This is a genomic window from Ruminiclostridium josui JCM 17888 (assembly GCF_000526495.1).
GTDB classification, from domain to species: Bacteria; Bacillota; Clostridia; order Acetivibrionales; family DSM-1351; genus Ruminiclostridium; species Ruminiclostridium josui.
Genome location: NZ_JAGE01000001.1, coordinates 1,933,187 through 1,990,857, shown reverse-complemented (window position 1 = coordinate 1,990,857; position 57,671 = coordinate 1,933,187). Strand labels below are relative to the sequence as shown.

The 57,671-nt window shown below is 36.0% G+C and carries 50 protein-coding genes (2 of these 50 running past the window's edge); 3 read left to right on the top strand and 47 right to left on the bottom strand.

Translation table 11 applies throughout. The annotated features are described in order from the left end of the window. From hflX to K412_RS0109265, 11 genes are all read right to left on the bottom strand, one after another. On the bottom strand, positions 1 to 759 hold the 5' end (the start) of the coding sequence (gene hflX / locus K412_RS0109320; RefSeq protein WP_479691915.1) for a GTPase HflX. The gene continues 1,086 nt to the left of window position 1, outside the view; only the first 759 of its 1,845 coding nucleotides appear in the window; it begins with the start codon at positions 757 to 759; its stop codon lies beyond the left edge, outside the window. Continuing rightward, entirely contained in the window at positions 734 to 1,237 is a 504-nt protein-coding gene (dut, locus tag K412_RS0109315; RefSeq protein WP_024832857.1) for a dUTP diphosphatase, read from the bottom strand. Before dut ends, hflX begins: the two co-directional genes overlap by 26 nt. 58 nt (positions 1,238 to 1,295) lie before the next feature. Continuing rightward, positions 1,296 to 3,803, bottom strand: a complete 2,508-nt coding sequence (locus K412_RS0109310) for a U32 family peptidase (protein ID WP_024832856.1) — start codon at positions 3,801 to 3,803, stop codon at positions 1,296 to 1,298. A gap of 37 nt (positions 3,804 to 3,840) precedes the next feature. Continuing rightward, positions 3,841 to 4,719, bottom strand: coding sequence for an alkaline phosphatase family protein (locus tag K412_RS0109305; RefSeq protein WP_024832855.1), 879 nt, complete (start codon positions 4,717 to 4,719; stop codon positions 3,841 to 3,843). 140 nt (positions 4,720 to 4,859) lie between these two features. Continuing rightward, entirely contained in the window at positions 4,860 to 5,297 is a 438-nt protein-coding gene (locus K412_RS0109295; protein ID WP_024832854.1) for a cell division protein ZapA, read from the bottom strand. A gap of 130 nt (positions 5,298 to 5,427) precedes the next feature. Beyond that, a complete protein-coding gene (locus K412_RS0109290) occupies positions 5,428 to 5,826 on the bottom strand; it encodes a bacteriohemerythrin (protein ID WP_024832853.1) in 399 nt (132 codons plus the stop codon). A gap of 74 nt (positions 5,827 to 5,900) precedes the next feature. Next, entirely contained in the window at positions 5,901 to 7,241 is a 1,341-nt protein-coding gene (locus K412_RS0109285; protein ID WP_024832852.1) for a hypothetical protein, read from the bottom strand. A 108-nt stretch (positions 7,242 to 7,349) separates the two neighbouring features. Next, positions 7,350 to 8,207 (bottom strand): 16S rRNA (adenine(1518)-N(6)/adenine(1519)-N(6))-dimethyltransferase RsmA, encoded by an 858-nt coding sequence (rsmA, locus tag K412_RS0109280; RefSeq protein WP_024832851.1) that lies wholly within the window; start codon positions 8,205 to 8,207, stop codon positions 7,350 to 7,352. A gap of 195 nt (positions 8,208 to 8,402) precedes the next feature. Further along, positions 8,403 to 9,473 (bottom strand): 3D domain-containing protein, encoded by a 1,071-nt coding sequence (locus K412_RS0109275; protein ID WP_024832850.1) that lies wholly within the window; start codon positions 9,471 to 9,473, stop codon positions 8,403 to 8,405. 238 nt (positions 9,474 to 9,711) lie between these two features. Further along, positions 9,712 to 10,407, bottom strand: a complete 696-nt coding sequence (locus tag K412_RS0109270) for a hypothetical protein (RefSeq protein WP_024832849.1) — start codon at positions 10,405 to 10,407, stop codon at positions 9,712 to 9,714. Between the two features lie 52 nt (positions 10,408 to 10,459). Continuing rightward, positions 10,460 to 11,227, bottom strand: a complete 768-nt coding sequence (locus K412_RS0109265; protein ID WP_024832848.1) for a TatD family hydrolase — start codon at positions 11,225 to 11,227, stop codon at positions 10,460 to 10,462. A gap of 234 nt (positions 11,228 to 11,461) precedes the next feature. Between K412_RS0109265 and K412_RS0109260 the strand changes: the two genes are divergently transcribed. Next, positions 11,462 to 12,520 (top strand): DUF2600 family protein, encoded by a 1,059-nt coding sequence (locus tag K412_RS0109260; protein ID WP_024832847.1) that lies wholly within the window; start codon positions 11,462 to 11,464, stop codon positions 12,518 to 12,520. Here K412_RS0109260 and K412_RS0109255 read toward each other — a convergent pair. Together K412_RS0109255 and K412_RS0109250 are read right to left on the bottom strand one after the other, a co-directional pair. Beyond that, complete coding sequence (locus K412_RS0109255) at positions 12,517 to 13,047, bottom strand: spore maturation protein (RefSeq protein ID WP_024832846.1); 531 nt, start codon at positions 13,045 to 13,047, stop codon at positions 12,517 to 12,519. The genes K412_RS0109260 and K412_RS0109255 overlap by 4 nt on opposite strands. 16 nt (positions 13,048 to 13,063) lie before the next feature. Further along, complete coding sequence (locus K412_RS0109250) at positions 13,064 to 13,651, bottom strand: nucleoside recognition domain-containing protein (RefSeq protein WP_024832845.1); 588 nt, start codon at positions 13,649 to 13,651, stop codon at positions 13,064 to 13,066. 366 nt (positions 13,652 to 14,017) lie between these two features. Between K412_RS0109250 and K412_RS0109245 the strand changes: the two genes are divergently transcribed. Further along, the gene (locus tag K412_RS0109245; RefSeq protein ID WP_004619198.1) at positions 14,018 to 14,257 is read left to right on the top strand and encodes an AbrB/MazE/SpoVT family DNA-binding domain-containing protein; all 240 of its coding nucleotides are present in this window, start codon (positions 14,018 to 14,020) and stop codon (positions 14,255 to 14,257) included. Positions 14,258 to 14,320: 63 nt separating this feature from the next. On the opposite strand, the gene rsmI is transcribed toward K412_RS0109245, so the two are convergent. From rsmI to K412_RS0109135, 21 genes are all read right to left on the bottom strand, one after another. After that, the gene (rsmI, locus tag K412_RS0109240; RefSeq protein WP_024832844.1) at positions 14,321 to 15,169 is read right to left on the bottom strand and encodes a 16S rRNA (cytidine(1402)-2'-O)-methyltransferase; all 849 of its coding nucleotides are present in this window, start codon (positions 15,167 to 15,169) and stop codon (positions 14,321 to 14,323) included. After that, positions 15,162 to 15,917 (bottom strand): tRNA1(Val) (adenine(37)-N6)-methyltransferase, encoded by a 756-nt coding sequence (locus tag K412_RS0109235; protein ID WP_024832843.1) that lies wholly within the window; start codon positions 15,915 to 15,917, stop codon positions 15,162 to 15,164. The genes rsmI and K412_RS0109235 overlap by 8 nt, the downstream gene beginning before the upstream one ends. Positions 15,918 to 16,001: 84 nt before the next feature. Next, a complete protein-coding gene (locus K412_RS0109230; protein ID WP_024832842.1) occupies positions 16,002 to 16,172 on the bottom strand; it encodes a DUF362 domain-containing protein in 171 nt (56 codons plus the stop codon). Positions 16,173 to 16,278: 106 nt separating this feature from the next. After that, positions 16,279 to 17,154 (bottom strand): PSP1 domain-containing protein, encoded by an 876-nt coding sequence (locus K412_RS0109225; protein WP_024832841.1) that lies wholly within the window; start codon positions 17,152 to 17,154, stop codon positions 16,279 to 16,281. A gap of 31 nt (positions 17,155 to 17,185) precedes the next feature. Beyond that, a complete protein-coding gene (holB, locus tag K412_RS0109220) occupies positions 17,186 to 18,154 on the bottom strand; it encodes a DNA polymerase III subunit delta' (RefSeq protein ID WP_024832840.1) in 969 nt (322 codons plus the stop codon). Between the two features lie 15 nt (positions 18,155 to 18,169). Then, positions 18,170 to 18,637: a YaaR family protein gene (locus tag K412_RS0109215; protein WP_034847378.1), complete on the bottom strand. Its 468-nt coding sequence runs from the start codon at positions 18,635 to 18,637 to the stop codon at positions 18,170 to 18,172. A gap of 16 nt (positions 18,638 to 18,653) precedes the next feature. Next, positions 18,654 to 18,983 (bottom strand): cyclic-di-AMP receptor, encoded by a 330-nt coding sequence (locus tag K412_RS0109210; protein WP_024832838.1) that lies wholly within the window; start codon positions 18,981 to 18,983, stop codon positions 18,654 to 18,656. Between the two features lie 30 nt (positions 18,984 to 19,013). Then, positions 19,014 to 19,634, bottom strand: coding sequence for a dTMP kinase (gene tmk, locus K412_RS0109205; protein ID WP_024832837.1), 621 nt, complete (start codon positions 19,632 to 19,634; stop codon positions 19,014 to 19,016). Positions 19,635 to 19,686: 52 nt separating this feature from the next. After that, on the bottom strand, positions 19,687 to 21,126 hold the full coding sequence (locus K412_RS0109200) for an aminotransferase class I/II-fold pyridoxal phosphate-dependent enzyme (RefSeq protein ID WP_024832836.1): 1,440 nt from the start codon (positions 21,124 to 21,126) through the stop codon (positions 19,687 to 19,689). A gap of 102 nt (positions 21,127 to 21,228) precedes the next feature. Further along, positions 21,229 to 24,324: a glycoside hydrolase family 2 TIM barrel-domain containing protein gene (locus tag K412_RS0109195; RefSeq protein WP_024832835.1), complete on the bottom strand. Its 3,096-nt coding sequence runs from the start codon at positions 24,322 to 24,324 to the stop codon at positions 21,229 to 21,231. 229 nt (positions 24,325 to 24,553) lie between these two features. Continuing rightward, positions 24,554 to 25,789 carry an endo-1,4-beta-xylanase gene (locus K412_RS0109190; RefSeq protein ID WP_024832834.1) on the bottom strand — a complete coding sequence of 412 codons (1,236 nt, stop codon included), beginning with the start codon at positions 25,787 to 25,789 and terminating at the stop codon, positions 24,554 to 24,556. 27 nt (positions 25,790 to 25,816) lie between these two features. Beyond that, the gene (locus tag K412_RS0109185) at positions 25,817 to 26,731 is read right to left on the bottom strand and encodes a carbohydrate ABC transporter permease (RefSeq protein ID WP_024832833.1); all 915 of its coding nucleotides are present in this window, start codon (positions 26,729 to 26,731) and stop codon (positions 25,817 to 25,819) included. A 9-nt stretch (positions 26,732 to 26,740) separates the two neighbouring features. Further along, positions 26,741 to 27,712: an ABC transporter permease gene (locus K412_RS0109180; RefSeq protein ID WP_024832832.1), complete on the bottom strand. Its 972-nt coding sequence runs from the start codon at positions 27,710 to 27,712 to the stop codon at positions 26,741 to 26,743. 86 nt (positions 27,713 to 27,798) lie between these two features. Continuing rightward, positions 27,799 to 29,502: an ABC transporter substrate-binding protein gene (locus K412_RS0109175; protein WP_024832831.1), complete on the bottom strand. Its 1,704-nt coding sequence runs from the start codon at positions 29,500 to 29,502 to the stop codon at positions 27,799 to 27,801. A gap of 115 nt (positions 29,503 to 29,617) precedes the next feature. Beyond that, the gene (locus K412_RS0109170) at positions 29,618 to 31,195 is read right to left on the bottom strand and encodes a response regulator transcription factor (protein ID WP_024832830.1); all 1,578 of its coding nucleotides are present in this window, start codon (positions 31,193 to 31,195) and stop codon (positions 29,618 to 29,620) included. A 70-nt stretch (positions 31,196 to 31,265) separates the two neighbouring features. Beyond that, positions 31,266 to 33,050, bottom strand: a complete 1,785-nt coding sequence (locus tag K412_RS0109165; RefSeq protein ID WP_024832829.1) for a sensor histidine kinase — start codon at positions 33,048 to 33,050, stop codon at positions 31,266 to 31,268. An 18-nt stretch (positions 33,051 to 33,068) separates the two neighbouring features. Continuing rightward, on the bottom strand, positions 33,069 to 34,646 hold the full coding sequence (locus K412_RS0109160) for a response regulator transcription factor (protein ID WP_024832828.1): 1,578 nt from the start codon (positions 34,644 to 34,646) through the stop codon (positions 33,069 to 33,071). A gap of 69 nt (positions 34,647 to 34,715) precedes the next feature. Continuing rightward, on the bottom strand, positions 34,716 to 35,516 hold the full coding sequence (locus K412_RS0109155; RefSeq protein WP_024832827.1) for a polysaccharide deacetylase family protein: 801 nt from the start codon (positions 35,514 to 35,516) through the stop codon (positions 34,716 to 34,718). Positions 35,517 to 35,761: 245 nt separating this feature from the next. Beyond that, positions 35,762 to 37,357 carry an extracellular solute-binding protein gene (locus tag K412_RS0109145; protein ID WP_024832825.1) on the bottom strand — a complete coding sequence of 532 codons (1,596 nt, stop codon included), beginning with the start codon at positions 37,355 to 37,357 and terminating at the stop codon, positions 35,762 to 35,764. Positions 37,358 to 37,419: 62 nt separating this feature from the next. Continuing rightward, the gene (locus tag K412_RS0109140; RefSeq protein ID WP_024832824.1) at positions 37,420 to 38,292 is read right to left on the bottom strand and encodes a carbohydrate ABC transporter permease; all 873 of its coding nucleotides are present in this window, start codon (positions 38,290 to 38,292) and stop codon (positions 37,420 to 37,422) included. Positions 38,293 to 38,311: 19 nt separating this feature from the next. After that, positions 38,312 to 39,268, bottom strand: coding sequence for an ABC transporter permease (locus tag K412_RS0109135; protein WP_024832823.1), 957 nt, complete (start codon positions 39,266 to 39,268; stop codon positions 38,312 to 38,314). Positions 39,269 to 39,677: 409 nt separating this feature from the next. Between K412_RS0109135 and K412_RS0109130 the strand changes: the two genes are divergently transcribed. Then, positions 39,678 to 41,963 carry a helix-turn-helix domain-containing protein gene (locus K412_RS0109130; protein ID WP_024832822.1) on the top strand — a complete coding sequence of 762 codons (2,286 nt, stop codon included), beginning with the start codon at positions 39,678 to 39,680 and terminating at the stop codon, positions 41,961 to 41,963. 81 nt (positions 41,964 to 42,044) lie between these two features. On the opposite strand, the gene K412_RS0109125 is transcribed toward K412_RS0109130, so the two are convergent. From K412_RS0109125 to K412_RS0109065, 13 genes are all read right to left on the bottom strand, one after another. Beyond that, a complete protein-coding gene (locus tag K412_RS0109125; protein WP_024832821.1) occupies positions 42,045 to 44,126 on the bottom strand; it encodes an alpha-glucuronidase family glycosyl hydrolase in 2,082 nt (693 codons plus the stop codon). A gap of 1 nt (position 44,127) precedes the next feature. Further along, positions 44,128 to 45,210: a mannonate dehydratase gene (gene uxuA / locus K412_RS0109120; RefSeq protein ID WP_024832820.1), complete on the bottom strand. Its 1,083-nt coding sequence runs from the start codon at positions 45,208 to 45,210 to the stop codon at positions 44,128 to 44,130. 26 nt (positions 45,211 to 45,236) lie between these two features. Next, positions 45,237 to 46,850, bottom strand: a complete 1,614-nt coding sequence (locus K412_RS0109115) for a mannitol dehydrogenase family protein (RefSeq protein WP_024832819.1) — start codon at positions 46,848 to 46,850, stop codon at positions 45,237 to 45,239. A gap of 327 nt (positions 46,851 to 47,177) precedes the next feature. Next, complete coding sequence (locus tag K412_RS0109110) at positions 47,178 to 48,353, bottom strand: NAD(P)-dependent malic enzyme (protein ID WP_024832818.1); 1,176 nt, start codon at positions 48,351 to 48,353, stop codon at positions 47,178 to 47,180. Between the two features lie 189 nt (positions 48,354 to 48,542). Continuing rightward, entirely contained in the window at positions 48,543 to 49,475 is a 933-nt protein-coding gene (locus K412_RS0109105) for an L-lactate dehydrogenase (protein WP_024832817.1), read from the bottom strand. 228 nt (positions 49,476 to 49,703) lie between these two features. After that, positions 49,704 to 50,471, bottom strand: coding sequence for a type III pantothenate kinase (locus K412_RS0109100; protein ID WP_024832816.1), 768 nt, complete (start codon positions 50,469 to 50,471; stop codon positions 49,704 to 49,706). 21 nt (positions 50,472 to 50,492) lie between these two features. Then, positions 50,493 to 50,984, bottom strand: coding sequence for a hypothetical protein (locus K412_RS0109095; RefSeq protein ID WP_024832815.1), 492 nt, complete (start codon positions 50,982 to 50,984; stop codon positions 50,493 to 50,495). A 33-nt stretch (positions 50,985 to 51,017) separates the two neighbouring features. Next, positions 51,018 to 52,001: a biotin--[acetyl-CoA-carboxylase] ligase gene (locus K412_RS0109090; RefSeq protein WP_479691914.1), complete on the bottom strand. Its 984-nt coding sequence runs from the start codon at positions 51,999 to 52,001 to the stop codon at positions 51,018 to 51,020. Positions 52,002 to 52,008: 7 nt separating this feature from the next. After that, a complete protein-coding gene (locus tag K412_RS0109085) occupies positions 52,009 to 52,638 on the bottom strand; it encodes a hypothetical protein (RefSeq protein WP_024832813.1) in 630 nt (209 codons plus the stop codon). A gap of 172 nt (positions 52,639 to 52,810) precedes the next feature. Beyond that, positions 52,811 to 55,492 carry a cyanophycin synthetase gene (cphA, locus tag K412_RS0109080; protein WP_024832812.1) on the bottom strand — a complete coding sequence of 894 codons (2,682 nt, stop codon included), beginning with the start codon at positions 55,490 to 55,492 and terminating at the stop codon, positions 52,811 to 52,813. A gap of 38 nt (positions 55,493 to 55,530) precedes the next feature. After that, positions 55,531 to 56,355 (bottom strand): cyanophycinase, encoded by an 825-nt coding sequence (locus K412_RS0109075; RefSeq protein ID WP_024832811.1) that lies wholly within the window; start codon positions 56,353 to 56,355, stop codon positions 55,531 to 55,533. A gap of 38 nt (positions 56,356 to 56,393) precedes the next feature. Continuing rightward, the gene (locus K412_RS0109070; RefSeq protein ID WP_024832810.1) at positions 56,394 to 56,660 is read right to left on the bottom strand and encodes a hypothetical protein; all 267 of its coding nucleotides are present in this window, start codon (positions 56,658 to 56,660) and stop codon (positions 56,394 to 56,396) included. Positions 56,661 to 57,214: 554 nt separating this feature from the next. Continuing rightward, positions 57,215 to 57,671, bottom strand: the 3' portion of a protein-coding gene (locus K412_RS0109065) for an AraC family transcriptional regulator (protein WP_024832809.1). 431 nt of this gene lie beyond the right edge of the window; 457 of the gene's 888 nt are visible here — the last part of the coding sequence; its start codon lies off the right edge, out of view; the stop codon is at positions 57,215 to 57,217.

Sequence of the window (57,671 nt, the reverse complement as noted above, 5' to 3'; positions counted from 1 at the left end):
AGCTGAGTCTTCAGTCTGCCTTTTTTGCAATACCTTGTCTATAACTACTGCTCCTGCTGTTTTTGCCAATTCCTCAAGTTCTTCCAGAGATTCCTGGGCATCCTTTAAATCTATATTTTCTAGCCTGCTATGAGAAGTTTCCAGGCCTACAAGTATTGCAGTCTCTGACTTTTCTTCATTTTCATGAATCTCATTCTTTGCAGATGCATCCAACTCTTCAATAATTCTGTATATATAGTTAAGGCGTGTATCACCTATGTTAAATGGCCCATATATGTCGACACCTTCCTCATGGTTAAGACAGCCCGTATAAATCTCCGATGGCTGTCCGTCCACAATGCCTATGGCTATCATGGTATCCAGTCTCAACTTCTGTAGTGTGCTTACGTCTACCTGAGACAAAATTCCCCCTCCACTTGGGTGGGTATGAATACATCTTATAGCAGACAGTCTCGCTGTTCCTCGTCTGCCGTCTACCTGTGGCAAAGTAACGGTTCCGCTGTCACCAATACTTATGTCTGCTACAACTCCCCTTCTGTTAATAAGCACGGAAATTTCCCGGTTTATTTCCGCTGATATTCTGGCAATAGTCACGGCAAGTTCCTCCGGCACTAAGTCCCTTGAACCGTACTTTTTATCATATAAGTTATCTAATTCCTGAAGCACACTGTCCTTTATTGATTGTATATTACCATTAACTTTAATAAAACAGCCTCCTTTTAAATATAAAAACCTACTTTGAAATTCCTGTTGAGCCAAATCCTCCGCCTCTGTTACTGCCTATATCTTCTACAGAATCAACAATGGTGAACTCAATTTTAGGTACGACCTGTAAAACTATCTGTGCAATCCTATCACCTTTTCTTATAATATATGTTCCCTTACGGTTTTCTTTTTCATCCAAAGTAAAAGGTGCTTCACTGTTGTTGGGAACATCCATATCCGAATTGTTTGAAATTATAATACCCAACTCATCTCGATATCCGCTATCAATAGTACCCGGTGAATTGGGGATTCTTAATGGCGTTTTAAATGATATTCCACTGCGTGGTCTAACTTGAATTTCATAACCTTCTGGTATTGCCAGTTTTAACCCTGTAGGTACAACAACTGTTTCTCCGGGTGCAATTACAACACTCTCCGCCGCGTAGACATCCATTCCGGCATCTCCCGGATTGGCGTATTTAGGCAAAACTGCATCCTCCCTGCACAATTCTATAAATATCTCAACTGACATTCTATTTCCTCCCAATTATTTATTTCTCATTTGTTTTATGTAAACTATTTTAAGAGTCTTATACTCCTTTTTGCAGATGCCCTCTTGTAAATCCTAATGCTTTAATCCTTTCAATTACATCTCCCATATTTGGTGTTATTTTACCTTGTCTTTGCAAACTTCTATATAGGGAACATATATCGTGTATGTCCTTTTCGGTTTCATCAACAAAGCTTAACCTTATATAATCAATTCCAGTTTTGCTTATCTGCTCTGAAAGCTCAGGGGCAAAAAGCGCATTTGAATTAAATATTGTGCTTCGACAGTCAACACAATCACTTTTAACAAGAAATTCAGCACCCTTTCTGTCACTAAGCTTATACACGCCGCTTTTACAAAGCTTGTCGCACTTTTGGGGTTCACATTTTCCCACGCTTCCTCCTACAGGACAATATTCACTGGTCATAACAGGGATTTTTCCGTATACCACAAGCTCAGTATCGAAGTTCTGAGGATAATCCATTTCTATTATCTGAGAAAGATTCAATTCACAGGATAAAGTTCCTCCGCTAAATCCCAGTTCATTTAACTTATTCAATGAATAACTGTTTATTATATTCATGGTAAAATCACCGACAATTGGCACGATATTACCCAACTTTTCCTGTATTATTTCAAAAACAGCAGGGCTTCCCGCCAAAAATCCATCTACATGGGCAGAAACCTTTTGTAGGTTTTTTTTGAATAATTCTGTGTAATTTCCCCTAATAACAGCCGGGATATACGCAAAAACTTCCTTCCCAGCTCCACGAAGTTTTTCTGCCATTTGCAGCTTTTCATTTCCCATTATTTCCGTAAAGGGCAGGTATACTCTGTCAATGTCCAAGTCCCCAAATCCCATTTTGTCAGGGTAATCATAAAATATTGCAGATATTTTTTTATCTTTATTTTTCTTTTGAACATTTCCCGGGAAATATAAAATTGAATTAAGTGTACTTTTATCAAAGTTAGTTAATTCTTTTTTAAATGATAATATTCTTTTTTGCTCCAGTTGTTCAGCTGCACTTCTTCTTATGTTGTTAAGCTCACTTATTGGGATAACTGCATCCTCATCGATGTCAAGGTTTATATCCATTATATAAAAAGGTGTTGTGCCCATCTTTTTCAATTGCTCAAGGATTCGTTCCTTGGTCAGCGGTTTATTTACAGCCTTTTGAGGAAATTGTTCTCCTGCTGCCGAAGCAGTATTTCCATAAGCGTCCTGTAAGTTTAACACAGGTACTTGTCCGTATTTCATGGTGAAGTTCGCTTTTATGGGAGATTTTCTGCTTCCCTTTGAATAGGTTGCAGCAGCCTGCTCCAGCATTTCCTTATCTGAAGTCTTGTAAACCCTGCTTCCTTTTCCCACATTTCCTTTTATAACTGAAACCCACACGGTATCGCCCTTGTGAGCTTTCCTAACTAATTTCTTATCCTTTACGATTTTTGTTATTATTCCTCCCGGACTTTCCTGAAACTTACTACCAGACCATATCTCAATTCCATCACCCATTCCAAGAGTGTTTTCAAGCTTTATGAGCACAGAATTTGTACTTTTGTCCTGTGTAACCACACTTCCTAAAGGTGTTCCCCAATTTTTGGGCTTTTCATATGCCATCATTTCCGGCCCAGTTTTGCCTAAAAGGTAACCTTTAGAGAACCCTCCCCGATTAAAGCTTTGAAGTAGTTTGTGCCTATCCTCCTGCGATACTTTATGTATACCCTTTTTGCTGTCACTAATACCTTTTGTCTCATAAATCAAGTCAAGATATTTCCTGTAGGTACCAACCACAGAGGCCACATATTCAGGACTTTTCATTCGACCCTCTATCTTTAATGAGGTTACCCCCCCAGCAACAAGTTCAGCTAAATGGTCTATATAGCAGATGTCTTTCGGACTGATAAGATATCCGCTGCCAATGTCATTTCCGTCTCTCTTGATGGAATACGGCATTCTGCATGGTTGGGCACATTTCCCCCTGTTTCCGCTTCTTCCTCCTATCATACTGCTCATATAGCATTGTCCTGAAACACATATACACAAAGCACCATGGACAAAAACTTCAATTTCAAGAGAGGTTTGTCCACAAATACTTTTTACTTCTTCCAAATTCAGCTCTCTGGCCAGTACTATTCTGTCAAACCCCAGTGGTTCAATGGCCTTTATACCTTCGGTACTGTAAATTGTCATCTGGGTGCTGGCATGTAATGTAATTCCGGGTATCAGTTTTTTTAAATTGGCTGCAAGACCCACGTCTTGTACTATAAAGGCATCTACACCCATTTCGTATGCCTTTGCGGCATATTCTACAGCCTCCTGCATTTCCGAATCCAAAACCAGAGTGTTCATAGTCAAAAAAATACTGGTATCTCTGGTATGTGCATAGTCCAATGCTCTTTCTAACTGTTCCTCATCAAAATTTCCCGCAAACGCTCTGGCATTAAGCAGTTTCCCACCTAAGTAAACCGCATCTGCCCCATTTTCTATTGCAGCCAAAAAGGCATCATATGTCCCTGCCGGTGCCAATAGTTCTATTTTTTTCGCCAAACTGCTACCTCCAAATATTCATTAAAATTACTGCATTTCACTGTCCATTTTTTGAAAACAATTCAAGCACAAAGGGCATTATTTCCGTCAATGAATGAACCTCTGTTTTTACGTTATCAGCTTTTTTACCCATTACTACTACAGGTACCTTGTTCATAGTATGGGTATGAACACTCATGTCTTCAATATTTCCATGGTCGCTTGTTACAATAAGAACATCCTCTTCAAAGTCCATTTGTCTTATGAGTTCATCAAAAAAGCTGTCCAGTCTGTCTATTATCTTTACTGCTTCATCAAAATCCGCTTTATGACCTTGTATATCAGTTAAAAAATGTTCGTATAGTGTAAAATCATAATTTCGGCTAAGCCTGTATAGGTTCTGTGCTGCCTTTTTAGGAGTAACGGTATTAACCTTGTATCCGGACTCCTTTAGTATATCTCCTGTAATATCATGGTATACTCCGTTTTCTTGTATGAATTCATTTACTGTCCTAAATTCAATTCCGGCTACCATGCCCATGACAGATGTTACCGAAGGTCTGTGCTTCCTGTCTTTAACATTTAGCATGTTTTCCAGATACTCATCTCTATAAACATTTGAACTGGTAACTTTATAGCCCCTCTTTATTAGTTCGCTGAATATATTTGATTTATATATAACCTTTTTAAGAGAAATGGTAGGTTGTCCGCTTAAATGTCTGTTTAGCACCTTAGGAGCATTTACTCCAGTAAATATGGTGGTCTGTCCTGTAGCACTTTGAGGAAGACCTTCAACACCCATTAAAGCATCAGCCTGAAATCTGGCACTATCTATAAGTCGTGCAAGTACCTGTTGTTCAGTAGCATACACAGGATTTGCCTTCTTATCTTTTTCGCCTATTCCCACCCCATCTAAAAATATAAAAATTACTTTCATGGCTTTCTCCTTAAAAGAACTATTATATATATATTATATAATTCTTTATCCAGCATTGCCCTTCCTGCTAACAGTGATTTTAACATAAAAAAGCTAGAGAAATTAATATTTTCTCCAGCCTGCAATTAGTTAAAATACTTTTACATGTCATATCCTGCAATGCTTTTCTGAGCGATTACCCGGTTATCCCTTCCGATAGAGTTTCTTACCTCCCCCAGTTCAGCCTCTCTCTTTGCCAATTCAACCTGCAAAGATGTATTTTTGGCAACCAGCTCTTCATTTTGCTCTCTCAGTTGTGCAACTTCACTCTTAAGTTTTTCTATCTCACTGGTAAGTTCGTTCTTCTCTTTTTCAAGGGAAAGTTCCTTATCCTTAGATTTGAAATAATCGTCACCTACATTGATTGCCGTAAGCACCGCAGCCAAAGACGTACTAAAGCTGCTGTTCCGCAGCATTATCTCATTCATCTTCTTATCAATATAAAGCCCAACCTTGTGTATGTATTCGTCAGGTTCACTTCCAACCAGAGTATAATCCTTGCCGGCTATACGTATAACAACTTTGTTTTTTGCAGTCAAGGTATATCAGCTCCTTCAAATTGCTAACCACACCCTTAATTATACTATATAGCACCATAATTCGGCAAATAAATTATTATGGAAAGTTGAAATATTGTTGAATATTTGTATTAAAATTCCAATATTCTGCTTAGCCATTCACAAATGTTGCGAAGGCCTTATCTGCTTTACCAATATGTTGAATCAGCCAGTCAACAACTTGTTTGTTAATTGTGGACATAAAAAGTGGACTAGCACCTTCTTTATCAAACTGCTCCTTTAGTTTTTCAAAATTCTTAAGAAAATCATCATGTATTTTTCTGTGGGCATCTCTTTCAGGATAGTTGTACTTTCTATGCAATCCCTGCTCATCAGTAAAGTGAACTATTGTATAGTCCTCAAGAAACTTAATGGTATTGACAACTTCTTCTTTTCCCTTTCCCTGCATACAAGCTGTAAAAAGCTTATCAATAGCTTCAAAAAGTTTTTTGTGCTGTTCATCTATTTCAGGTATCCCTATAGCAAGACTGTCTCTCCACTTTATAGCCATTTTTCTGCCTCCAATATTATCAAAGTTTATACCTTAGATTATACCCCGCTATACTGGATTTAAACGTAAAATTTTTACTTTATTTTTGATATTTTTCCTGTTCTGGGATCAAGCATTACAACCCAATATCCAAAAGCTCCGTATTTGGGCCTAAAGCCTTCCAGTTGTACCCAACTTCCTACACTGTTAAAAGGGTTTTCATCTATATTATATACACCGGGTATACCGCATATAAGCTTTTCCCTACCGGGATGTCTATTATTTTTTATACCAAGGATAATATACCTGTACTTATAATGTGCTAGCATAACTTTTGGATTAAATAAGAGATATGTCTTAATGTTATTCCTGAAAAGGATATTGTTTAGAAATCCAGGGCTGTTAATCTTCCACCACCTAAAACTCTTATTCCTTGTTCTAAATGGATTGTATTCTTCAAATGTGTTATCAAGCTCCTGTTTCAATAGATTTATATTGAAAGACCTTTCCCTGCCTTCCCCCTGTCTTTCTGATTCATCTATATTAATAGATGAGAGATCATTAAAATCCTCCTGAATCCTTTTCCATACATTCTGGATTTCCTCAGTTTCTTCTGACTGTGGTTCTTTAGACTCCTCTTCTTCCCTTGTTTCTTCTTCATAAGTCCTTTGATATATGCTCGACAAGCTCCCCTGAAATTTACTTGAAAGGTCAGGTACGGGAGCATCCTCCATAGACAGACTATTTTCATTTTCATCTTCATATTTATTTGCTTCAAATTCCTCTCGTTCCTGCTCCCTACTTTCAGTTTCAGATGATTCAGAGGAATTTTCTCTCTTCTCTTCCTCAATAACAGTCCATGGCTGTATATTAATTTCCTCTGTATTAATTATTGTCTCATTTTCTTCTGTAAGAGTAATCTCAGGTTCGGGTTCTTCGGGTATTTGCTGATAGTCAGCTACATCTTCAACCTTGGATTCAGACGTCTCTTCAGCTTCTATTACAATTGGCTGTAAAAGCAATCTTTCAAATTCCTCTTTCCACTCCTGTTCCCCTTTTGTATATGCCACTAAGGGACACTTAACCGACCCTGAGGCTTTATTATCTGTACTAGAACATATTATTGCAAAAATATTTATATTACGTATATTAAGTTTTTCTGAGCCTATCTCTTCTGAAGAAAAATTTAATTTTATATCAAATCTTCCGTTAACCGGCTGTATCCGGCATATATCTGTATATTTAAGCGTATCTTCTTCTTTATGTATACCGTATAAATTATAGGATGACTCTTTTTCATCGGATAAATTATTCAGAGAAAGCTGAAAACGGGTACTATTGCCGTTGATTTCAACTTTTACAAATCCGCCGGGATTTCCCCAATTTTTATCCATTGTCTTAAATATATGAAACTGCCTTTCATATGCATTTCCCATTGCAGATTTCTCCTTTTTTAAAGCAGATTACTCCTAACAGTTAAAATATATGATATAAACAAAAAAATAAGACTATCTTTTTTGATAGCCTTATCAATCCGCCTTTTATTATTTCATAACCAAGTTTGACAGCTGTGCAAACTGCGAAACTGTCAAAACTTCACCTCTGATGTTTTCATTTAGTCCCATTTCTTCAAGTATATGTTTAATCTGTTCTTTGCTTTTATTAAAAAATCCAGAATTGGATAATGCATTCACAAGAGTCTTCCTTCTTTGTCCAAAGGCGGCTTTTACTATTTTAAAATAAAGGTTTTTATCAGCAACTTCTACCGGAGGCTCACTTAATATATCCAGTCTTATTATTGTTGAATGTACCTCCGGTTGAGGAATAAAACAATGGGGAGGAACATCAAATATTATTTTAGGGTTTGAATAAAACTGGACTGCTACCGAAAGAGCCCCATAATCCTTTGTACCAGGATTTGAAACCATTCTTTCAGCAACTTCTTTCTGTACCATAAAAACCATATTATCAACGCCTGTTACTTCTTCAAGAAAACGCATAATTATTGGCGTGGTAATGTAATACGGAAGATTTGCAACAACCTTTACGCTTTTTGCATTGTACAATTCGCTGTACTTCTTTATTATGGCATCAATATCCGCTTTCATTATATCTTCGTTGATTATGCTGACGTTTGAATAATCACTCAAGTTGTCATTCAATGCAGGAATAAGCCTTTTGTCTATTTCTATTGCGGCTACCCCGGCAGACCTTGCTGCCAACTCCCGGGTCATACTTCCCACACCAGGCCCTATCTCTATTGCAAGTGTATCTTTATCCATATCAGAAGCGTCAACTATTCTTTGTACCACACTGAAATCAGTGAGGAAGTTCTGTCCCAAGGCTTTTGTCAGCTTTAGCCCGTGTTTTTTTATTATTTCAGACGTATTGTTTTTAATCATAGGTACTCCTTAACCTTTTAAAATAACACATTGTCAAATATTATAACACAATAGCATCAAATAATATATTCAACTTTTCCAAGAGAAATTATTATGAAATACATAGAAAAAAAGCCAATCCAATAAACTTGAATTAGCTCTAACAGTCCCTTTAAAACTTTTTTATTTTGTTTACATACTTCTAAAACACGTGCTCTATTTAAGTATATAAACTTTTACTTTCTTTACACCCCAGGCATCAACTTGACTGCCTGATTCAAGATAAACATCAATTTTGTTGCCTTTTATTGCTCCTCCTGTATCTGCCGCAACCGCATATCCATAATCGGCTGCCTTCCCGGGAACCTCTACATATACTCTTGTTCCCAAGGGTATTACTTTGGGGTCTACTGCTATTATACCCCTTCTTACTCTCGCGCCTGTAGCTGTAATACCAAACCCGGCGTCTCCGGGTCTTTTACCTGTGTCTGTAAAAGAGGCTGTATACGAGGTTGCCCTCATATCCAAAACCTTTGAAAATCTTATTGTTTCACCTCTAGATGTTTTGTAGTTTAAAACCGTACCGACTTCAACAATAGAATTTATAGGATTTTTAGATATAAAATCCTTTATAAGTTGTTTAGCGGTCTGCTTTCCATCCTCATAAACTACCTTGTATAACTTTTCTCTGACGCCTTCTTTTCCTTGTCTAACTGTATTTTTTACACCTTTATCTAATCGGTTGCTCTCTTTTGTAATGGTTTTAAATGGAATAGGTGATGTCTCCGTGACTGTTTTCTCCTCTACACGGACAATAGAAATATTCATATTTGATACGATTTTGTCTCCTAATTGAGGCCCTACAAACTTGTCATCCGAATCTACACTGATATTATTATCCTTTAATACTTCACTAACCGTATCCTTATATGTCTTTACGTCTAACTTTTTTCCATCAACCTTAATTGAAACAGGTACTGCTCTTTTTATATTTATGACATTCTCATGAATCTTTGTAAGCTTCGCGTCAAACGGCATACTAACGTAATCTGCTTTGTCAACTTTGATGCCTGTCTGTTCCAATACCTCTTTCACTGTTACTTTCATTGTTTTTATTGCAACGGTATTTCCATTATCGTTGATTACAACGTGCCTGTTGAGTCCATTGAAAACAAGGAACCCCGCTGTAACGGATATAACAACGACAATACATATTATTGCAACATCCAATGATCTGATTTTCAATTTAGATAAATACCTTTTAATATTCTTCGCAATCGGTATCATAAATCCAACCTCCTGTTAGAAATATTCAAAGGGACTGTGAATATTTTATTCTATACCCATTTTTTTGTCAAATTTATTGCCTATTTATGGAAATAAACCCAAACAAATTCATCCCTTGTAATAAATTATTAACTAGATGTTAGTATACTATTCAATAAGGAGATTTATGTTCCCTTTTAACAACCGATTGCTGAAGCCCGCTATTAAAGCGGGTTTTAAAAAGGAAATATTTATAGGACTATGGCTTATCTGTTACCTCCAGTATAAGCCACTCTTTAGATTGTGTATCGAATTCTACCGTCACATACTTTTCATTTTCACCACTCTTATATAGCTTTTCACTCCGTGGTTGTTCCGGTTTTTCTACCTCTGCAATTACCCTGAACTGAAATTTCTCCAGATGTTCCGGATCTGCCATTTCGGTGAAAATATGTAACGACTTAAGATAAATAGACTTAATTTCCTCCTGATATGTTTTGCTGAAAATAGAAGGATTTTTTATAACCTCATCCTGTGAATTTTTGCTTACTAATGCACTTGCTAATTTGTAGTTCTTGACGTTAATTGCCTCAAACCAATTTTTCACAAGTTCATTTACAGGTGCAATATTCATATATTTCTTGAATTGAATTATTAAATCTGCATAATTGCTTATTTGAGCCCTTAAATCCGTATTTTCAAGGGAAACACGTGTAAATTCCTCTCTAAGGTTTGAAACTACAGAATTTAGCGATTCAACTTTTTCTGTCAATTCCTTGTTCTTTTTATCAAGAGTATTATTTTTTTCTCCCAGAGTATCTATTGTAAAGTTTTTAGCATCTTTTAAGTCCTGAAAGTTTTCAAGTTGCTTCTCTCTATCCCAAAGCAAATAATTAAATGATATAAGTAACGCTATAAGAAATAGAAATACTATAATAATAATAAATCTTTTCATAATTTTTCTCCTTAAATATTAAGTAAACATTAAGGGCATTTATTCTATTATTCTATACTATTTTGAAAACCTTTTTTGCATTAGTGAGTGTAGTTTCAGCTACTTCATCCGTGCCTATACCTTTTATCTCAGCAATTTTTTCTATTATGTGAACCAAGTATCCAGAATTATTGCGTTTCCCTCTGTAAGGCTCCGGTGTAAGATACGGGCAGTCTGTTTCAATAACAAGTTTGTCTAGCGGAACAGCTTCAACAACCTCTTTTATTCTTCTGGAATTCTTAAAGGTTACCGCCCCGCCAACTGCAATATATAAATTGTGTTTTAGCATATCCAACGCCATTTCCTTGCTTCCAGAAAAGCAATGGAATATACCTCCCACCTGCTGTGCATTTGTTTTTTTGATAATGTTTACAGTATCCTCATGTGCATCTCTGTCATGAATTATTATAGGCAGTTCAAGTTCCTTTGCCAAATCAATCTGTCTCTCAAACCAATACCTTTGAATATCTCTTGGTGAATTGTCATAATAATAATCAAGTCCAATCTCTCCGATTGCAACTACTTTGCTGTTTTGGGCTAATTTCTTTATCTTTTCAATTATCTTCTCATTCATCTCTTCCGCATAGTGAGGATGTATACCCAAAGCGGCATATACAAAGTCATATTTGCCGGAAAGTTCTATGGAAGCATCAAGAGAATTAATATCGGCAGAAGCATTGAGAATGTATGCTATCCCATTGCTGTGAAGTTCCTGAAGAAGGCTGTCTCTATCTTCATCAAATTTATCATCATCATAATGTGCATGTGTATCAAATATCAAAACTATCACCTGCTCTATTTTTATTAGGATTGCTGTCAATTTGAATCTTTTACTACAAACATGGTATAATTTACCCGGCGCTTATAATTTTAAGGGGCAAATTGTATATTGCTACTGATACTACTATACATATTTGTATAAAATTTTTCAAGCATCATGATTAGAATACAACTGTTTAAGCAATAAGGCATATGGTAAAAATCTAGTCTGAAATACTTTATTTAGGGGTAAATTATGAGAAACATCATAGGCTCTATTCGTTTCATAAACAGGTATATTAGAAGAATAAATCCCATCATTAATAAAAAGTCCGAAGAGTATTACAATTATACCGGGCGTATATCAAAATACAATATTAAAAGAAATGCTGTGGAGGCCCTGAAACAAAGTAGTTTTGATATGGCCGTTTCATCGGTTTGTACATTTTGGCCAGGAGTTAATGTTAAACTTGCCTCAGAGGTTATTTTTTCGTTTATGGCTATTATACGCTACCTGAATAAAATCTGTGAAAATTCATCTGTTGTAACTGAAGCTTTCATCAGAGTAGTATTTTCTTCATTAAAGGATGCTACAAATATAAGGAATGAATCCTTTGAGAAATATTTTACCTTTTTCCCTTCAAAGGATGATAATGGCTATCTAAGTATTCTTGTTGAAAAGTGCCGTCAAAAAATTCAGCTACTACCTTCATTTGATATTGTCAGAGACTCTATATCTGCGTATCTTGCACTGTACATAGACCTGCAGGTAACAAAATACTCCTCCAATGACAATGAAAAGGAGGTAAATCTGATTAGATGGAGTACCGCACACGGTCAGAAATATCCTGATTTGACCAACTGGGAATTCTGTATGTGCATAGATTCTGGACTTGATATACTGCTTCTTCTATCCATTGCGACAAATCCTAATTTAAGTGTGGAAGATGCTGAAAACATTAATACATCTTTCTTCCCCTGGGTAAGTTGTATACATAAGATTTTAGAGTGTTATATTAAATACAATGACGATCTTTCTTCCGGCAGCTTAAACTATATTTTTTATTATGATAATCTCAAAGAGTATGAAGATAGAATCAGATTCTTTACCGACAAAGCTTTGTCTGTCAGAACAGCGTATAAAAGCAACGTAAAGTCAGTGCTCAAAATTATTTTGAGTTTGTTTATCACTGACCCCAAAGCAAGAGAAGGTATGAACAATATTACAAGCAAAGGATTATATAAATCGGGAGGAAAAGGTATGTGGCTGTATTCCCTATCAGCTAAAATTCTTAGAGCACTAAAAAAATTCTAACCGAATATAAACTGGCATGCCCACACAGATGCAATAACACTTATAATATCAGCCATTATGGCAGCTATAAGGGTATACCTGATATTTTTTATACCCACTGAACCGTAATAAACCGCCAGTGTATAAAATATTGTTTCTGTTGAACCCATCATTGTAGCTGCAACTCTTCCGGCATAGGAGTCCGGTCCAAAAGATTTGATAATCTCAGTTACAAAAGCAAAAGATGCACTTCCCGATATAGGGCGCAGCAATGCCAGGGGTGCAACCTGTGGAGGCATTCCTAGCAAATCTGTTATAGGTCTCAGCAGAAGTATCAGACTATCCATTGCCCCTGATGCTTTGAAAACTCCTACTGCTACCAAAAGTCCTACCAGTGAGGGAATTATTTTTATTATTGTATCTATTCCGTCCTTTGCACCTTCCACAAATACATCATAAGCTTTTACTTTTTTTAATACTGCCACTCCGAGTATTACTACAAATATTGCCGGAACAGCGTAGTCAGACAAGTGCCTAATTAAATCCATGTTCCACCACTTTTCTCTAATTGTCCTTTTTCCATACTGCCGACAGCATCTTTGCTGCTATAATACCCATAATAGTTGCACAGACTGATGCAATCCATATGCATATGATTATCTCAGCAGGTTTTTTTGAGCCCTCAGAGGTTCTTAGCGCAATGATATTGGCAGGAACCAGTTGAATTGCTGCCGTATTTAAGACCAGAAACATACACATAGCATTGGTAGCTGTTTTTTTATCCTTATTTATACTCTGTAATTCCTTCATAGCCTTTATCCCTAATGGAGTAGCAGCATTTCCCAAGCCAAGGAAATTTGCAACAAGATTCATTACTATAGCACCTAAAGCCGGATGCTCTTTTGGTATTTCAGGAAAAAGGAATCTTAAAACCGGCCTTACTGCACGTCCTATTATTCTGATAAGTCCACTTTTTTCAGCTATTTTCATTAGCCCTGTCCAAAGACACATAACCCCCAGCAATCCTATGCAAACGGTGACGGCAGTCTGGGAAGAATCCATTGCTGCCTTTGTTACATCATCAAGTCTGCCGTTAACTATTCCAAATGTAAAGCCTATCATTAACAGACCAATCCAAATATAATTAAGCATAAATACCTCTTTTCCGGCTGTCAAACAGGAAAGTTACTCTTAGTATATATGCCTGGACACATTCTATTATGTAACAGAATTTTAGGCTTTTTTGTCGAATATTTCCCAAGCCAAAATAAAATTTTCCAGTATTATTTTTCTATCTTTGTAAAAATTAAATTAAACAAAAATTTTAACAATTTCGTAACATTTTAAGGATTTTCTTCTTTTTTATTAAAAGCCTTGTAATAACTGACTTATAAAGTATTATAATTGCAAAAATAACAAAAATCATGAAAAATTTTCAGTTGACGTTTATTGGAATTTATGGTATTATAAATTCGAAGTTTGTCTAAATATGTAGTGCATATGAGGAGGTCAATTTTGATGAAATCTACTGGTATTGTAAGAAAAGTTGATGAGCTTGGAAGAGTTGTTCTTCCAATCGAGCTACGCAGAACATTGGACATTGCAGAAAAGGATGCTTTAGAAATCTACGTTGATGAGGCAACCATTATATTGAAGAAATATGAGCCTGCATGTATCTTCTGTGGTAATGCTAAGGATGTAATCGTATACAAGGGTAAGAATATCTGCCCTGAGTGTATGAAAGAACTAAAGAAGTAATAATAATTTATTACTGAAAATCAAAAATAAAAAGAACCCGTGAAAGTTTTTCACAGGTTCTTTTTATTTTTTCATTACGGTACTATATACGTCTCTTTTACTTATACCCCTATCCTCAGCTACCTTTTTTATTGCATCTTTTTTTGTAAGTCCCTCTTCAATATATTTGTTTACATGATCTTCTATGCTGATTTCAGAGTATTTGTTACGTTCCTGCTCAACAAGCAATTCCTCATCCTGTCCCTCAATTATGACAACGAACTCACCTTTTGGAGCTTCTTCCTGAAACCGTTCCATTGCTTCAAATAAACTGCATCTTATAACCTCTTCAAACCTTTTGGTAAGCTCTCGTGCAAGGGCTATTTTTCTGTCTCCCCACGCATTGTACATATCCTTTAAAGTATATGGAAGTTTATGTGGAGCTTCATAAAATATTATTGTTCTGGTTTCATTTTTTAGCTGCTGAAGTCTTTCCTGTCTAGACCTCTTATTCATGGGAAGAAAGCCTTCAAATACAAATCTTCCAGCAGGCAGCCCTGATATAACCAGTCCCGTAACCGCTGCAACGGGCCCAGGAATCATTGTGACTTCAATATTATTTTCTATGGCAAGCTTCACCAAATCCTCTCCGGGGTCTGATATTCCCGGGCTTCCCGCATCAGATACCAGAGCAATGTTTTTGCCAAGAAGCAGCTGTTCTATAAGATAATTACCCTTTACTACCTTGTTATGCTCATAATAGCTTACAAGAGGTTTTTTTATCTCAAAGTGATTTAAAAGCTTGATTGTCTGCCTGGTATCCTCTGCTGCTATAAAGTCAACTTCTTTCAGCGTGTTTATTGCCCTGAAAGTTATATCCTGAAGATTACCAATAGGTGTTGCTACCAGATAAAGTTTACCCTTTTCACTCAATTTGTCCTTCCTCTTCTCTTCCATATATTTTATTTATCTCATCCGAGTACCTTCCGTCCGAGTTATACACATATAAGGGTTCCATTACCTTAAGTTCTGGGTTCCCCCCTCTGTTTCCCTTAATAAGCAGCATATTTGGTTTCTTGCCGGGTTTTGGGTGTACCATTCTTAAATACTTTGGCTCAATACCATTATTCCTCATACTACATATTATGTCAGCCAGTCTTTCAGGTCTGTGCACCATTGCAAGCTGTCCTCCGGGCACCAATAATGCTGCCGACGCACTTACAACATCCTCTAAGCTACATAAAATTTCATGTCGGGAAATTGCTTTGCTGTCCATAGGATTTACCAACCCGCAGCCTTTATTTGTATACGGTGGATTTGTAACTACAACATCAAAGCTGGATTTCCCAAAATACTCCCCATAAAGCTTTATGTCCCCATGAACTATCTCAATCCTGTCTGAGAGTTGGTTCATTAGTACACTTCTGGATGCCATCTCCGCCATTTCTTCTTGAATCTCAAGGCCAACAATCTTGGCTGCCTTTGTTTTTCCTGCCAAAAGTATTGGTATTATACCTGTTCCCGTCCCTATATCAAGAACCTTGTTGTTTCTCTTAACATCAGCAAAGTCAGACAACAGCACCGCATCCACTCCAAAACAGAATTTTTCTGTATTTTGTATAAGCTTGAGTCCCTTTAGCTGAAGATCGTCAATACGTTCTTTTTCTTTGATAGTAACCAAAAGTACACCCCTTATAATAGTTTTATCCCTGAAAAAAGGGCCAAATAAAGGATGACCCTTTATCTGACCCTTATTACCCAAGACTTATTTCTGTTGAGGAGCATCAACAGGACATACGTTTGCACATGCTCCACATTCTATACAAGTATCCTCATCAATTACATAAATACTATCTCCAGCAGTTATGCATGATACCGGACACTCTGATTCACATGCCCCACAGCTAATACAAGCATCAGTTATTGAATATGCCATTTTTAACACCTCCTAAATATTAAGGAAAACAAATATCTTGCTATTTGCTTTTCGCTACTATTTTACCATCTATTATACCGATTGACAAACTATTTTACCATCTCTTTTAATCCTCAAGTTGTTTAAGTGCTTCAAGGTCTAAATCATTGTCGTCACTGGTTGTCGCGTCTTTTATTACCCTAATTTCTCCATCCTTGAAATTATACACTCTCAAATCAGATTCATTACCAATGTCCAGTTTTACTTTAAGAATTTCCTTTAATAGTATTACCTCCACAACAGTTCCCTGTCCTTCAGGTGTCTCAACTATTGCGCCAACTTTGGGAACTCTGGCCAGAAGATCTTCATACGCTTCCTGCTCATATTTAAGACAGCACATAAGTCTTCCGCAAGTGCCTGAAATCTTGGTAGGATTTAGTGACAGAGATTGTTCTTTTGCCATTTTTATTGAAACAGGTTGGAATTCTCCTAAAAATGAATTACAACAGAGCACTCTGCCGCATATTCCTATTCCACCCATCATCTTCGACTCGTCTCTTACGCCAATCTGGCGAAGCTCTATTCTGGTTTTAAAAACTGATGCCAAATCCTTCACAAGTTCTCTGAAATCAACTCTTCCATCTGCTGTAAAATAAAACAAGACCTTGTTGTTGTCGAAGGTATATTCTACGTCTATAAGCTTCATTTCTAATTTGTGGTCGTTAATTTTTTGCAGGCATATATTGAATGCATCTTTTTCTTTTCTATCATTTTCCTGAGCATGAACATTATCTTCTTCAGTTGCTATTCTTATAACCTTTTTAAGCGGAGCAACTATCTCAGACTCTTCCACTTCTCTGTTAGGAACAACAACCAATCCGAATTCTATTCCCCTTGCAGTTTCAACTATGACATTCTGGTTTAAATCTATCACTAATTCACCGGGATCAAAATAGTATATCTTTCCTGCTTTTTTAAACCTAACTCCTACAACCTTTACCATCTATAAAATTCCTTTCTATAATACATAAATTTTACGTATTATTTGCCTGTTTAATTTTCATAAGCATAACTTCTATGGCAAGCTGGAAGTTGGCGTTATTATCTAAGCCTCTACGAGCATTCCAGACTGCCTGTATGCATTTTAAAACATGTGAAAAGGATAGTCCCACATTCTTAATAATCATATCTTTTTTATCTGAATTTATCAATAGACTTGTATCACCAGTCTCCTTGTAAATTAGTAAATCCCTGAAATACAATAGTATTACATGCAGTATATAGTCTACCCTATCATTATTTTTTTCAAACGTTTCATAAAACTTAAACAAGTCAGCGTCTTCTGCTGATACAAGCTTTGAAGTAAACTCCAGCACTTCCTCCCTTAATTGAAGGTAATATGACGACTCTGCAAGCTCTAATGCCGTACCTGCCACACCGTCAGCATATGAAACAATAAATTCCCAGTCAGGTTTTCTAAGCCCATAGTTTGACTCAAGAATTTCCATAACATCTTCATGTGACAATCTGTTAAATAGTATTCTCTGACATCTGGAACGTATGGTTTGTGCTACTGCCGCCGAAGATTGGACCGTTAATATAAATACTACATAGGGGGGCGGCTCCTCTAAAGATTTTAGCAGTGCATTTTGTGCTTGAATAGTCATAGCATCAGCATCGTTTATGACAATTACCTTGTATTTAGAATAAAGTGGCCTTATAACAAGCCCCTTTAGTATAGTTCTTATCTCCTCGACACTGATGCTTTTATCTTTTTGTATTATTTCATAAAAATCCGGATTTGAGGCTTCCTTGTACAACTGGCATGATTTACATTCCCCGCATGGGAATTTATCATCCCTGCACATAAGCATAGAGGCAAACTTCAGCGCAGTATCTCTTTTTCCAACTCCATCCGGACCTTCAAATATATATGCATGACTTACATTATCTTTTTGTACTGCAGCTCTTAATGCGGATAGTATTCTTTGGTGCCCTACCATTTTGCCTCCGTAACATCACAATAACAAGTCAAGTATTAATCCCCTGATATCATCAAGTTTTTTTAGTATGCTAATGTTATCTTTTTGTGATTTAAGTACTTCATTTGTCAGTTCAATAAGTTCTTCATTAATTTTTTTTATAATCGCGTAAACCCTGTGTCTTCCCCTTCTGTCAAGGAAGTTTTTCTTCGTAAAATGATGTGAATGTGAAACCGCCTCATCAAGAAATTCAGAAATCAACTGCTTGTATACCTTCAATTCCCTGATGTCGGTCTTTTTTCCAAGTTTTTTACCTTGGCTCTCTATTTTATCAGCAAGTACTTTAACCCTTTCTTCATAATTCTTGGTTTCAAGTTTTCTTAGCTGATATGAAAAAGTTGTATCTCTCTCATTTCTTATGGCTCTTTCATCTCTGCCGGGCAAAGCTGAAATATTTGCACGGTTATCGGACGAATCCTGTATCTTGATGGGAATTGGAATCACCTTCTTATAGCATATTTTAGACCTTGTGGAATTTCTCTACATCAACTACAAAAATTGTAGCTCCGCCTACCGTTACTTCAACGGGATATGGCATAAACATTCCGTTTATACCTCCAGATGAGGCTGGCGTATTTATAACCTGTTTTCTACTTTTTGACTTCTTTTCAATAATGGAAATTACTTCATCTAGCTTTTCTTCATCTACACCTACAAGTAAAGTGGTATTTCCGGCCTTTAAAAAACCTCCTGAAGAACACATTTTAGTAACACTAAAACCGCTCTTATTAAGTTCATCCATTACTCTGTTGCCGTCTTCATCATGTACAATAGCAAACACCAGTTTCATCAAAATCCCTCCTTAAATATATTATATTTTTTAAATTATTTCCGTAAGGTACAACTTTATTTGTGAAGATATTTCTTCTATTGATTTAGAAGCATCTATTGTCTTAATCCTATCGGGATATAATAATGCCATTTTCCTGTAACCTTCATATACTCTTGTATGAAAATCCATTTTTTCCTGTTCTATCCTATCTGCACCCGTGGTTTTTATTCTTCTTTGGATTGCCAAATGCGGGTCAATGTCCAGAAAAAATGTAATATCAGGTACTATACCGTCAACTGCGGCTCTATTGACATCCGCCACTGTTTTAAGGTCAACCCCTCTGCCACACCCCTGATATGCAAAGCTCGAATCTACAAACCTGTCACATATAACACATTTTCCGCTATCTAAAGCCGGCTTTATGACCTGAAAAACATGCTGGGCTCTGGCTGCAGCGTAAAGCATCATCTCTGTTAAAGGGGAAATATCGGTATTTTTAGGATCTAGTATCAAATCCCTGATCATCTCGCTGATTTGGGTACCCCCAGGTTCTCTGGATAGTACAACCTCATTTCCTGCAGACTTTAGAAATTCTTCCATCAGTTTAATCTGAGTTGTCTTTCCCGATCCATCAGTTCCTTCAACAGTTATAAACAAACCTTTACGCATTATTTTACCTCCAACTGTTTTCTCTTTTGTCTGATACAAAAATTATAACACATTATTTTACAACTTGGACACTAATATTATTGCCAATGCCATTAACCTTTCCACCTAATTCAATAATGGATTCTATGTAGCTTATTTTCTCACTGTCTATTATTTCTCCCGGATATAGAATTGGAATACCTGGAGGATATGGAGTTATCACTCCCCCACATATCCTTCCGATACAGTTTTTTAATTCCTTAGACTCCTTTTGTGCAGCATATGCTTCATAAGGACTTAATGCCGATAAAGCATCAACTGGTTTTTGTCTTGCCAAACTACGTACTTTTTCCGCCTGCCTTACCCACTCATCATTAAAAGGTATTTGATTCAACTTTGACAAACTTTCATATAGCCTGTCTAAATTCCTCTTTTCATCCGCTATTGTTGTAATCAAAACAAGGTTTTCATAATCAGCCATTTCTACCTGAACGGATAACTTTGCTCTTAGCTCTGCTTCAGCCTTATATCCACTTATACCAAGTCCTGATGTATTTAACACAAGCCTTGTGGTATCCAGTACTGTATTAATATTCGTATAGTTATCTTCTAATACCTTAAACCCATGTAATTCAGCGAGTCTATTTTTAAAAGCATTGATTTCTTCAATCAAATGAGATAGTCTTTCTTTTCCTTCTGTTTGCATCAGCTCTCTTGCAATATCAAGATACGTCATTATAATATATGAAGGACTTGAAGTTTGGAGCATGGCTAAGTTAAATCTTATTTTCTCAATGTCAATAAGAGAGCCATTTATATGCATGTACGCCCCCTGAGTAACAGCAGGAAGTGTTTTATGTGCACTTTGTATTACAATGTCTGCTTTGTATTGGTTTGCTGAAGGAGGCAGCAGAGGACTAAATGCCAAATGCGCTCCGTGAGCTTCATCCACTATCAAAGGTTTTCCGTGAGAATGAACAACCTTAACTATACTTTCAATATCGCTGCATATACCGTAATAATTAGGCCTTGTAATAAGCACTGCGGCTGCATCTGGATACATACAAAGAGCTTTTTCAATACTTTCTGCCGATATTCCTTCATTTATTCCAAACTTGCAGTTGTATTGAGGATATATAAATATTGGTTCTGCTCCGGACAATATCAGCCCTGATACTACAGATTTATGCGAATCTCTTTCTACTATTACTTTTTGGCCTCTTGTACAAACGCTCATAATTGCAGCTTGAATTCCGCAAGTTGAGCCATTTACAAGAAAAAAAGTACTATCCGCCCCAAATGCCATTGCCGCAAGCTCTTGAGCCTCTTTTATTATTCCCTCGGGATAATGAAGGTTATCTGTTCCATCAATCTCCGTAACGTCAAGCTTAAGGACATTCATGGCAAGTTCTTGTGGAATTCCCCTTGCCAGCTTGTGCCCCGGCATATGAAATATATTTATATTTTCTTTTTCGTATTTTCTTAAATAATTATATATTGGCAAGTTATACATTTTTGCACCCTTTCCAAGTAAAACCGCTGTTTACATATTTCAAGCCGGGTATGGATTTGATTATACCATCACCCGGCCTGCATAACCCGGCTCATATCTATTTTACTTTCTAAAGGCATTCTTTACAACAAGGGGTACTAAGTCCCTTTTTTTTGTAAAAGGCTTTATGAACATAGTGTAATGAAATCTCTGAGCATTAAAACGATACTTCTCCATAAGCTCAGGCCCGCAGCTGTTTGAGCCTATTCCACTTTGAGCATAATCTATACAAAGCACAGTGTTTCCACACTTCTCCAACTCAAAATTGTGAAGCTTACTTGTAAGTTCCTCTTGAGTATAGTAAGATGCACTAAAACTAAATGGTTCATCACCAGTTATCAGCAAACCGAGACCACAATTTGACATCAGCTTTACATAATGACATCCCCAGTGGCTTCCGTTTTCCTGTGGCTTCAAGTAGTCCTCATGCATACTTCCCACATTGGATTTAAAGCGTCCCATATATGATGCCCTTCTCTTGTCTGCATAGCTTTCATATGGGCCATATCCGAAATATTCAACATTGCTGATATACTCTGGCAGAAATAATCTCAGGCCAAATCGAGGCAGAAACGGCATTTCCATATTTCTTTCCACTTGTATGTTAACTGATACAAGTCCATTCTCTGCTATATTCCACTCTGTACTTATACTCAGTATTCTCTGTATATGAACTGCCAATAGTGATAATTCCGTTATTATCCTTACATTGCCGCTTTCCTTGAATACTTGAGTATTATATACTCGAGAATAAGTCCTGTCGTAACCTGCCTCTTCCCATTTTTGCCGCACATTTCTGTCATTGTCGGTAGGTGCCCTCCATATATTATAATTCATTGGCTTATCAAGGATTACATTATTTTCGTATACCATTTTATCAAATACACCTGTCATTTTATTAAAGGTGTATCTAAAGTTTTTTCCTACTATAACTACCTTACTATCCGACTCTACCAAGGATAATTCTGAAACATCTGAATTTGATTCTTTCAGAATAGCCGTGATTCTGTCCTCCTGTAGACCTACCTTGTCAACATCCAGCTTTATCTGGTCAAAACCAAGTTGATAACCTCTTTTAACAAAAGGTGTATCATTTTTTTGAATATAATCAAATTTAATATAGCAATCACCTTCATCTACGTCAGGAAGGCTCAAACTTATGACTTTTTCCTCATGTGGCTGAATATCTAAAATATGCGGATCATCTATAATACCTCTGAATATAACCTCGCCGCTTTTGGTTACTTCATAGGAAATATACAGGCAGTCTTTTGAATTAATAAAATCAAGCATATTTTTAAAGACAAATTTGCCTTCTTTAGGGTTCTCCTTTACCAATCTCAAAGGCCTCAGTACATTTTTATATTCCATCAGTCCCGTATGAACCCTTCTATCAGGATAAACCAATCCATCCATGCAAAAATTGCCGTCATGTGGAAATTCACCGAAATCCCCACCGTAAAAATACTTTTCCCTGCCATCTGGGGTTTTTCCCATGTAAATAGCATGATCACACCATTCCCAAACAAATCCTCCGCATAAACCATCGTATTTTTGAATCTGGTTATGATATTCCTCAAGATCTCCAGGACCATTACCCATAGCATGAGAATATTCACACAAAATAAAAGGTTTGGTTACATTTCTCTGAAAATATTCAATTATGTCTTCAACTGAGGCATACATTCGACTATATAAATCCAAACCACTGAAATCAGCATGATAGCCCTCCGGCGGATACAAAGCACTTTCATAATGAGTGAGTCTGCTGGTATCATAACCTTTTAGCCACTTTAATGCATTCTCAAAGTTTCGGCCATATCCGGATTCGTTTCCAAGGGACCATATAACAACACAAGGATGATTCTTATCCCTTATAACACAGCTCTTTACCCGGTCTATAATGGCCTCTTCATATTCGGGGTCATGCGCCAGCATTGGGAATGCTTTTCCATCTTGCCAGCCTCCAAAAAGTGTAGTTGTACCATGAGATTCAATATCAGCCTCGGCAATCACATAGAATCCGTATTTATCGCAAAGCTCAGTAAATACAGGAGAATTTGGATAGTGACTTGTACGAATAGCATTTATATTGTGCTGCTTCATCAAAGTCAAATCTCGCAACATATCTTGCATTTCTACAGCCGGGCCTTTTACCAGATCAGAGTCATGTCGATTTACGCCTTTGAATTTTATTTTTTGACCATTTAGGTAAACAATACTATTCTCAACTTTTATTTCACGAATGCCTACCTGCACTGAAATAGCTTCATATGCAGATTCCAACACCAAATTATACAGATTTGGGATTTCTGCACTCCACAATTTTGGATTATCTATTTTAATACTCAAGCTATTTCCCTGTACTTTTCCCTTTGCTTCAATATTTCCAGTACTAACATCAACAAGCCTATATTCTAAGTCGGAAACACTTCCTATAAAATCCAAGTCTACTGTTATTTCAGCCTTTTTATAGTTATCGTAAAGTGAAGTTTTCACAAAGAAATCCCTTATATGTTTCTCAGGCCTAAGAAGAATATATACATCTCTAAATATACCTGATGTCCTGAATTTATCCTGATCCTCAAAGTAACTACCATCACACCATTTAAGTACAAGAACCGCTATAGTATTAGTTCCTTCATGTACATGGTCAGTTATATCAAATTCACTGGTTGAATGGGAAACTTGACTGTAACCAATGAATTTCCCATTAATCCATAAATAGAAGCATGAATCAACACCTTCAAAATTGATATATTTCTTCATTCCAATCCAACTGCTGTCTGCATTAAACTCTCTGACATATACGCCGCATGGGTTTTCTACGGGAACATAAGGGGGATCATAGGGAAAAGGATACTTTATATTTGTATATTGATGCCTGTCATAACCATGGTTTTGCCATACAGAAGGAACAGGTATCTTAGTGGATCCTGAACGGTCATACCCCGGCAAATAGAATTCATCCCTTATATTGTATACACTTTTGAAATAAAGAAAATCCCACTCTCCATTTAATGAATAAAATCTTTTTGACTTTGTTCTGTCATTGCAGTTATCCATATCCCCCGGTGGATAAGGTATATAATATGCTCTTTTGTCCATGGTCCCTACATGCAATGTTTTAGGGTCCTCAAAATATTTTTTTATTATCATTTTTTCACAATCCTTTACGGTTTGGTTTACAGCCTTAGTCTTTTTATATTTTAATTAAATTATAACCCTAATTAACTGTAAACAGTCTAATAAACTTTACAAAATTAGTATGTGCAAAGTTTTAATTATTGAACCATAATGAAAAAAAGAATAAAAAAATTACCGGATTAAATCGAAGTTTGAGAAGGTCAATCGTCCGGTAATATTATATAACGCTACACTACTACTCTTAAATTTTAAGTTCGACAGCCTCATTTGCGCTATCAATAGTAAAGCCAATCTTTTTGCCATGGCAGGAAACTTCGTAATCACCCAAGAATCCGGAAACCTTAATTTCTCCGTTTTCATCCGTAATATACTTGGTCGGTTTCAACCACCATTCACCTTTTACAAGGTTGTATAATTCATTATATGCAGGCTTAACCCTGTTATCAACTGTAACTAATCCTGATGGTGCTCCAAGCCAAGCTCCATCTGCAAAATCCCACCAGGTAATTGATTCAACATTTGGGTTTTCCAAAAGCGTCTTGTAATGAGATACAACTTCTCTGGCTTGTCTTTCCTCACCTTCAGGTGTTGAAGGCCATTCTTCTACTTGATAGTCATTCAGGTCTTCAATTTCAGGCGGTATCAAGTTTCCTGAAACCAAAGTATTCTCTGTAAAATGAAGGGGAATACCAAACCTGGAAAACCTTTCAAGTACTTCCAAAGTCTTTTCCACTCCCCAGTAACCCTGATGCATATGAGATTGTATTCCTATAGCATCAATAGGTACTCCGGCCTCAATAAGCCCTTCCAGCAAAATAGCATATGATTCAGAAGTGTTAAAGTCGTTAATCAACAGTATCGCACCTAGATTTGCTTTTTTAGCTTCTTCAAAGACCTTTCTAACCAGCTTTATACGTCCAAGCTCCTTGCAAATCCTTGTAATTCCGTTATCATACTTATCAAAAACTGGCATTATAACAACTTCATTTATTGCATCCCAAATATCTATCAAGCCACTAAACTCTGAAACATCACGGTTAATACGACTCATCTGAGCAGCAAGTATTTCTTCATTTGTCATATCTAGCAACCATGGTGCTGTAATAGTATGCCAGCACAGGGGGTGTCCTTTTAGCAGAAGCCCATGTGAAGCCAACCATTGAGCTGCCTTCTTTGTTTCATTTATCATAGGCTGCCCTTTTATTTGTTCATAAAAGCCCCAATAAAAAGGTATGGTTGCGAAGTTGAACAAATCAAAAAACTTCTCAAATCGTTGTTCAGCACGTTCTTTTTCTGCATCCTTAAACATGTTATTAACATAAGGAATAGCATCAAATTGTGAACAACCAAATAGGAACTTATGATTGGTCTGTTCAACAATAACTTCTGTATCTCTCAAAACATTTCCGTCTGCTCCAGAAAGTTTGATGGTCTTTGTTGCTGCTCTATGGCTATACTTGCTGTTAGCTGCACTCATTATTCCTTCTCCTTCACGGAAATGGGATTATTCTTTAACTCCACCTACATTCAAACCTACAACGAAGTATCTTTGCAGGAATGGGTATACAATAATTATCGGCACAGCTGCTACTATTGTAATAGATGCTCTTATAGACAAGGACGTAACCATACTGTCTGCTGTTTGCGAATTGGCACCCACACCTGCTGCCAAAGCAGGATTTGAATTGAAGTTCTGTGTTGAACTCAGCAATTTCATCAACTCATATTGCAACGTACTAAGGTTCTGCTTTGATGAACAATACAGGAATGTATCAAACCATGTATTCCACGCACCAACTGCAACAAACAATGCAATTGTAGCCAGTACTGGTTTACACAATGGAAAGATTACTTGAATAAATATTCTGAAATCTCCTGCTCCGTCGATTCTTGCAGATTCAACAAAGCTTTCAGGTATACCTATAATAAAGGTTCTAATAACAATCATGTTAAATGCTGCTATCATTGTTGGAAGAACATATACCCAGAAGCTATTCAACAAATGCAAATTCTTTATAAGGAAGTAGTTAGGTATTATACCTGCATTAAAATACATTGTTAATACAAATACTAATGTTATTGGCTTTCTGAATACGTATTCCTTTCTGCTTAATGTATAAGAAAGCATTGTTGTAAGGAATAAATTCGTCACAGTAGAAAGCACTGTTCTTTCTACTGACACCAAAAATGCATGAAATATATTACCACCAATGAATATAGCCCTATAATTCTGTAGCGAAAAATCTCTAGGCCAAAGGTATATTCCACCTCTTAAAGTATCAATACCACTATTAAAAGATATTGCAAGTGTATTTAAAAATGGATAGAGAGTTACAATCATAAGTATAGCCATGAAGAAAAAATTAAATGTGTTAAAAACAACGTCTCCTATCCTTACGGGTTTTCGTCGATTAATCATAGTACCTCCTTAGATAAGCCTTTCTTCGCCTAATCTCTTAGCAACATTATTGGCAATGAATAGCATAATAATTGCAATTACACTCTTAAATATACCAGCGGCTGTTGCAAGCGAATAATTGAATTGGTTAATACCATACTTGATAACATAAATATCTATAGTTTCAGACCAGTCTAAAACAGGTCCCTTTCCTAACAAGTACTGAATTTCGAAACCAGCTTCCATAACGTGACCTATAGACATTATCAGAAGTACTACAAAGGTAGCTTTAATTCCCGGAAGTGTAACATGCCACATTTTTCTGAATCTTCCAGCTCCATCTAAGCCAGCAGCCTCATATAGAGCAGGGTCGATGGCAGTTATTGCTCCAAGGTAAATTATAGTATTCCATCCAAGTTCTTTCCATACGTTGGTGGCACCTACAATTCCCCAGAAATACTTTCCTTCACTTAGCCAATTGATTGGAGAATCAATTATACCTAATTTCATAAAGAGTATATTTACAATACCTCCCTCAGTTGAAAGGGAAGTAGCTACAATCCCAGTTACAATTACCCAAGATAAAAAGTGTGGTAAATAAGATACCGTTTGAACAGTTCTCTTAAAGAAAACATTTTTAATTTCATTTAGAAGTAGTGCAAGTATTATTGCTGTAACATAACTTAGTATGAGGTTTATAAAACTCATACAAATTGTATTTCTAAAATCTCTGATAAAATTCTCATCTTTAAAGAGATATTTAAAGTTTTGGAGCCCAACCCACTTTTGTTCAAAAAAGCCTTTTGCCGGTTTATAATTCTGGAAAGCCATGAGCCAGCCCCAAATTGGTACATATGAAAATATTAATATATAAATGAGCATAGGTACGGACATAAATATAAGCTGCTTTTGCTTTACAATTGTGTTCCAGGTTAATTTATGTCCCGTTAATTTCTTGCTTTGTAGTTTATTTTCAGCTAAAGCTGTTCCATTATTAGCCATACTGCCTCCCAGTAAATCAAGTCATTGGATTTTTTAAATATCCATTGGAGCATAATTTATATGCTCCAATGGACTTTAACTATCTATTATTTCCAGTTCTCAGCTCTCCACGCGAGTTGCTCATTAATTCTATCAATATAAGCTTGAATATCTTCTTTGTGGAGTTGATTTACATATTCTTCCCATACGCTGTCAAACTTATCTGGTTTAGCAAGTATTGCCTTTGGAAGATATTTAGTTGCAATATCTCCAACTTTTGTGTTAGCTAAGCTTGCAGGTGATCCGTCAACAAGATCTATCTGCCATGCTGGATATGAAATTCTGTTTTCTGGAGCTGGGCTGAAGAAATCAGACTGTTGGTCATATCCATATGCTTTTAAGAATTCCTTATCATAATCACTAAGTGCATCGAAGTATTCTTTTGGCTGTCCTCCAGGGCTGGTAGCATTTCCATCCTCAAATGTACCTTCCATCTTAGGAGCATAGTACCAGAGTGTATGAGCCATGTTACCAAGTCTCCAAGTCTGGTCATTGTAGTTTACACGTTGTTCAGGAGTCATGTAGTACATACCCTGATCGTCAACCATGTAATCTTCTCCTTCAATTCCCCAACCAAGAATCTTCTGCCATTTTTCTGTAAGTAATGCATCAAAGAATTTAATAATTCTCTCAGGATCTTTTGCACTCTTTGTAATAGCATAACCTGTATTAACATTGAGAACAGGTCTATCCATGTAGTAATCCTGGATTCCTTCATCAAATACCAATGGCAATGGAGCATATGTTCTTTCATCTTTCTTCTGAGTCTTTAATGTCAATTCAGCATTGCTGAAGTTCCAGTGCTGATCGAACATACCAAGAACTCTACCGCTTGAAAGCTTAGCCATATATTGGTCATAGTTCATAGTGAATGATTCAGGATCAAGTAATCCCTTAGCATTTATTTCATTAAGTTTCTTGTAGTATCTCTTTGCATAATCCTTATCCCAGAAGAATTCAGCAGTGTTAGTTTCAGAATCAACTACAACACCACCATCGTTTGGATGACCAATCAAATGTTGAGGTGGATTCTTTAGACAGAAGTCTCTCCAACCTTCTGAAAGAACTTCGAATCCAATTGTTGGTTGTCCGTCGATTGTTGGATTCTTTGCTTTATACTTTTCTATAAGATCGAAGTACTGGTCAAGAGTTTTTACCTTTGGATATCCAGCATCTTTCAATACTGCTTTTTGTATAAAGAAAGCAGGACCTTCGTTAACGTTTATACTAAAATCATTGTAATAAACACCATAGTCAGGCATTACATAAAAATGTCCGTCTGTAACGTCTTTAACCTTGTTCTTATATGGTTCATAATGTTTCTTGAGGTTTGGAGCACTCTTATCGATTATATCCTCTAAAGGAACCAAAGCACCTGCTCCCACGAACTTACTAATTATATCTGAGCTCATGGTTATAACGTCAGGATATTCTCCACCGGCAATCAAAACACCAATTTTTTGGTTTTTGTCACCTACTAGGAATTCCCAGTTAATGCTAACTCCAAGTTCTTCTTTAATTTTCTTGTAAATTTTGTTATCTGGTGTTGGTGCTTGACCAGGGTCAGTGATAAAGAAGCTTATCTCGATAGGATCAAGCTTTTCAGCTGCTGAACCTGTAGCTGTTGCTGAGCCAGAAGTTGAAGTAGAAGAGCTGCTGCTATCAGAACCGCCACAACCTGATAATACAAAGCTAATTGACATTAACCCTGCTAATAGTGCTACTAGCCAATTTCTCTTTTTTAACATCATTTTTTCTCCTCCTTATTTTTTATAGTCTCCTACGATAGAGATACTACATCTTTATTATCAGTTTTTAAGAGGTATAATTCAATTTGCAAAAATAAAGATTTACTACCTAAAAATTTTAGTTCTTGTTATTTAACATAATTTTATAATCACTGGGCTTTATAGAGAACTTTTTTACAAACTGGTCCAGAAAATTGCTGTATGAACTATATCCTACTCTCTCAGCTATTTCATGCACTTTTAGGTTTGTATTTTCTAGCAGGTTCTTGGCCTCTTCCATTCTGAGACCATGGAGATACTCATTGAAACTGCATCCAAACCACTTGTTTATTTGGTGTCCAAGATAGTTGGGGTGTATATAAAGTTTCTTAGAAATCTCCCTGATTGTCAGATTTCTTGTATAGTTATTCTTTATATACTCCTCCACTAGTTTCATATCTGAATTTTTCGTATTATTTTTTATGCTTTTAGCATATATAACAAATTTGCTACAGTATTCATATGCCATCTTCTCCATTTCATCTATTATCAGGCTTTTTGCCAATATTCCTGTAATTGAATCAAGCAGTGGTATCTGATCCGTATTACCACCTAAGCTGGATACTATAGCTATACTTTTATATATGATGTTAACTACATACATTTTGATTATTTCGGGAGCTGTAAATTCACGTCGGAAATCCGAAAAAACTGCTTCAATTGCATTTTTAATTCTCTCTTCATCCAGACTATCAAGAGCATTATACATATCTTCGATTTTGTATATTCCCTCAAAACTGTAGTTTAATGAAAAATCCTTTATGTTTTGATAGAAAATTGTACTGCCGGGGGTACTAAAAAATCTATAGTTTATTGCCTTATGAGCTTGAGACATGGATTCAGAAAGTTCAGAAAGCTCAGTTACCGTGTTACCTACTCCTAGGTAACAGCCTTCCCCAAAAATCTTTGATACTTTTGATTTTAATGTTTCTATTATTTTATCTGTTTGCACTTCTGATATTGTACAGACCACAATCCCTTCTAGTACCGTATTAGTTAATATGGGATATATATATATACCCTCAATACCTGTATTTACTAGCTCATTTAGTATTCCAAAGGTGTCCTCGCTAATGTCATAGCTTTTTATATTCGCTGTTTCCCACGCCTGAGGTGTACCTAAACAAACATAAAACCATTTCGCATTATTTTTCCATATATCTATCGGCATTCTGCTCTTAAGTTCGTCTTCATCTAAATTCCCCAAAAGGAATTCCCCAAGTAAATTCCCTATATCAGCACGTACGTTATTAGCGGTCATTTTTCCGAGTTGATATTTTTCTTCCAGTTTGTCCACTATTTCTACAAGAACTTCCGAAAATTCATCTTTAAAGACAGGCTTTAAAACATAATAGCGGATTCCATACTGCATAGCTTTTTTTGCGTATTCAAATTCATCATATCCGCTTACAATTATAAATATAGTATCCTGATTTACATTTTCTTTAACATTTCTTATTAATTCCAGCCCATCCATTCCTGGCATTCTTATGTCTGTAACCACTAAATCAGGCTTAGTTTCTTTAATTTTATTTAATGCTTCATCACCATTTTTACCTTCCCCACAGATAGTAAACCCAAGCTCTTTCCAATCTGCCACAATCTTTAATGCTTCAAGTGCCATAGGCTCATCATCCACAAGTAAAACCTTAAACATCAAAAAGCCTCCTCCTTGAAAATTGCATGATAACCTCTATAAATATATACCAAATATTGCATTGTACGGTCTATAGCTTTTCAAAAGGTATTGTAAAATAAATCGTCGTCCCTGCATTGATACGGCTTTCAATATTGAAAGATACATCTTCTCCATAATAAAGTCTTAACCGTCTGTACACATTTCTGATTCCAATGCTTGTACTAACTTCGACTTCACTTTTAATATTATCAATTATCTCCCTCAATGTGTATTGGTCCATTCCGGAACCATTATCCCTGACACTTACTCTAAGTCCTGCATCACACGTATATATATCAATATTTATTACCCCAACATCTTTTATTGCCTGTATACCATGCTTACATGCATTTTCAACTAAAGGCTGAAGGCTCATTTTAGGTATTTTGGAATCAAGTAGGGCTTCATCAACATTAATCTCATAATGGAATTTGTCACAAAAACGGAATTTTTCAATTTTTAAATACATTTCAGTAAATGATAGTTCTTCTTCAATCGTTACCAGATCATCCTTCCAGCTTAATAAGCGCCTCAAGGTTTTTGATAAGTATTTTATTACATCTACAATTTCTGTATAATTATTTTTTACGCTAACTACCAATATTGCATTTAGAGTATTAAATAGAAAATGTGGATTCATCTGGCTTTGCAAAAAGTTTATTTCTGCTCTAACCTGTTCCAATTCCAGACTCTTTTTTTGTAGTTCCAACTTATAGACATCATTTATAAGTGTATTTATTCTTGCTGCCATTAGGTTGAAGTTTCTGATAACTCCCCCAATTTCATCTTCACCTTCGTTTATATTTACCAGTTCAAACTTCCCATCTCTAAATTTAAGCATATGCTTGGATAATTTTTTCAGTCTGTAATTATATGACCTTACAATAACAAACATGAGCAGCGATGAGATAAGAATACTTATAAATGCAAAAATTAATACAAAACTTAGGGTATCCCCCACAGATTCAGATATGCGCTCTCTGTTGGTGACCCCTATAAGTTTCCAGCCTTTAAAATATGATAAATTCCCAAGATATGCTTCAAGAATCATATTTTCCTGACCGAGGGAACTGTTATTAAATTTCTCCAGTCTATCAATATTACTTTTCCCGCTTCCTCCTGCAGTTGAAGATACTATTGTATTATTAGGATCAACCAAGTATAAACTCAGATAATCCCTTTCACGATTAAAAATAGTAAATACTTTATCCAGACTTATATCAACTTTTAGTATTTTTTCACGGCTGCCTAAAGAAGAGTTGTTGTGGGAACTTCTCAGTATACTTAAATACTGTATCTGCCTAACGGGAGCACTACTTGTACTTCCCAGATATGTTCTGATAAGAACCTGTTCATTTGATTCGGATAAATCCTTATACCAAGGGGTACTTTTAACACTATTGTCTATACGGTAATATGTTCCACCTGTTCTTATACTGGGGTTATCTATATATAAGCTTATGTTTGTGATATAGTTATATGCTACAGTGTAGATTGATAATCTATTTCTTAAAGTGCTGTTATAAACATCATAATAATCACTTACATCTTCGTATCTGGCGTCCAATAAATTGTATATAATTTCATCAGTAGATATGGAATGGCTAACGGCAATACCTCCCTCTATCAAGGTATTGATATCGTTTTTTGCCCTTTCCATTGATATTCGATAGTTATTTTCTTCTCTCTGAGTTACTACCTTATAAAACTTATCGAGAAATGCTGCATTGATTAATATTATAGGTGTTAATATACAAACTACGTATATTATAAGAAATTTAATGTTTAGCGGAATATCATTAACCCTGCTTAAAATTCTCGGCCTAAATTTCATGGTAGATTCATCTCCGAATTAAGTAGTTTTCCCTGTTTTAAATGCTGATGGGGGCAGATTTGTAATGGCTTTAAATTTGCTTAAAAAATATTTAGGATCATTGTACCCAACAGCACTTGAAATCTCACTAACTTTCATATCAGTTCTCTGAAGAAGTTTTTTGGCTTCTTCTATACGTACAGTGTTTAGGTAATCATTAAACTGCATACTGGAAAACTTTTTAAATAGTTGCCCTAGATACACAGAATTCATGTAAAAATGCCGTGCTACCTCTTTTAGTTTAATGTCTTTACAATAATTCTGTTTAATATAGTTTTTTACCTCACTTATAATGTACTGAGGGTTCCCCTGTTTAAATCCGTTTATATGTGAAGCCGCACTCAAGCACTGTTTCAGAAATTCGCTCCTAAGTTCTGACATATTCATGTGTTCTGCTGTTTTCTGAAACTCCAACGCAAGAGTCAGAAATTCCTTCAAGTCCCCGCCTATTTCCATTATAACCTTTACCAGCTCCATCTGGAAGCTCATAAGATATGAAATGATTATCTGAGGTGCACTGTGATTTTCTGAAAAATTCTCAAAAAGTCTGCATACAATCGGCTCAATATCTTCTGCACGGTTGGATCTTATCAGGTCTAATAATGTATTATAGTCTTCAATGCACATTTCAAAATTAATATTTAGCCCCTTAACATTTTCATAATTTATGAAACTTTTATCAGGGGAATAGAATTTAAAGCCAATGGCAAAAAGAGCCTGTCTATATACCTTACTTATGAATGATAGGCCCTTTTCGGAGTCACTTATGGAGGCGTAAACTACATCTCCAAATATTTGATTTAATTGTAAAAGTAAGCTTTGAGCCAACTCCTCAAGAGAACTGAAGAATGGCATTTTTTCACTGGCAATTATGCCAATTCTTCCTTTTCCATCTTCAAAAACACGAAACTGAAAATCTGAACCAAGAGCATTCTCTATGACCCTTTCCGCTTGCATTCTATTTATATTCAGTCCGCTTTTTTCTTCTCCATGAGTCCAGCTGTCAGCTGAATCAATCTCAAAAAGAATACACCGGATCTCCTCATCCTCCGCAATATTCAGAAGCATACCTACCCTGCCTACAATAGACGGTTTATTGTCCCCGTTTATCAATCTCATAATGCTCTGATTTGCAATGAAGGAAAGCTGTTTGTTTACATTTTCGGTTTTCTTCCGTTCCTGTCTGATTTGTTCCGCCAGTTTCTTAACAACACTATCCAGTTCAACATCATCCAATGGTTTGAGCAAGTAGTTGCTTGCATTGTACAGCATGGCTTGTTTTGCATATGAAAAATCATCATAGCCGCTGAGTATAACAAACTTTGCAGTGGATTTGAGTTTTTGAGTGGACAGTCTAATTAACTCCAGACCATCTATACCAGGCATGCTTATATCAGTAATTATAAGATCAGGGTTGCATACTCTCACAATTTCCAGTGCATCCTCACCATTTGATGCTTCACCGCAAATTCTAAAGCCATGTGCTTCCCAATCCAGCATAACTTTCAGCCCCTCAAGAACATATGGTTCATCATCTACAAGAAGTACTTTCAACATTTAATGCAACCTTCCTTATATAATTATTTAGGCAATTTAAATGGTAAATTCACTATCCTCTCAAATATATTAACAGAATGTTAGGCTTTGACCTGCTTTTAGTTCAACTGCACTCTCGCCGTCTCTAGAAAGCCATACTGAAACAGCACTGGGATTATATACTATTGTTTGATCTACACTGAATACTAGTCCCTTTAGAGCGCATATATAATCTTTTATTTCTATATTGGTGGCATACCATACTGTTGGATCATCTGCGGCCTCCCTACAGAAATCCTCAATAACTTCCCAGTTATTTTCCCGATGGAACTCAAAGCTATGTCCCCATATATAGAATAATGGCAGCTTTAGCCAAGGTGCAGGATTTTTGAATTCCATAAGTTTATCCTTTATATCACTATTATGATGACATGTAGGGTGCCATTCCAAAAAATTTGATGGCATGAAAAAACCACCTGTTGAATTGACTGTACGTGAATATTCAATTCCTAATGCATCCAGAGTATTCACTACATTTGAATCATATTCTCCAAATGGATATGACATCCCTCTCACAGGATAACCTACTTCCTTTTCCAACCACCTCTTGTCTTCTCTTATCTCTTCCACAAGCTGTTCCTTAGGTAATTTTGTAAGGTAAGGGTGGGTTACGCTGTGGCAGGATACTTCTTGTCCCTTATACAAACTTCCAATCTCTTCTTTTGTAATAAACCCATCCACACCTATTGTTCCCGAATTTATATGAAAAGTTCCTTTCATATTGTACTTGTTAAATATTTCTACAAGTCGTCGGTCGTGTATCTGACCATCATCATAACTAAATGTTAATGCTTTTTTTTTGCCTTGAGGATAATAAAATTCGTATCTCATGTCATTAATCGTCCTTTTCTTTCATTTTACAACATAATAAACAAAAAGCCAATTGGTTTTATTCGACAAAGTGCTTTTACAATTTACCTTATCACATTTTATTCTTATCATAGCATATATATCCATAGTTGCAACTACTATAGTCAAAACTATTGTTACTTCCATTACAAATGTGCTGCAAAAAGCATAATAAAAACCCACTTGAAACCAAATCCAAGTGGGTTTTTTATTATGTTATTAATTCCTTACTTTTTCTTCTTCAATGCTGCTAATTTCTCATCAACAATTTCCTGTCCGCCTGATTTCATGTACTCATCAACGAGTTTATCGTATGTCTTGTCAAAATCAGCTGGTTTACATGTAATACTCTTAACAAATATTTCTGATTCCTTATCAGAGAGGGCCTTCTGGTATTTTGCCTGGGATTCAATAACAGTATCAAAATGTGGCATATAACCTGCATCTGTAAGTGAAATTTCATATGCCTTCTTGAATGTATCTTCAAATCCAGGATATCCGAAAGAAGCAGCCTGAATGTTCTTTACAGGATCTCCAAATTCTTTACCGTTAACAATCAGAGCCAAGTCATTGTAGTTAGCTTTCTTGTCATCAGGAAGCTGATCATTCGGAATAAAGTTAGCTGGAATACCATCGATTTCGTCGGTGTACTGGTCGCCCTTAATACCGTTTTGTAGGAACTTGATTACTTCAGGTTTTGACTGCCATTCAAGGTACTTAATTGCCTCTTCTGCATGTTCACTTGCTTTTGGAATTATAATATACAATCCGTTAGGATTATATTTCATTTTTGGATGTTTACCTTCTGAGTTTGTGAATGGATCACATGGAATCATATCTGCTCCTGGAACCTGCTTTTTCAACTCAGATAATAAACCAGGAGTAACTCTAATCGGAAAGTCATAATTATGTATCATGAACCCAATTCTTCCCTGTGATACGTCTTTTTCATATTGTTTACCATCTTTATCAAGTGCAAACTGTGGATTCAATATACCTTCGTTGTATAACTTGTTCAAGAATCTCATACCATCTTTAAATCCTGGAATTACCCAGTTTGGCAATGTCATTCTTTCTTCTTCTGAAATAGGTTTTTTAAAGGATTCTAACAACATTGAAGTAGTCCAGTTAATGTTGTTTGGATCAACAAATGTACTGAAAGGATAGTTCTTGTCACCTAGTTTTCCTGGATCCTTTTCCTTAAACGCCTTCATTACCTGATACCACTCGTCTGTGGTAGTAGGAACTGACATTCCAACTGCATCCAGCCAGTCTTTACGTATATATGCTGAGAAACAACCTTCTATAACTCTCTTTGCTGGAATTGCAAGTTGTTTTCCATCAAATTTGCCATAATCAAGTAAAGTTTCACCAAGATAACTTGTAAGATTTGGAGCATGTTTCTTTAAAAGGTCTCCTAAATCAGTAAGTCCGCCACTCTTAACATAATTGTATATAATACCATCATTGTAAGTAAAACTGATATCAGGAGCTTGGTTTGATGCCATAAGAACGTTAAGTTTTTCAACTTCCTGTTGTCTTAAAACAGGTATAAACTTTACATTTATGTTATTTGGCTTACCGAAGTTCTCTTGTATCCATCTTGTCTGGAAATTATCATCTGCCTTATACCCTGGTGTAGCTCTGTCGAAAACTTCTACAGTTAATTCTACTGCAGGACCTGATTTTGCCGCACTGGATGATGAAGCACTCTTTGAACTATCTGCATCTGTTCCGCCATTTGAACCGCAGCCTGCAAATAGAGTAATGCTCATAGATGTCAATAATGCTAAGCTTGCAATTCTGGTACTTAGTTTTTTCATTAATATCTCCTCCATTACTTTATTTTTATATATAAATCTTCAGATTATCCGAAGATTTTATATCAACCTTTTACAGCACCTATCATTATTCCGCTGACAAAGTATTTTTGAAGCTTTGGATATACAAGAACTATTGGTAACGTTGCAAATACTACACAGGCTGCCTTAAGGCTCTCAGGCAGAAGGTTCTGCGATATATTCCCATCTCCTATAGAAGCATCTACGGTCTGGCTGTTAACAATTATCTGGTATAGCTTTAATTGCAATGGATATAGTTTAGTATCTGTAATATAAAAGAGAGCATCCATAAAGCTGTTCCATTTTCCAACTGCATAAAATAAACTCAATGTAGCAAGTACAGGCTTAGATAACGGAAGTACTATTTTAAAAAGAACACCTATATCGTTGCATCCGTCAAGGATTGCGGATTCCTCAAGACTCTCAGGTAAAGTAGTGAAAAATGTTTTTAAAACTATAAGGTTAAATGCACTTAATACGCCTGGCAAAATCAAGCTCCAGGAGCTGTCAAGCATGTGCAGATTCTTTACCAGCATATAGTCTGGTATAAGTCCCCCGCTGAAATACATTGTAAATATAATCATCAGCATTATGGCATTTCTTCCTTTTAGCCTTTTCTTTGTAAGAGGATACGCTGCACAAATTGTAAGGAACATACCTATTACAGTGTAGGCAAGAGTAATAATAACCGTATACACTAGTGACCAAATCATTGTAGAATCTTTCACAATAGCTTTATAGGATTCAAAGTTTAAACCAACAGGCCAAACAAATACTTTTGATGCCAGTATTGCCGAATTAGAACTTAATGAAACTGCAACAACATTTAACACCGGAAACAAACAAAGTATTACGCAAATCAAAGTTATTACGTTTATAAATACATCAAAAACCTTATCACTGGTTTTATAAGCCATTTTCTATACCACCTTTCTTTTACCAAATACCTTGCTCGCCGCTCTTATTTGCTATCCAGTTAGTTACAGACAGGAATACCAATCCTACAACCGACTGGAACAATCCTACAGCAGTTGCTATGTTATATCTGGAGGACTGCAAGCCCACCCTGTATACATACGTACTGATAACATCTGAAAAGTCTTTTACCTGCTGGTTTCCGAGAATATATGGACGGTCAAAACCTATCATGGAAATCTTACCAATATTCAATATGAAAAGGATAATTATTGTAGGCTTAATTGCCGGTAATGTTATGCTCCATATTTTTCTGAGTCTTCCTGCACCGTCAACATCTGCCGCTTCGTATAACTCTGAAGGTATTCCGGTTATAGCTGCGAGATATATAATCATGCCCCAACCTGCACTCTGCCAAATACCAATACCTGTATATGTTGCTAACCAATGCCATTTTTCAGTAAGGAAAGGTATTGTTTTGAATCCCATTGACTTAATAATGGTATCAATCATACCGAAATTTGGTGCAAATATCTGAAGTGCTATTCCTCCTATAATAACCCAAGACAGGAAGTGAGGAAGATAGAGCATTGTCTGAGAAATCCTTTTATACCTTACGGATTTTACCTCATTAATAATAATTGCCAGTATTATTGGAGCCGGGAATCCGAATATCATATCAAATCCATTAAGCAGAAATGTATTTTTAAGTGCTCTGTAAAAATCATCGGATCTGAAAACTTCCCTAAAGGCATCCAACCCTATCCAAGGACTTGCAAATACACCCTGAAATATGTTGTATTCTTTAAATGCTATAACTATGCCATACATGGGTACATATTTAAACAATATAAAATATGCAACCGGAAGCACCAACAGCAAATACAAATATTTGTCTCTGTTTAAATAATAGCCAAATCCCTTTTTGGAGATTTTATTTGGTAACGCTTTTGAAACAGCAGTATTAGTTTTCCCCATACAAACAGTAACCCCCCTGATTTTAGATTTCGGAATCTAATGTAATAGATAAAAGCTTTGGTTCGTTCTGCTGATGGCATTATTTTATCACTAGGAAATTTCAATTCAAGAATGACAATTTTTTAAGTATTTCATTTTTAATTATTTTGTCTGTGTTAAAGAGCCAAAGGGATACAGAGGACAGGTTTGGGATATACAATAATCAATTTTGACTCACATAATTAATATTAAGTATTAATCTGTATCAAATTGATTACCAATAATTACATTTACTTTTTATCTCTTAAAATAACTGTTTTAACTTGATTTTTCATTGAAAATCTTATATTAATTAAGAGGTAATAAATTAAATATTAATATATAATAGTGATTATGATATTAGATACATAAAACACAATGGGGTGCAGTAATGATGAAAAATTATTCGATAATTGTTAAATTAATGCTTGTCCTTTCCCTTTTTATAATAATACCTATTATTACTATTACATTTATTTTTAATTATGGAATAATGAAGTACTCAGAAGATGAAATAGGACGTTCCGGCCTTGGTAAACTTGATTCCGCAAGAAGTGTTACTGATCTTTTAGCACAAACTATTAATAATGAGAGCCTTCATCTGTCTTTGGATGAAACCTTAAATAAGTTATATGGAATGGATGATATACATCAGGCTATTAAGGACAGCGATAATAATCTAATGTTATATCAGTTTGTATCAAAACTATCTAACATAGTTAAAACAAACAACGCCTATTCCTCTGTATACCTATACTTGGATAATTCTAATTATATAGCAACAAGCAATGGTGTGTACCCCAAAGAGAACTTTCCTGATGATACCTGGCTTAAATCCTATTTAAAAAGCAAAGAGCAGGGAGGTCCTTTATCATGGACCAATCCAAGGCCAAGTGATACTAACGCAAACAGTTCAGTAATTTCATACATATTCCCATTAACCTATACCACAAATCTTAAAGGTTCAATTACCATAAATGTATATGAAAGCAGGTTAAGTAACCTTATTAACAGCAACAATTATGACATTGAAGATTTTATAAGCATTATAAATTCCAAGGGTGAAGTTATATCTTCTGTTGATAAAACTATACTTAATAAAAATCTATCCACCGTTCCCTATATCTCTAAAATTTTAAAAAGCCATATTGACAGAGGACATTTTATAGAAAAAATAAACGGAAAAAGGTTTCTTATCACATATCTAAAAACAGGAGCAGAGAATTGGACATATGTAGGTGTTTTTTCTTTGAATACCTTGACTTCCAAGGTAAAATCACTGAAAATAACCATAATATATATTTCAATTTTCTTATTGGTACTTTTTGTACTGCTGTCATATATAATTTCACGTAAATTGCTCAACCCTGTAAAAAAACTGGTACAGGAAATCAAAGCCAGAAAGGGTATTGACATTATTGGAAACGGAAATGAGTTTACCCTTCTTTCTAAAACTTTTGATGCCATGATAAAGCAAGAAGATCAGCTATTTCGCACCATTGAAAGGGATCAAAAAAATCTTCGTGAAAATTATCTACTAAGCCTTTTAAGGGGAAAGCCTTCAATTACGGAAGATGAGATGAATCTATTTCCATTAAAGAACTCACTGTGCTGTGTAATATACATAGATAAGTACAATGATTTTGTATCAAACTTCTCATACGAGCATCAGTATTACCTTAAATCAGTAATATTGAACCTATCTGAGGAAAAGGTAGACGAATCTTTTAAATGCTCAGGTGTGGTTTTAGACGGAGATAAGGTGGTTCTTATTGTAAATTTCTCCGATGAGGACCTTATAAATGTTATTTCAGTATTAGAAAGTGCTTTCTCAATTGTACAGAAGGAAGCTGCAAAAGTAATAGAAACAACTATAACTGTTTGTGTCGGAGGCATTTACGATGACATTCTTAATATAAGAAATTCGTATAATGAGGCACAGAATCTTATTAAACAAAGATTTATGATGGGACATGAATCTTTTATAAGTCAAAAAGAAGAAACATCTGACACAAATAAGTATTTCTACCCGTTTACTATAGAAAAACAGATATTCAACAATATTGACATCGGCTCAAAAGATGCACTCTTGACTTCCCTAAGCTGCTTCTTTGATGAAATTAAGCAAAATAAGAATCTTCGCTACGATAATGTTATGCTTATACTGAACCAGCTACTCGGAAATACCATTAAATATTTGCTTGATTTAAACATTAGTGTCAGCAAAATTTTTGGAAATGACTTCAATATATATAGTGAGCTTGCAGAGATTGACACCCTTGACGAGGCAGGTTTGTTCTTGTCAAATATATATTTACAGATTATTGAGTACAACGAAAAATTCAAAGTAGAGGGAAAATCTCATATAGTTAAAATTTTGGATTATATTCACAAAAATTACAAAAAGGATATTGCGATTAATACCCTCGCTGAACATGTTGGCCTTAGCTATTCCCACGTAAGAAAGATTTTTAATGATGAGACCGGTGAGAACATTGTTAACTATATAAACAACATGAGAATTGAAGAAGCACAACGTTTACTTCGCCAGACAAACATGAATATTAATGATATTGCACTTAGTCTAGGATATAACAATAAGCAGAGCTTCACCCGATTTTTTAAAAAATATGTGGGTATTAATCCCGGAGAATACAGAAGTATAAAGTCAAATTAACTCTCAATGACAAAAATCAAGAGAGGCCTGCAAAACCAATTATAATTAATTGTTTTGCAGGCCTCTCCCTATTTATTATTACTAGTATATCTTTCTTCCTAATTCATCTGGTATTCCTGTTTTACGATAGAAATATGTGTTTATTACGTCTCTCCACTCTTTGGAATGTTCCAGTTGCACCTCAAGTCTTTCCAACACATGCTGGAATATTTTTTCCCCTACTAACCCCTTTAAGCTCTTCCACTTATTTATTAATTCTTCTACCTCTTCAACACCTTTAAAATGGGTATTATAGATATATTGAATTATTGTTTCACCGGATTTAAGTCTGTAATCATAGGGTACATGATGGAAAAATAGCAGCAGTTCTTCAGGACACTTTTCCAAATCCTCATAAATCTCGGCAACGCCCTTATGATACTGTCCTGCATATCCCGTTCCTTTCCTGACTGTCCTGTCAACACCTATTCCCTTATGGTCTGCCCTGTGATAGGTTCCCCATTTATCATATTCGTAGCCGTCTACGTTAGGCCCGTAATGATGATTGGGGTTAACCATCCATCCAATTCCCAGAGGTGAAGTATAATTCTCATAGGTTCTCCACGAACCCAAAAGCATTTCTTTTATAGTACTTACAACCTTTTCATTATTTGAATAAGTCATTTTAATCCACTCATCAGTAATCTGTTCTGCTGACAAATCCGGATCCCAACATAGTCGTGCATAGCCGTAAGTATTTGACTGTGCCATTTGATGTCCAGTCCAGTTCAGGTCATTTCCTATATTTACTACAGCTGCCATACCGCCTAATTTATTATTAAACACTGAACCTGTGATAATTTTTTTTACACTTGTACCCTTACCTTTAGCCATTGTATCAAAATCCAGTATCTCTTTCCACATTGGCACCAAATAGCATAAATGTTTCTGCTGTCCTGTGTATTCCTGAGTTATCTGAAGTTCCAACAGCTGGTTTGTTTTTTGCAATCCACCGAATAATGGCGATACAGGCTCACGAACCTGAAAATCCATAGGCCCGTTTTTTATCTGGAGCAGCACATTTTCCTTAAACAAACCATCCAAAGGCATAAAGTTGTCATAGGCAGCCCTTGCCCTATCAGTTGTATAGTCACGCCAATCCTGCATACAATTGTACACAAAACATCTCCATATAACCAGCCCCCCATGTGGTTCCAAGGCTTCAGCAAGCATATTGGCACCATCTGCATGGGTTCGACCGTAAGTAAAAGGTCCCGGTCTGAATTCGGAATCGGCCTTTATCAGAAACCCGCCAAAATCAGGTATATAAGAGTATATCTCATCAGCCTTTTCTTTCCACCAGTTTCTTACCTCGGCATCCAAAGGATCGGCAGTAGCAAGTCCTCCTATTTCAATGGTACTGGCAAAATTGGCACTTAGATACAGCTTTATTCCATAATCCCAGAATATTTTAGCCAGATTTGCAACATCCTTAAGATATCTGTCTGTAATAAGCATACTCTCATACTTGTGGACATTAACATTATTTATAACAATACTATTTATACCCACGGAGCATAGAAGTCTTGCGTAGTCTTTAATTCTATCAAGGTCTTCTATTATTTTATTATCTTTAAAGAAAATAGATTTACCTGCATAACCCCTTTCAATACTTCCATCTATATTGTCCCAGTGGTTTATAATACGAAGCTTATTTACAGGATTCTCAATCTTTAAAATTCCTTCAATCACTGTCTCAGTCTGCAATAGCCTCAATAAGCAAAATATTCCGTACAGCAAGCCTTTAGTGGTAGTCCCGGCTACAACAACTGTCTCGCCATTTACAGTTTTAGTTCCTTTGATTATAAAGCCTTCGTTACCTATTTGAACTACCTCATTATATTTTACATATGAATCGATGCTATTGCCTCTTCCAAGTACCCCAATAGCAATGAAAGAGCTTTGTTTCGGCTCACTTGATACATCTGCATCTACTCCCAGTATTCCTTTAAAACCCCTTTTTAGTTCATCCAATGCAATTCCAATATCTTCTACTCCTTGGGAAACAACTATATTGGAAGCCCATTTTGAATAAATTTCTTTTAACTTATTGTTTTTTAGTAAATGATATCCCAGCCAGCAGTTATATCCTTCCGCATCAGTGTTTATGATTGTATTAGCCACTCTATTTACCTCCGATAGTCATCTTATCTATAGCTTCCCATAACCCGTTAAGATAAGCTATACCTAATGCTCTGTCATAAAGACCATAACCCGGTCTCGCCTTTTCATTCCAAATCATTCTTCCGTGATCAGGACGTATATACCCTGTAAATTCTATATCATAGTAAGCCTTCATAATTTCGAACATATCGAAGGAACCGTCCGATGATAGATGTGAAGACTCATGGAATTTCCTTTCTCCAAAGAACTTCAGATTCCTAACATGTCCGAAATGTATCCTTCCCATTTTACCAAAGTATCTTATCAATTCAGGTATATTGTTCTCAGGATTTGCACCTAAGGAACCACTACAAAGAGTTAATCCGTTATATGGGCTATCAACAAGCTTTACAAGCCTTTCAAGATTATTTTTGCATGTAACAATCCTTGGTAATCCAAAAAGAGGCCACGGTGGATCATCCGGATGTATGGCCATTTTTACGTCGGCCTCCTCACATGCAGGCATAATATTTTCAAGAAAATATTTAAGGTTGTCAAATAACTTATCCTCATCTACATTCTTGTATTTCTCAAAGGTTTCTTTCAATTCGCTTAATCTTTCTGGCTCCCAACCTGGCAGAGTAAAACCGTTTGAGCTTTTTGCAGTGTCTTCTACCAATTTAACCGGGTTTATGTCCTTTACTATATCATGGTCATAGCAAAGTGCATTGGAGCCATCTGCTAATTGATATGCAAGGTCATTTCTCAGCCAGTCAAATACAGGCATAAAGTTATAACATATAACCTTTACCCCTACTTTTCCCAAGTTAATTATAGACTTTCGGTAGTTTTCAATATATTTATCCCTGCTTGGCAATCCAAGTTTGATATCTTCATGCACATTTACACTCTCTATAACCTCAAGCTTCAAGCCCGCCTTTTCAACAGAATCCCTTAGTGCAGTAATTTTGTCCATAGGCCAAACTTCGCCAACAGGCACGTCGTACAAAGCTCCTACGACTCCCGTAACACCTGGTATTTGTTTTATTTGCTCCAAGCTGACGCTATCATCCTTTTCACCAAACCATCGAAAGGTCATCTTCATAAGTAACATCTCCTTAATACTTCGTTTTATCTTACATACTTCTCCAGTACATTTTTAACTGCACCTTGTCCTGCAATAAGTTCCTTGAAATATCCTTCAATTTTCTTGCCTAGTCCAACATCATACAGATTCACACCAAAAATTTTGTCATTTGATAACAATGGCTTTAAATGCTCTCCAACAGTTTCTGCCTTACCCAGCTCAATACCTTCAATATATGTTTTTAACTGGTCTAACATGGGGTCAGGACTTAACTCCATAACATTGCCGCTATCGTCTATGCCCATAAGATATCTGCACCAGCCTGCAATTACAAGTGGAATATATGTTAAGCTTTTAACATCATATGTGGAATGGCTTACGTATGTCTTAATTGTCTCACCAAAACGAACAGGGATTTTTTGCGAAGTATCACAAGCAATTCTCTGTGGGGTATCCGGTATATATGGATTGGGGAAACGCTGATTTATTACTTCGTCTATAAAGGCCTGGGGCTCAATAATCCCTGGGTTAATAACTACAGGCATTCCTTCTTTATAACCAATATTTTCTATAAGTTTTCTCAACTGAGGGTTCTTCATTTCATCAGCTATCAGCTTATATCCCAAAAGACATCCAAATACAGCAAGTGCCGTATGCAGAGGATTTAAGCAAGTTGTAACCTTCATTCTCTCAACATTTTCTACTGTTCTTTTGTCCGTAAAATACACTCCCGCATCCTCAAGAGGCATTCTGCCATTGGGGAATTGATCTTCAATTACCAGATACTGCGGTTTTTCAGCATTTACAAACTGTGAAATGTATGTATTTCTGTTTGTACAAATAATTTCAGTGTCCTCAAGTCCCATTTCCTCTAAAGCCCTATTTACAGTTTCAGAAGGCCTTGGAGTGATTTTATCAATCATTGAGCATGGGAATGAGACTTTTGAAGGATTATTGATGTAATCCAAAAAGCCCTTTTCGACTAGGCCATTATCAACCCACTTTTGAATAATTACTTGAACAGATTTTTTAAGAAGATCTCCATTATGAGAGCAATTATCCATACTTACCATGGCAACAGGGTATGCTCCTGCTAAATATCTGCCGTACAGCAACAACGAAATTTTTGCAATCAGGCTCTTCGGCTCCTTCAATCCGTGCTGCATATCATGTATTACGTCAGGCAGGTATTGGTTTGACATCCCTGTCAGTGAATAACCCTTTTCAGTTACTGTAAAACTGACAATTTGTAAGGAAGGCTTACGGAAAATTATTTTTAATCTTTCCCAATCCTCAGTTCGAGCTGTATCTCCTACCAAACTTTCTGAAACACTTCCAATAACTTTCTTTTCCAAACTTCCATCATGATTTAGATGAACCAATAAACTAAGATTATCAAAGGGCCTGTATACTTTATCAATAATTTCATAATCAAAGGTTTCTGCAACAATTATTCCTGAGTCAGATTTTCCTGAATTTAAAAGATTTTGCTGCAATGCTGCTATAAATCCTCTGAAGATATTGCCTGCACCGAAATGAACCCATTTTGGTTCTTCTCTGGTCCTTCTAAGCATTTCATCATAATCAAATTTAGGTAGTTCTACTTGGTTTGCTTCCCATACACTGTAGTCCTTTATTCCATTTCTATTTAATTTCATGTTGTATTACCACCCCCACAAAGTATAAAAATTATTTAATATTTTCGGTACATTTTGATAAGCAGGAAAAAATAATAAAATATCCCCAACGGAACTTTGTCCAAAATCCTCAGGGATAATATTTATTTTAGGATATTGCCATATCTAAATATCTTCGTCATCATTATAGGTAATATGCCTTTTTCAATCAATATTCACTTTTAATCAGACCATATAATTTTTAATTAAATAAGTAAAACAAGTAACTAAAAGCATTATATTTCCCATAATCCACATAAAAAAAACTGCCTTATTATAAAAGGCAGTCTTTTATCTTAAAGTACAAAATTACTTTCTAGCTACACCTGATTTTCTAGCTGCTTCAGCAACTGCTTCAGCAACTGCTTTTGCTACTCTTGGATCAAATGGAGCTGGAATTACATACTCTGCACTTCTTTCTTCATCGCTAACAAGTCCTGCAATTGCATATGCAGCAGCTATCTTCATTTCATCATTTATTTCACGAGCTCCTACATCAAAAGTACCTCTGAAAATACCAGGGAATGCAAGAACGTTATTAACCTGATTTGGATAGTCTGAACGACCTGTTCCAACAACAGCAGCACCTGCTTCGATAGCATCTTCAGGCATAATTTCAGGAGTTGGGTTTGCTTGAGCAAATATAATTGGATCTTTAGCCATTGACTTAACCATTTCTTTTGTAACCTGGTTAGCAGCTGAAACTCCGATAAATACGTCTGCTCCAACCATAACATCCTTTAATGTTCCTCTTTTGCCTTCGAGGTTAGTGATTTTAGCCATTTCAGCTTTAATTGGGTTGAGGTTATCTCTGCCTTCATAAATAACACCCTTTGTGTCACAGAGAACAACTTTTCTTAAGCCCATTGAGAAAAGAAGTTTTGTAATAGCTATAGCAGCAGCACCTGCTCCATTTACAACTATTGAGATATCTTCCATTTTCTTTCCAACAACTTTTAATGCGTTGATAAGACCTGCTGCTGTAACAATAGCTGTTCCATGCTGGTCATCGTGGAATATAGGAATATCTGTTTCCTTCTTTAATCTTTCTTCTATTTCAAAGCATCTTGGGGCAGCTATATCTTCAAGATTTACGCCGCCAAAGCTTCCTGAAAGCAATTTAATAGTTTCAACTATAGTGTCAACATCCTTTGACTTTATACAAAGTGGGAATGCATCAACATCACCAAAAGTTTTGAACAGGCAGCATTTACCTTCCATAACAGGCATACCAGCTTCAGGTCCGATATCTCCCAAACCAAGTACAGCTGTTCCATCAGTGATAACTGCTACAAGATTGTGTCTTCTAGTATATTTGTATGAGTTCTCAACGTCTTTTTGAATTTCGAGACATGGTTGAGCTACTCCCGGTGAATAAGCTAATGAAAGATCTCTTTTATCCTTTAAAGGAGCCTTACATACAACTTCTATTTTTCCATGCCACTCTTCGTGGGCTTTAAGTGAATCCTCATAAATAGTACCCATTTGATATTCCTCCAAACGTTTAATAGTAAATATGTCTTACTTTTTTTGTTAGTGCAAGGAACAAATAAACGATACTATTGAAAGAAATGAGTATGTTTATTTGCTCCTAGTTAATTTTACACTATTGTGAAATCTTTCACAACCTATTTTTGACTCTTTTTATTAAAGATACCTGTCCAATTTTATAACTTATATATCTTTAACTTCGTCAATAACTGTTCTAATCTGTTGAGCTGAATGCTTCAGAAGTTGCAATTCTGCATCTGAAATATTCAATTCGAGAACTTTTTCAGCTCCATTACCACCAACGATTGTAGGAACGTTAACCAAAACATCCTTTAATCCGTATTGTCCGTCAAGAACAGTACCAACAGGCATGATAGTCTTGAAGTCCTTCAATATGGATTCAACTATTCTGTTGATTGAAAGAGCTATACCATAGTAAGTTGCTCCCTTGTTCTTAATAATAGTTGCACCTGCAACCTTAACTTCATTGAAAAGAGCTTCCTTATCAATGTTTAAGCTGTTAATTTTAACATATTCATCAAATGGTACGCCTGCTATATGAGTTGCACTCCATAATGGCAACTGAGAGTCACCATGTTCACCAACTATATAACCGTGAACATTAGCAATGTCAACCTTCAATGCTTGGCTGATGTGAGTTCTTAATCTAGCACTGTCTAAAACTGTACCTGATCCTATAACCTTGCTTGCTGGTAATCCTGACCACTTTTGGGTCATGTACGCTAATACGTCAACAGGGTTTGATACACTTACAATTACACCTTTATTGTAGTGCTTCATAAGTTCAGTAACTATGCTCTTCATTATCATAGTGTTCTTCTTAGCAAGATCCAAACGTGTTTCGCCTGGCTTTCTTGCTGCACCTGCAGTTACAACTATTACATCACAATCCTTAACATCTGAATAGTCGCCGGAATAAACTGTCATATTTCCTGCAAATGATAAACCATGGCTGATATCAAGAGCTTCACCATAAGCCTTCTCTTTATTTACATCAATTAATACCAATTCAGAAACTAAGTTGTTTATGGACATCGCATACGCTGCTGATGCTCCAACAAACCCTGCTCCTATGATTGCAACTTTAAAACCCATTAAAATCCCTCCATATTTTTCACAATTGTTATTAGCGTAACACAATATGTTTTAATATACAAACATAATTTTTCCTTTTTTTTTAGTTTTGTATTCCAATAAATCACGAATTTTTAAGAATACATCATTTATTGTGGCCAAATCAAGTATTTTTAAACCAAATTACCCTATTTGTATTTGAAATGATATTTTTATCAAAAAAAGACATAAAAAATGTCTTTTTTGTTTTTATATATTTCTTTCGTATATTAACCTAAGACCCTCTAAGGTAAGAGTAGGATTAACATCATTTATGGTCACAGATTCCTCGGCAATTAGCCTTGAAAGCCCTCCTGTTGCAATAACCCTTATGTTATCCTCCTGCATTTCCTTTTTGATTCTATTTACAATATAATCAACCTGGCCTACATATCCATAAAATACTCCTGACTGCATACTTGAAACAGTATTTTTACCAATAACACCCTCAGGTTTTACCAAATCAATTCTTGGCAACTTTGCAGCTTTCTGATACAATGCTTCTGCACTTATTTTCATACCAGGGCATATAACACCGCCTAAATATTCACCCTTTTCTGATATTGCACAGAATGTAGTAGCAGTACCCATATCTACTATAATCAACGGACCTCCATACAAATCAAAGCCGGCTACGGCATTTACTATTCTGTCCGCCCCAACTTCCTTTGGATTCTGATATCTGATATTTATTCCGGTTTTTGTACCGGGACCTATAATCATTGGCTGAACATTTATATATTTTTTTATAGCATGTTCCAATGTATACATAATAGGTGGTACAACTGATGCAACAATAACTGCATCAACCTTATCTACTGATAGCTTCTCATGGTTAAATAATCCTAGAATCAGCATTCCTAGTTCATCCGAAGTCTGTTCCTTATTTGTACCAAGTCTCCAATTTGCAAGCAATTTTTTTCCTTCAAATACACCAAGAACAATGTGCGTATTTCCTACATCAACTACTAAAATCATATTACCTCCAGATGACAAGACCTAAACTCCAAGCCTCATGCTCCTTATTTCTTTTAATTCAAGATCTATTTCTTTCTGAATCCTTATTATATCATTAGCTATGTCCTCAACAGTTTCCTCTGCACGGGGTTTGATAGCTGATCTTTGAAAATGCTGCTTGTAAGACTCTCTATTTTCTCTGCCCTGGAAATTGTCCCTATGGTAATTCCTCTGGTGGTTATTTTCTCTGTGCTGAGTATCCTTTGAGGCTGATGAGTCCCTGCTTACATTATCTCTTTGGTAGTTTTCTCTTGGAGTATAGTCTCTCTTTTGAGAATTGTTTTCCCTAGCCTGGTAACCTTCTTTTTGCTGGTCTCTGGGAGGTCTGGTACTTCTGACATGATTATCCTTGTGTTGCATCTCTGAGTCCTTCTGATATGCCCTTTGCTGCGGCGCAGGTTGAGTAGTCTGCTGCCCAGCCTGTCCATCATCCCTTATATAATTTTTTCTTAGGTATTCATTCTTTTTAACCAATGATAAAATCCTCCTTGCCATATTTGCTAAGTACTATGTATATCCCAGCAAGCCCCTAACCTGAATCTCACCTGCTGTTATTTCTCTCGTCACTCCATCCTTACATTGTACAATAAGTCTTCCGTCACATGCAACGGATTGAGCCATCCCAATGTATTCTTCACCTCTGTAAGCAACCTTTACTTCTTTTCCTATGGTAACAGAATATTCTGTCCATTTATCTATTATCTCTTGGTTTTTCCCAAGCAACACGCTTTTATATATTTTTTCGAAATTACTCAGAATACAACCCAGCAAATTAGACCTTGATACGGTCTTACCTTCGTACATTTTTAATGAAACAGCCTTTTGCCTTATCTCATAATCAAAATGCTCTGAATCCTGATTTGCATTTATTCCTATACCAACAACAACATAATTTATATGACCTGGCTCGGCACTTAACTCTGTTAGAATTCCTCCCAGTTTTCTTCCATCTAATATTATATCATTAGGCCATTTTATTCCGCAAACTATTCCTTGGCTTTCCTTAATGGCCTCAACTACTGCAACTGAAGTCGCAAGTGTTATTATCTGTACATTTTCTGGTTCGAGTTCCGGTCTTAAAACAATTGAAAACCAGATTCCTTCCGATGTATCAGACTGCCATTGCCTTCCTATTCTGCCCCGCCCTGTTGTCTGCCTGTCCGCTACTACAACTGTACCGTGGGCACAGCCTTCGTTTGCAATTTTTTTTGCATAATTATTCGTTGAATCTATTTCCTCAAAGTGCTGTATATCAGCTCCAATTAACTGTCCCGTTGGAATATTGATTTCTCTCCTATCCAGTATATCCGGGGCTTTAAGAAATCTATATCCTTTTTTGGATGATGACTCTATGGTATAACCGTCTTTTCTCAATTCATTTATATGCTTCCAAACTGCGGTTCTGGACACATTTAAAGCTTTGCTGATATCCTCACCTGATATATATTGGGATTGCTCTTTAAGTATTTTCAAAATCTGATTTTTCACCATGAAACCTCTATTTAAAAATTTTGTCTAACTCAAGCTTTCTTACGCAATATATTTCACCTGATCCAGTTTTAAAAACTGCTTTTTTGCCGTCGCTGCTGTTTATTTCATCAACTTTCCCCATCTCTGCAAGCTTGCTAAATAAACTGTACAACAGGTAGTCATCAAATTTATCATACTGTTCTCTTAAATTATTTAAAACATTATTTATGTACAAGTCTTCGGAATTTGCATAAATAACAGGTAAATCCATACATCTATCAACAAGTGAAGCCTCTCCTGCTAGTATAGTGGATGTAATAAGACATTCCGGATTGCGATAAGTTCCGAAAATATATTTTTCCAGCGGTATTACTGATTTATTATATAATTCTAAGTTCTCAGGCTTTTCTTTTATAGTGTCATAAATAAATCTGTCTGCCACATAACATTTTTCACTTTTGACATTTATCTTTATACAGGTAAGAGATTTTGAATTATATGAATTCATGTCATCCCTTGGGTTTATAAGACCTGTAAAACACTGCTGAACGTCCCCCTCAATCATTACTTCTTTATCAAAAAAAGCAGACAGTTTAAGACCACAGTCGAGTATATCCGAGACTTTATCAGAGTTCACATAATAATAAACCTCAGGCATCTTATCCTCCATACAATAACAAAAAGACCAATCAAAAATCATTACATTTTTTTAAATTCTACCATATACGTTCTGTTATGGGAAGGATATGTTTTAAGAAAATGCCTGTATTATTTATTAAAAGAGGCTGTGCAAATCCAGTTCTGGATTGCTACAGCCCATCTTGAAACAACTATGACTTTGTACTGAATTGCTCTATGTTTTTAATAGATGCATTTAAACTGCCTTCCAGCAATGCATTTGCCTGTTCCTGCTCTCGTTTAAACCTATCTATCACCTGAATGGCCGGCTCAAACTCTTCATAAAACAAAGCTATCAAATCCCCTGGTTGTGCATCGAGCATGGCTTTTTCAAGTGCCTCAGTTTCTCTGTATATGATTTCTACATTTTCCCTCTTAGCTCCGGCGTTAATAATACTCTGTTCAAATATATCCGCTACTTCGCCCCTTCTTCGTCCTCTCAAATCAATATCTTCTTTTATATAAATCTTGTGGAAGGATTTTGCACAAAGTTCACCAACCTCTTTATAGCTTGAATCCTGCCTGTCTCCCGGCATACCGATTATCCCTACCAACCTTTTTGCCTTTACCTTTTGCATGAACTTTACTACAGAAGAGTACCCAGCTATGTTATGGCTATAATCTATCATAACTTTGAATGTTCCCATGTCAAATATATTAAATCTTCCGGGATTAAGCTTTGTATCAGGTTGGAAGGTACTCATACCTTTAACTATTATATCCAACGGGACATTTAGTCCTATGAGCGCTGATATTGCAGCAAGAGAATTTTCTATATTACAGTCCACTATTCCGCCAAAGGTAATAGGAATATCATCTAAGCTTATAAGAGGAATTTTTTTGCTATTTCTTTGAATCCATATATAGCCATCCCTTACGTATACGGCTATATTTTTTGGATTTCTGCAATGTCTTTTAAATACAGGGTTAGAGATACTTCTACTAAACATTATGACATTGCTGCGAGTCCTCTCCAATATATAAGGGGTCATTCCGTCATCGGCATTTAGTACTGCATAGCCGTCATGTTTTACTGCTTCTACCACAAGAGCCTTTGTTTTTGCAAGTTCCTCAATTGTATTAATTCCGTCTATTCCAAGATGGTCGTCACTTATATTTATAAGAACTCCCACGTCTGCCAAATCATACCCCAATCCTCTTCGGACTATTCCACCTCTGGCTGTTTCCAGAACCGCAGCATCAACTTCCTTGTTTGACAATATAACTTCTGCACTGACAGGGCCAGTATTGTCACCCTTTTGTATACATTCATCACCTATATAAATGCCGCTTGTAGAAGTCATTCCTACATTGTATCCCATAATTGAAAGGGTGTGTCTTATTAATCTTGTTGTAGTTGTTTTACCATTTGTCCCTGTAACTGATACAACAGGTATGCTGACCGGTTTATTTGGCGGATACATCATATCTAGTATGGCATCAGCAACATTTATGGGTTCTCCCTCACTTGGGTGAAGATGCATTCTCAGTCCAGGCGCCGCATTTACTTCTATAATTGCACCTCGGTTATTATCAATAGGGATTGAAATATCTTGGGAAGAAAAGTCTACTCCGGCAATATCAAGTCCCATGGCTTTTGCCGCAGCCAATGCATACTGTGCATTCTTGGGATGAATCTCTCTGGTACAGTTTTTAGCTGTTCCCCCTGTACTAAGATTTCCGTTCTGCCTGAGATTAACTGTCTGTCCGGGTTTTAAAATGGTATCTGGTGAATAACCTTGAGCCTTAAGATAATTCAATGATATATCATCAAGTTTTATAAGTGTCAACGGCTTTTCATGGTCCTCACCCCTTAGAGGATTCATGTTTTCATATTCTACAAGCTGTGCAATAGTACTTATTCCATCTCCTGTGACACGTGGAGGCCTGCGTTCAGCAACAGCACACACTTTTCCTCCTACAACAAGTACACGGTAATCCTTGCCACAAATATATTTCTCAACTAAAACTTTTTTAGAATATTTCCGTGCCTCTGTAAAAGCCTCTATAATTTTATCCTCAGAACATATATTTACAGTAACCCCTTTTCCCTGATTAGAATCTATGGGCTTTATTACAAGAGGATAACCTACCTTTTCAGCAGCCTCAATGGCCTCCTGTTCGTTTCTTACAACAACTCCGTATGGAACTGGTATATTATTATCCATTAAAAGTTTTTTTGTCATCTGCTTATCTGATGCAATATCTACCGCTATACAGCTTGAGCCATCAGTAAGTGATGCTTGAATTACCCTCGTGTACTTTCCGTATCCCAATCTAAGAATACTTCCTTCTCCGATTCTTGTTACAGGGATTCCTTTTCGTTTTGCAGCCAGATAAATAGCTTTTGTACTGGGGCCCATATCGGTATCTGAGGATATGTGTTTTAAATCCTTCATTATTTTCTCTAACTCTATGGGAGTACCTTCAGCAAAGGCCTCTACTATTTCAATTGCTTTTCTTCCGCATTCAATAGCAAAAGCCTCATTGCTATATTCATAAATTATATAATATTTTGATGTATTACCTATTTGTCTAGTTTTCCCATATTTTACCATATATCCAAACCTGTTTTGTATTGCTATTATCAAATGTTCTGCTACATGTCCCATGTATGTTCCTTCAATAAGTCTTTCACCGAATCCCCCTACATACCCTACTCCGCAAGTGTGTTCTGCTATTTCAGGGAAAAATTCGAGAAGTTTTTTATTGAATCCCGGTATATCTTTGGTAGGGCCCTCTTCATACTTTCCAATATCCACTACCATACGTATTACCGGTTGATGACTGTATATATTCCTTCCTTTAAAGCAATAAATGCTTTGAATTTGCACCTTGAAAAACCTCCTGATAAGTTGAAATTACAACATTTTTAATTGTGTTTGCTTTCTTTAGGCATTAGTATTTTTCTCTGACTGATATCATATCCGTATCCACTAGGTAATATGTGTATGGTGACATTTGACAATGCAATTATTTCCTCTGATTTCAGCTCTGAAACATTTGATTCCTGAATGGTATTCCCATCAATTACCGTAACACAATTTGTACCTATTACCTCAAAGGATGCATTCGAATAAACTTTTATTGAAGTATCCTCATCTATACCAATTCCCAGAACAGAAGGGTTTTGGGCAACCCCTATCAAAAGTCTGCCTAGTCTTCCCCTTTGCTCAAAGTGCTGATCTATTATAACCTGCTCTATAAATCCAAGTCCTGGAGACATGCCAAGGGTACATTTTCTTGCTGCTGAATTCCCATTACCGTCAACTATCATAACACTACTCATTACCGAAGCACCCGCACTTGTTCCTATAATAGGTATGCCCTTTTTATACATATCCATAAGAACTTTAGCAGTTTTTGTACCACCTAATATGCTTGTAATCCTTAGTTGGTCGCCTCCTGTAAAAAAAACCCCTGCAGCACTTGATATTTTTTGGGCCACAGAGTCGCTGTTTGCATCTGTTCTGGTATCTACATTTAAAACGTCAATGGATTTTACTCCAAGTCTTGAAAAAACGTTCCTATATTCCTTACCAACTTCCTCTGGTTTTTGAGTAGCTGTTGTCAAAACCATAATTTTTGATTCCGGTCCCCCGCACATTTCAATGGCATGTTTGAGAACTTTACTCTGTCCCCACTTATCTTCAGCCCCTCCAATTATCAACAGGTTACCGTTCACCAAGTCTTCCATGTTTTCCTCCAAATATATTAAAGGTATATTAATTAAAGTTAAATCCCAAGATAAGTCATGGTTGTAGCCAAAAGCCTGTTACTAAATGCAAGGCCTATCCCCATGAGTATGATGGAGGCTGCAACAAGCATGACTCCAACTCTGCTTTTTTCATCTTTAGCCGCAAGAATACCCGAAATCACTCCTACCATTCCGAAAACAAAAGGATAAATGAAAAGTGATAGTACGGCAGATATCCAACCACCCAATAAAATAATACCCTTCCTGAAATCTACATTATGTTGTGATATTTCGCGAACATTCATAATCTTCACTGCCTCCATAAGCTGTTTACGCAGATTTAATAATGTAATAGTAATTAATTCATAGCCTATTATTTGCAAAATGTAACTTTACTATTCATTTGACTAATAAATGTAAGTAAGTATAGCACTTGTGGCAGTGATAATTATTTTCATTTCCGTTAATGTATGAAAAATAAAAGAAGATTGGACAAAAAAGTGTACCGGGGTAAAACAGTCTGTATTGAACCTTTCCCCGGCCATTTTATATACGTCAAAAACAAAAATTATTTAAAAATAATGACACTAAACAATAATTTATATATTACAGATATTAACCAAGACTTTGATTTTAAAAGCTAGATCTTTGCCTTGGAGAATATTACCAGAAAGTTTTCTCCGGTAATATTCTCCAAGGCAAAGACTGCCTGTTTATGAAGATTCAACGAAGTCAAAAGGTCTATTGGAGCGGCAGTACAAATACATCTATTGAATTAGAGCCTGTAAAAAAAGACCTTTTGCTCTTAACTGTTAAATATAAAAATTGAAGTTTTAAGTAAACAAATATTTAAGTCCCTTCATACAGGTTTTCTATAATTTCTTCTAAATTCTCCAGGTCTTAACCCTGTCTGCTTTTTAAAAACTTTATTGAAATAATTGCGGTTATTAAATCCTACCTTAATCATTATCTGATTTATAGGCATATTTGATTCCTGTAATAACAAAGCCGCCTTACTTATCCTTATTCTGTTCAGATAATCTATAGGGGTAACCCCCAGTTTTTCTTTAAACTTCTTTGAAAGTGTTGTTCTATTTGTATTGAAGTTGCGTGTTATCGTTGCAATGGTTATATTCTGAGTATAAAACGTATGCAGATAACCGACTATATCCTCTATTATGCTTGAGTTATCAGTATTTTGTATAGTATTATCATATAATATGACTTTGTTCGAATGTTGATTAATAATTAATAAAAGTTCTAATATTGCAGACCTGTATATAAAGTCCTTATTAAAAATATAACTGTTTTCGGAT

Coding starts and splice junctions, on each gene's coding strand:
- K412_RS0109115 (WP_024832819.1), bottom strand. CDS start 46,850: ATGAAATTAAATAGAAATGGAATAAAGGACTACAGTGTATGGGAAGCA.
- K412_RS0109230 (WP_024832842.1), bottom strand. CDS start 16,172: ATGGCATATTCAATAACTGATGCTTGTATTAGCTGTGGGGCATGTGAA.
- K412_RS0109070 (WP_024832810.1), bottom strand. CDS start 56,660: ATGAATGTTCGCGAAATATCACAACATAATGTAGATTTCAGGAAGGGT.
- K412_RS0109110 (WP_024832818.1), bottom strand. CDS start 48,353: ATGGGTACTATTTATGAGGATTCACTTAAAGCCCACGAAGAGTGGCAT.
- dut (WP_024832857.1), bottom strand. CDS start 1,237: ATGTCAGTTGAGATATTTATAGAATTGTGCAGGGAGGATGCAGTTTTG.
- tmk (WP_024832837.1), bottom strand. CDS start 19,634: ATGCGTAAAGGTTTGTTTATAACTGTTGAAGGAACTGATGGATCGGGA.
- uxuA (WP_024832820.1), bottom strand. CDS start 45,210: ATGAAGATGACCTTTCGATGGTTTGGTGAAAAGGATGATAGCGTCAGC.
- K412_RS0109285 (WP_024832852.1), bottom strand. CDS start 7,241: ATGGGAAATGCATATGAAAGGCAGTTTCATATATTTAAGACAATGGAT.
- K412_RS0109090 (WP_479691914.1), bottom strand. CDS start 52,001: ATGGTGAAAAATCAGATTTTGAAAATACTTAAAGAGCAATCCCAATAT.
- K412_RS0109140 (WP_024832824.1), bottom strand. CDS start 38,292: ATGGCTTATAAAACCAGTGATAAGGTTTTTGATGTATTTATAAACGTA.
- rsmA (WP_024832851.1), bottom strand. CDS start 8,207: ATGATTAAAAACAATACGTCTGAAATAATAAAAAAACACGGGCTAAAG.
- K412_RS0109170 (WP_024832830.1), bottom strand. CDS start 31,195: ATGTTTAAGGTTTTACTTGTGGATGATGAGCCTATGGCACTTGAAGCA.
- K412_RS0109275 (WP_024832850.1), bottom strand. CDS start 9,473: ATGATACCGATTGCGAAGAATATTAAAAGGTATTTATCTAAATTGAAA.
- K412_RS0109130 (WP_024832822.1), top strand. CDS start 39,678: ATGATGAAAAATTATTCGATAATTGTTAAATTAATGCTTGTCCTTTCC.
- K412_RS0109165 (WP_024832829.1), bottom strand. CDS start 33,050: ATGAAATTTAGGCCGAGAATTTTAAGCAGGGTTAATGATATTCCGCTA.
- K412_RS0109180 (WP_024832832.1), bottom strand. CDS start 27,712: ATGGCTAATAATGGAACAGCTTTAGCTGAAAATAAACTACAAAGCAAG.
- holB (WP_024832840.1), bottom strand. CDS start 18,154: ATGGTAGGGCACCAAAGAATACTATCCGCATTAAGAGCTGCAGTACAA.
- K412_RS0109305 (WP_024832855.1), bottom strand. CDS start 4,719: ATGAAAGTAATTTTTATATTTTTAGATGGGGTGGGAATAGGCGAAAAA.
- K412_RS0109255 (WP_024832846.1), bottom strand. CDS start 13,047: ATGGATTTAATTAGGCACTTGTCTGACTACGCTGTTCCGGCAATATTT.
- K412_RS0109225 (WP_024832841.1), bottom strand. CDS start 17,154: ATGGTAAAGGTTGTAGGAGTTAGGTTTAAAAAAGCAGGAAAGATATAC.
- K412_RS0109245 (WP_004619198.1), top strand. CDS start 14,018: ATGAAATCTACTGGTATTGTAAGAAAAGTTGATGAGCTTGGAAGAGTT.
- K412_RS0109200 (WP_024832836.1), bottom strand. CDS start 21,126: ATGTATAACTTGCCAATATATAATTATTTAAGAAAATACGAAAAAGAA.
- K412_RS0109270 (WP_024832849.1), bottom strand. CDS start 10,407: ATGAAAAGATTTATTATTATTATAGTATTTCTATTTCTTATAGCGTTA.
- K412_RS0109190 (WP_024832834.1), bottom strand. CDS start 25,789: ATGAGTGCAGCTAACAGCAAGTATAGCCATAGAGCAGCAACAAAGACC.
- K412_RS0109155 (WP_024832827.1), bottom strand. CDS start 35,516: ATGAGATACGAATTTTATTATCCTCAAGGCAAAAAAAAAGCATTAACA.
- K412_RS0109135 (WP_024832823.1), bottom strand. CDS start 39,268: ATGGGGAAAACTAATACTGCTGTTTCAAAAGCGTTACCAAATAAAATC.
- K412_RS0109105 (WP_024832817.1), bottom strand. CDS start 49,475: ATGGGTTTTAAAGTTGCAATCATAGGAGCAGGGTTTGTTGGAGCATCA.
- K412_RS0109210 (WP_024832838.1), bottom strand. CDS start 18,983: ATGAAACTGGTGTTTGCTATTGTACATGATGAAGACGGCAACAGAGTA.
- K412_RS0109195 (WP_024832835.1), bottom strand. CDS start 24,324: ATGATAATAAAAAAATATTTTGAGGACCCTAAAACATTGCATGTAGGG.
- K412_RS0109250 (WP_024832845.1), bottom strand. CDS start 13,651: ATGCTTAATTATATTTGGATTGGTCTGTTAATGATAGGCTTTACATTT.
- K412_RS0109290 (WP_024832853.1), bottom strand. CDS start 5,826: ATGGCTATAAAGTGGAGAGACAGTCTTGCTATAGGGATACCTGAAATA.
- K412_RS0109100 (WP_024832816.1), bottom strand. CDS start 50,471: ATGATTTTAGTAGTTGATGTAGGAAATACGCACATTGTTCTTGGTGTA.
- K412_RS0109260 (WP_024832847.1), top strand. CDS start 11,462: ATGAGAAACATCATAGGCTCTATTCGTTTCATAAACAGGTATATTAGA.
- K412_RS0109160 (WP_024832828.1), bottom strand. CDS start 34,646: ATGTTGAAAGTACTTCTTGTAGATGATGAACCATATGTTCTTGAGGGG.
- K412_RS0109175 (WP_024832831.1), bottom strand. CDS start 29,502: ATGATGTTAAAAAAGAGAAATTGGCTAGTAGCACTATTAGCAGGGTTA.
- K412_RS0109085 (WP_024832813.1), bottom strand. CDS start 52,638: ATGCCTGAGGTTTATTATTATGTGAACTCTGATAAAGTCTCGGATATA.
- K412_RS0109185 (WP_024832833.1), bottom strand. CDS start 26,731: ATGATTAATCGACGAAAACCCGTAAGGATAGGAGACGTTGTTTTTAAC.
- K412_RS0109145 (WP_024832825.1), bottom strand. CDS start 37,357: ATGAAAAAACTAAGTACCAGAATTGCAAGCTTAGCATTATTGACATCT.
- K412_RS0109075 (WP_024832811.1), bottom strand. CDS start 56,355: ATGGAAGACTTGGTGAACGGTAACCTGTTGATAATTGGAGGGGCTGAA.